The following is a 56,742-nucleotide window of genomic DNA, read 5'->3' as shown; positions in this document are numbered from 1 at the left end:
GTGTCTGCCGGTACCGGGTGGTCCGTCGCGTTGGCCGCCGCGAGGGCGGACCGTTCGTCCGCGTCGAGCAGGTCGATGTCGCCCACCGAGACCGGCGGGTTGTCGACGACCACGTCGAGGAGCCTGCCGAACCGTTCGCCGATCGACACGACGGTGTTCTCGTCGAACAGGTCTGTCGCATAGGACAGTTGCCCGGCCAGACCCGCGGCGGCGCCGGCGGAGTCGAATTGCTCGACAACGGTGAGCTGCAGGTCGAACTTCGCCACGTGGACGTCGATCTCGGCAGCCTCGACCTCGAGTCCGTCGAGTTCCACCCGGGTGTTCGCCGTGTTCTGGAACGTGAGCATCACCTGGAACAGCGGATGGTGCGCCGACGACCGGGCGGGGCTGAGCACCTCCACGAGGCGCTCGAACGGGACGTCGCCGTGCTGGAAGGCGGCGAGGTCGGCGGCGCGGGTCCGGGCGAGAACGTCCTCGAACGTGTCACCGAGGTCGACGGTCGTGCGGAGCGCGAGGGTGTTGACGAACATCCCGACGAGGTGGTCGAGGGCCTCCTCGCCGCGTCCCGCGACGGGCGTGCCGATCACGATGTCCGATCCGGCGCCGAGCCGGCGGAGTAGTACGGCCAGCGCGGCGTGCGTGACCATGAATAGCGTCGTGCCGGTGCTCTGTGCGAGATCGACGAGACGCCCGTGGACGTCGGCGGGGATCGTGAACTCGACACGCCCGCCGCGGTGTGACATCTCGGCGGGCCTCGCGCGGTCGGTGGGCAGCTCGATCAGCTGCGGCACGCCGGCGAGCGCTGCCCGCCAATGTGCGATCTGCTTGGCGGACAGGCTGTTCGGGTCGTCTTCCGACCCCAGTAGGTCTCGCTGCCAGAGGCTGTAGTCGACGTACTGCACGGGGAGCGGCGCCCAGGTGGGTGCGTGCCCGGCGGCGCGCGCCGCGTACGCGACCATCACGTCGGCGGCGAGTGGCGTCATCGACCAGCCGTCGGCGGCGATGTGGTGGACGACGAGGACGAGGACGTGCCGCTCGGGCGCCTCACGGAACAGCCCGGCGCGCAGCGGTGTGTCGGTGGTGAGGTCGAATCCGGTGCCGCCGAGGGCCGTCACCGCGGCGGTGAGCGAATCGGCGTCGACGTCGATCGGATCGTGGCCGGCCAGCAGGCTCACGGCGGGCATGACCCGCTGGTGGGGTCCGTCGGCGCTGTCGGGGAAGACGGTGCGCAGCGCCTCGTGGCGTTCCTGAACGTCGCCGAGCGCTCTGCGCAGGGCGTCGCGGTCGAGTACACCGGTCAGCCTCAGCGCGATCGGCAGGTTGTAGGCGGGCGACGCCGTGTCGAACTGGTTGAGGAACCACATCCGTTGCTGCGCTACGGACAGCGGCACGCGGTCGGGCCGTTGCCGCGCCTCCAGTGCCGGCCGCGGGTCGGTGTGCGAACCGGCTTGTGCCGCGGCGGCGGCCAGTTGCGACACCGACGGCGACTGGAAGAGGTCCCGAACCCCGATCCGCACACCGAGGGCGGTGTTCACCCGGGACACGACCTGGGTTGCCGTCAGCGAATTGCCGCCGAGGTCGAAGAAGCTGGTGTCGACGCTCAGTTCGGGCAGGCCGAGGACGTCGCGGAAGATCCCGAGAAGGGTCTCCTCCGTGACCGTCCGGGGGTGCACGAGGTCGGCCGACGATGCGGCGAAGACGGGTGTGGGGAGGGCGTTGCGGTCGAGCTTGCCCGCCGCCGTCAGCGGCAACGACCCCAACACCATGATCGACGACGGCACCATATACCCCGGCAACCGCTCCCCCACGAACCCCGCGAGTGCACCGGTATCGACCACCACATTCGGCGCCGGCAACACATACGACACCAGACGACTGCTCCCGGAACCGTCGTCATACCCGACCGTGTGCGCGAACTCCACCACCTCATGCGCCGCCAACACCACATCGATCTCACCCAGCTCGATCCGGAAACCCCGGATCTTCACCTGAAAATCACTACGCCCCACAAACTCCAGAACCGGAGGCCCGTCCGGGGCGACCACCCACCGCACCACATCACCCGTGCGATACATCCGCCCACCCACACCGAACGGACACGCCACGAACCGCCCCGCCGTCAACCCCGCCCGGTGCACATACCCACGCGCCACACTCGGACCCATCACGTACAACTCGCCGCTAACCCCCACCGGAACCGGACGCAACCAGTGGTCGAGGACGACGAGGTCGACACCCACGGTCGGTGACCCGATGCTCACCCGCTGCCCCGGCATCATCGGACCGGTCGCCGACGACATGATCGTCGCCTCACTCGGACCGTACGCATTGACCATCACCCGGCCCGGCGCCCACCTCGCCACCAACTCCGGCGGACACACATCACCCGCCACCACCACCGTCCGCAGGTGCTCGAGACCGCGGTGATCGAGCGACGCCAATGCCGCCGGCGTGCAAAACGCATGCGACACCCGCTGCCCGGCAAGGAACTCCGCCAACTCGGAGCCACCGAAAATACTGGTCGGCGCAACCACCAGCGTCGCCCCCGCGCACACCGCCATCACCACCTCGAACACCGACGCATCGAAACTCGGCGACGCGAAATGCAACACCCGCGACCCCGCCGACACCCCCAACCGGTCCCGCTCGTCCGCAGCCAGATTCACCAGCCCCCGATGCGTGACCGCCACACCCTTCGGCCGACCCGTCGACCCCGACGTGTAAATCACATACGCCGGATGATCCACCGACAACACACCGGTGCGGTCGGCGTCGGTGACCGCATCCGCCGGATACGAGGCGAGCGCCGACACGAACTCGGCGTCGTCGAGGACGATCCAGTGCGTGCAGTCCGGCAAACCCTCGCGCAGCGCGGCCGTGGTCACACCGATCGGCGCCCCACAATCCGCCAACATGAACGCAATACGATCAGACGGATAACCCGGATCCACCGGAACGAACGCCGCCCCCGTCTTCGCCACCGCCCACACACTCGACACGGACTCGAGCGACCGTGGCAACGCCAACGCCACGGAAACCTCCGGACCGACCTGGAGGTCGATCAGGAGGCGCGCGAGCCGGTTCGACGTCTCGTCCAGGGCGCGATAGCTCAGGGGGTCGTCGGACGTTCCGCACCCGGGTGTGAGGAGGGCGTCCCCGTGCGGGTTGCTGCGGACGGCGCCGGCGAGCAGATCCGGCAGCGTGATCGGTGCGAATCCGGGGCCCCCGGTGGCGGGCACCAGGCTGCGGCGTTCGTTCTCGTCGAGGATCTCGAGGTCGCCGATCCGTCGTGGTCCGTGTGTGTCGGATGTGAGGAACTCGCCGAGGAACCGGGTGAACCGAGCGTGGTGGGCGGCGAGGGTGTCTTCGGAGTACAGGTCGGGGTTGGCCTCGAGGTCCAGGTTGAGGCTGGTGCCGGCGACCCCGTGGTAGACGTTGACGGCGAGGTCGGTGATGGGGCCGGTCGACAGCAGTTCGAGTCGGCCGACGATGCTACCCAGGGTGATCTCGTTGTGGAACAGCATGACGTTGATCAGTGGGCCGTAGAAGCCCTGATGATCGGTGGCCGCGTCGCGTCGGATGTCGATGTGCGGGTACCGCTGGTGCCGGAGCGCCGCGGTGACTTCCAACCGGACCGCTGCCACCAGTTCCGCGTTCGTCGCATCCGGGCGCACGTGCAGGCGCAGCGGGACGACGTTGGACACCATGCCGCCGGAGCGGCGGAGCAGCGCGGTGGTGCGGGCCGTGACGGGCAGGCTGACCGCGACCTCCTCGCGTCCGGTCATCCGGGAGAGGTATGCGGCGAAGGCGGCGACGACCTCGAATGCGGTCGACGAGTCGTGGCGGTCGGTCGCGGCCTCGAGGTGGTCGACGAGGGCGTCGGGGATCTGGCCGCCCGTCGTGCGGCTCCGTGCCCGCGCCGGGGCGCTCCGGTCGACCAGGCTGTGTGGTTCGCCGATGGTGGATACCCGCTCGGACCAGTAGTCGCGGTCGGCGCGGTAGCGCGACGACGTCCGGTAGTCGTCGTCGACTCGGGCGACGTCGGTGAGTTCGGCGGCCTTGGACGGCCCAGCGGCGCGCCCCTCGACGGCCGCGGTGTACAACTCGGCGGTCCGGTCGACGAGCGTCACCGATCCCATGCCGTCGAGCGCGACGTGGTGGACACGGCTGTACCAGTAGTGGCGATCCGCTCCGATGCGCAGTACAGCCGAAGTCGTGAGCCGATCGCGGCACACGTCGAGCGGCGCGGTGTACTCCTGCCGCATCCACTCCTTTGCCGCTGCCCGCGGATCGGGCTCGTGCTGCAGGTCGACGAACCGGACCGATGCTTCCAGGGTCGGGTCGACCAGCTGATAGGGAACTCCGTCGACCTCGACGAGGCGGAGGAACGCGGAGCCGAGTTCGCGGCCCGCGGTGATCATCGACTCCGACAGCAGCGCTACGTCGAGGGCACCCACCAGTTCGACGCACTGTGCGATGGTGACGGGGACGTCGGGATCGAGTTGCTGGGCGAACCACATGCCCTGCTGAGCGGCCGAGAGCGGAAATGCACCGTCCGGAATGCGACCCTCGGTGGTCACGTCACCACTCGGCACAGCTTCGACCACCTTGTTCGTCCTCTTTCCCGCTCCGGCGGTGGGACGAACCCACCGGCCACCGAAGAAACTCATAGTGACCTGCGAACCTGGGAATTTACCGAACCTTACCCGGGAGTACGCTTCAGGTTCCTATCGGGCGTACGGTTCGGACCGTTTCAGGGTGTCTCACAATGTGGGCATCGCATGAGTTTGCCCACGTGCATCACGTTTCGGTGCCGTCGATACAGCACCGCCCCACGCCTTCCGAGGAAGGAATGGGGCAGCGGTCGGTTGCCGAGCGTCAGCCGGCTGCCACACCCTTGATCTTGGCGATCCGGTTCCGCAGCCCCCACTGCGTGACCTTCAGGAGCGCCTCGCGAACGATCCCACCGCTCATCTTGGACTCGCCGATCTCTCGTTCCGTGAACGTGATGGGAACTTCGCGGACGTCGAAGCCCTCCTGAATGGCCCGCCAAGCGAGATCCACCTGGAAGCAGTAGCCGTGCGACTCCACCGCGGCGAGGTCGAGCTTCTCGAGCACCTCACGGCGGTACGCCCGGTATCCGCCGGTGATGTCCTTGATCTTCACGCCCAGCGCGAGCCGCGAGTAGACGTTCCCGCCGCGCGAGAGCCACTCACGGTGCTTCGGCCAGTTGACCACCGTGCCGCCCGGCACGTACCGCGAACCGAGCACGAGGTCGGCGCCGGCGTCCACCTGGTCGAGGAGGCGATGCAACTGCTCGGGCGCGTGGCTGCCGTCCGCGTCCATTTCGACGAGGACGGTGTAGTCGCGGTCCAGCCCCCAGTGGAAACCGGCGATGTACGCGGCTCCGAGACCGTTCTTCTCGGTGCGGTGCATCACGTGGATGCGACCGGCGTCGTCGCTCGACGCGAGGGCGTCCGCGACGTCTCCGGTGCCGTCCGGACTGCCGTCGTCGACGACGAGAACATGCGTCCGCGGCAGCGCCGCATGCAGGCGCCCCACGATCAGGCCGAGATTCTCCCGCTCGTTATACGTCGGAATGATCACCAGAGTCCGTGCGCTCGGTGCCCCGCTCTGCCCGGAATCGGTCTCCGATGCCATGAGGATCCTCCCTGCCGGCAACTGCCGGCGCCTTCTCGGTACTGCGTTGAACCAGTGTGCGAACTGTGCGTCGTCGTTGCACCACGGCGAACGCGACGGCAGCGACGGCGCCGACACAGAGAAGAACCTCCGGAATCGGGCCGAGCCGACTTGCCAGCGTAGTACCGGTGCGGAGCGGCACCTGCGACACCAGGGCCGCCGGTACGAAAAGTGAGGTTTCCTGCACAGTGGTCCCATCGGGGCCGATGATCGCGCTCACCCCGCTGGTCGCGGCGACGACGACGGCGCGCCCGTGCTCCACGGCCCGTACCTTCGACATTGCGAGCTGCTGGTACGTCATCTCGGTGTCGCCGAACGTGGCGTTGTTGGTGGGGACGGCGAGCAGTTCGGCGCCGCTGCGCACCGACTGCTCGAACGCCCGGTCGAAGGCCACTTCGTAGCAGGTCGCGACGCCCACCGCGATCCCGTCCGCGTGGACGACGCCGTCACCGTCGCCGGGAACGAAGTTGCCCGCCCGATCGGCGTACGAGGAGAAGTGCCGGAAGAACCCGCGGTACGGCAGATACTCGCCGAACGGCTGGATGATCTTCTTGTCGTGCTGCTCCTGCGGTCCCGCATTGCCGTCCCACACGATCACCGAGTTGGTGGTGGTGCGGTCGGAGTTCACGAGGACCGCACCCACCAGGATGGGCGCGCCGATCGCCTCGGACGCGCGGGAGATGTCGGCGGCGGCGTCGGCGTTGCGCAGGGGATCGATGTCGGACGCGTTCTCGGGCCAGACGACGAGGTCGGGCTGCGGCGCCGCGCCCGACGCGACGTCGCCGGCGAGTTCGAGGGTGCGGTTGACGTGATTGTCGAGGACCCGCTTGCGTTGGTCGTTGAAGTCGAGTCCGAGTTTGGGGACGCTGCCCTGGATCGCGGCGACGGTGATCGTCCGGTCCCCCGAGTCCATACCCGGCAATGTCGGCCACAACGCGAGCGACACGACGGTCGCGGCGAGGGCGGCGACCAGCCCGCCGGCGAGCGGCCGCGTCCAGTTCGTGGCACCGTTCGCCCGGGCCCGCACCGTCACGGCGACGGATGCCAGTCCGGCGCCGGTCAGTGCGACGGCGAAGCTGAGCAGCGGGGAACCGCCGACGCTCGCGAGCGGCACGAACCAGCCCTCCGACTGGCCGAACGCCAACCGCCCCCAGGGGAAGCCTCCGAACGGCACGCTCGCGCGCAGCCATTCGGTGAGCGACCAGCACGCCGCGATCCACAGCGGGGCCCAGCGCAGCCGGGAGACGAGCACGGAAAGCATTCCGAACAGTCCGATGAACAGCGACTCGACCGCGGCGAGTGCAAGCCACGGGAGGGCTCCGACGAACACCCCGATCCACGGGAGCAGCGGCACGAGGAAACCGAGCCCTGCGAGGTAGCCGTAGCCGAAACCCGCGCGCAGTCTCGGTGCCGCGCCGCCGGCGCCGGTGAGGATCAGCGTCAACAGCGCGATGCCGATGGGCGCGAGGAACCAGAGGGGGCGGGGCGGGAAGCCGGCGAACACGAGGAATCCCGCGGCCACCGACAGGACGGAACGCACCAGCACGCCGCGCTTTCCGGTGGTCCAGCGAGACGTCGTGCTACCGCTCATGGACGACGCTCCCCCGGTGCACCGAACGCAGCAGCACCGGCGTGGGCGCGTCGTCCTCGAGCCGCGGCAGGGCCGGGACCCGGGACCGGGGATCGGTCGACCACCGCTGCACGGAGTCTTTGGGCGCGCTGACGACGAGTTCGCCGGCATCCCACACGGCGTACGACGCCGGCGCTCCCGGGTCGAGGGTCCCGGCGAGACCGTCCCGGACCCCGCCGGCCCGCCATGCCCCGCGTGTGGCAGCCGAGAACGCCGCGCGCGGGGAGATCCCGCTGCCGGGCGTGCGGTGGTGGACGGCGGCGCGCAGCATCGCCCAGGGGTCGACCGGGGTGACGGGTGCGTCGGAGCTCAGTGCCAGCGACACTCCGGCGGAGGCGGCGGCGGCGAACGGGTTGAGGGTCAGCGCACGCTCGGTTCCGAGGCGCCGCGCGTACAGGCCGTCGTTCCCACCCCACAGGGCGTCGAACGCGGGCTGGACGCTGGCGATCACACCCCACTGCGCGAGCCGCGCCGCGTCGTCACCGGTCATCATCTCGGCGTGTTCGAGTCGGTGCCCGGCCTTTGCGACCGCGGGACCGCCCAACTCGTCGGCGACGACGGCGAACGCGTCGACCGCGGCCCGGACGGCGGCGTCGCCGATGACGTGGAATCCGGCCTGGATTCCGGCGATCGTGCAGGCGCGCACGTGTGCGGCGATCTCGTCGACTCCCAGGTAGCTCTTGCCGGTGCCGCCGTCCAGATCGGCATAGGGTTCGCTGAGCCACGCCGTGTGGGAGCCGAGGGATCCGTCGATGAACAGGTCGCCGCCCAGCGCGTGGGCGCCGGTGGCGTTCAGCAATTTCCTGGCCTCGTCGGCGTCGGTGACCGCCTCACCCCAGTAGCCGCGGACCTCGACCCCGTGCGGGGTGGCGAGGAGTTCCCGGAAGTCGTCGAGTCCGGCGATGTCGGGGCCCCCGCACTCGTGCACCGCGACGATGCCGCGGGAGGCGATCGCGTCGAGGGCGGCGATGCGGGCGGCGGAGCGCTGCTCGGCCGTCAGCAGCGAGCGCGCGACGGTGCGGGCGGCGTGGTGCGCCTCGAATGTCAGCGGCCCGTCCGGCGAGAATCCGGCGGTGTCGCTCAGATCCGGGACCGACCGGCGAAGGGCGGTCGAGCAGACTGCCGAATGGACGTCGATCCGGGACAGATACACCGTGCGTCCGGGTGCGGCCTCGTCGAGTTGCGCCGTGGTGGGACCGGCGCCTTCCGGCCACGCCGATTCGTCCCAGCCGTGTCCCCAGATGACCGCGTCGCCGTGGGTGCGGGCGAAGGAGGCGAGCCGGTCGAGGCATTCGCGGAGCGATCCGACACCGACCAGATCGAGGCCTACGATGTTCAGGCCGAGCGCCGTCACATGCACGTGGGTGTCGACGAATGCCGGGGTGACGAACGCGCCGCCCAGGTCGGCCACTTCGGCGCCGGGGTGCAGCGCGCAGGCCGCCCGGTCGTCGCCGACCCACGACACGACGCCGTCGGTCACTGCCATCGACGTGGCGTCTGGAGCAAAGGAACTGTAGATTCGGCCGCCGACCAGCAGTTGTGTAGTCACAGGCAACCAGTCTGCCTGTTAGGGCAGAACGCGGGGATCACGGGTCGGGGTTCGGGGCTCCTCGTCGATCACTTCACCCTCGAAGACCTCGTCGACCACCTCTCCTTCGATCACCTCGCCGCGACCGCGCCGGGGTGCCCGCGCGAACGCCTCCGCCCCGGCCGCGACGGTGGCGGCACGCCTTCCCGCCAGCAGGACCACGACGGGCCGAAGGGCCCACCGGGTGGGGGGAACGAGGAACAGTAGCCCGAGCACCGAGGTGACCAGGCCGGGGACGAACATCAGTGCGGAGCCCAGCGCGACGAGCGCGCCGTCCGCGACCGCGGCACCCGGAGAGCCGTCGCCGCTCGCCGCCCGGCGCAGGCCGTCCATCACACGACGCCACTGCGACCGCATCAGCAGTAGTCCGATCAGCGTTCCACCGAGCAGGAGGAGCACGGTCCACAGCACGCCGATCGCGTTGCCGACCAGGACGAGCGCGGCGATCTCCACCACTACGTACAACAGGAACAGTGCGGCGTACATGACGCCCCCTTTCGGACGGCCGGGTTCATCGAGGGTCTGGGGTCAACCGTCTGATCGTTCAACGTTCGACGGCGCCGATTTTCTCCCGGCCGCAGATATCGAAGCGCTCACGATACTAAACCTCAAGTTGACATTGAGACTCTGCGCATGATGCAGTTCACTGCGATGGGGGTCTTCCGACCCCGCGCACAACGAGGAGCCGATATGACTCGTTCCACCGCCTTCCGCCGAGCCGCAATCGTTCTCGCGTCCGCAGCCGCCTTCGGCATGCTGTCTTCGGGACCGGCGTCGGCAGCACCGGTCGCCGACTTCGCGAAGGGTGCCGCCGGACTGCAGGCGCTGGCCACCGAGGTCTCCCCCGCCGCAACGGCGGCCGTGGACGCCCTTCTCGGCGCCAGCGTGTTCATCCCGAAGGACGTGCTCGAGGTCGGACTCACCACACCGCAGGACTTCATGTACCCGTCCCCCACCCTCGGGTGCGGCGTCGCCGACAAACCCGCGACGGTCACGCTGGCGAGCGCCCAGGGCGGACCGAACCTGTTCCCCCAGATCACCGCGAACCAGCTCCGATTCCAGGCCATCCCCGCCTACGTCGCGATCCCGCAGTCATCCGATCTCAGCGTCGCGTGGATCAACCTCACGACGTTCCAGGGCGGAATCGTCACGCTCGACGACAAGCTGCCGATCCTGGGCACCCCGCTGCTGTCGAAGATCGTCGACACCGGCAAGGGAACCGTCCTCGCGACGATGTTCGGCACGGTCGGCTACGCCGACGCCGTCACGTGCACCGTGGTCCCGACCGTCGGCACCTTCACCGTCTAGCCGCAGTTCGCTTCCCCACCCGCCGGCCTACGAGCCGGGTCGTACCAGACCCGTCTCGTAGGCCAGCACCACTGCCTGGACCCGGTCGCGGACGTTCAACTTGGTCAGAATCCGGCCCACGTGCGATTTGATGGTCGACTCCGAGAGGAACAGCTGACCGGCAATCTCCGTGTTCGACAACCCGGTGGCGACCAGCTGCAGCACTTCCCGTTCACGCTCGGTCAGCACGTCGAGGACCTCCGGGTCACGAAGCGGACCCGGACCGTCGTCGAGGAACCGCGCCAGCAGCCGGCGGGTCACCTTCGGCGACACCACTGCGTCACCCGCGGCCACACTGCGGATGGCCGATACCAGGTCTTCCGACGGGGTGTCCTTGAGCAGGAAGCCGCTGGCCCCGGCCCGCAATGCACCCATGGCGTGCTCGTCGAGGTCGAAGGTCGTCATCACCAGCACGCGGCTCGCGACCCCCGACTCCAGGATCTGGGCGGTCGCGCTGACCCCGTCCACCACCGGCATGCGGACGTCCATCAACACCACGTCGGGTTCGAGTTTGCGGACCGCGGCGACGGCGGCCGCGCCGTCGCTCGCCTCACCGACGACAGTGATGTCGTCCTGGGCGTCGAGCACCATGTTGAGGCCCATCCGCATCAGTTCCTGGTCGTCGACGAGTAGCACGGTGATCGGCACAGCGCCAACCTAACACCGCGGTCCCGGTGGGCGCCCGACCTGCATGCCGGGCCGCGGGACACGGCGGTCACGAGTAGATAACCAAACCAAGACCGGCGGAAGCGCTGGCATACGCTCGAAGTCTGCCTATGATCGAATCGGCGGCCAGTCGGAGTGCCCAGAGATCGGGGTGTCCAGATGCGAATCGCGGATGTGTTGCGGAACAAGGGTCCGGCCGTGGTGACGGTCGATCCGGAGATGCCGGTCAGCACGCTGATCGGCGAATTAGCCAGACACAATGTCGGCGCCCTGGTGGTGACGGAGAACGACGCCGTCGTCGGGATCGTCACCGAACGCGACGTGGTGCGCCGCATCCACGAGCGCGGTCCCGACATCCTGAATGCGCGGGTCGTGGACATCATGACGACGTCGGTGTTCGCCTGTCTCCCGACCGACACCGTCGACAGTCTCGCCGAAACCATGACCGAACGCCGGATCCGGCACCTGCCGGTGATCGTGGACGGGCAGCTGGTCGGCATCGTCAGCATCGGCGACGTGGTGAAGAGCCGGATCGGCGAGCTGCAGACCGAGCGCGACCAGCTCGAGTCCTACATCGACCACGGCTGAGCGAGATCCTCATGGCCCTGTTCGTCGTGGAATACACGTACAGCCCCGAGACGTCGTCCCTTCGCGACGATCACCGGACGCAGCATCGTGGGTGGCTCACCGAGCTCGTCCGCCGCAAGGTCATGCGCTCGACCGGCCCCCTCACCGAAGGCCACGGTGCGTTGTTCATCGTCGACGCCGAGGACGAGGACGCCGTCGCACGCCTGTTCACGCAGGACCCGTTCGCCCAGGAAAATCTGGTGGAGAAGGTGCAGATCCGCGGATGGACGCCCGCGATGGGCGAATTCAGCGAGTAGGACGCACGTCACACCCAGCCGAACAGGGCTCGGCTCCGAATACCTCTAGCGGATCGTTCTGCGCACACCGCGATGATCGTGTAGGAGTCGTCGTCGGGGCGAAAAATTTTGAAGGAAGTACGCATGTCCGGGTTCCCCCTCGAACCGGCCGACGGCCTCGGCCACGACGCGTTCACATCGCTGGTCGTCTCGCTTCCGCGTGCCGTCTGCGTCTACGACGACCGACGGCGACTGGTGTTGACGAACCCGGCTCTGGCCGACCTCGTCGGATACCGATTGGACGAACTCGATCATGTGGACCTCGCGGGTTTGATGCACCCGTCGGACGCGCCGCGCTGGTTCGGCCTCGTCCGGGATGTCCTCGCTACCGGCACCGCCCACGCGGGGTATGCCCGCATCCGGCACAGGAATGGGAACTGGCTGTGGGCGCACGGGTTCGCCTCCACGTTCACCTCCGCGGACATCCGATTCGTCGTGCTCGTGTGGCAGGACAGGACCGACGAGATCTGGGACAACCCCCGCTTGCTCGACGAGGCCGAAGTCGCTTCGCTCGACGTCGTCCGTTCGCGGGCAGTCATCGAACAGGCCAAGGGTGCGCTGATGGTCGTCTACTCCATTTCCGCCGACGCGGCCTTCGACCTCCTGACGTGGCGGTCGCAGGCGACGAACACGAAGATCCGCGTGATCGCCGAGAACCTCGTTCTCGCGTTCGGCGACGAAATCCACACTCCCACTTCGTTTCGCGACCGTTTCGACGCGCTGCTGCTCACCGCTCACGAGCGGCGCAGCGGATAGAGAAGGCCCCCCGGGGGCGGTCCCGCGACCTGGGGGCTCAACCCGCGGAACCTGGGCCGGTGGTGCCACCGGTGACGCTTCCGACCCTGGGGCTTCGATTTCCCGTCTTCTCGAATGACTAAACAGCCGACGGGCACCAGACAGTTCGCGGGGTAGGACATTTCCGGGGACACGCGACCGTGTTGCCGTCGAGTTCGGTGGCTGCGAGCAGCAGTCCCGGCTCCACTCTCTAGGATGTCGCGGTGTCCACAGGATTGCTGAACGAACCGCTCGAGCGGTCTGCCCCGCCACCGGAACCGAGCCCGTTCCGGGCACCGGCGATCCTCGCCGCGTCCGGCGCGGTGGTGGCGGCCGTGTTGTTCTGGGTCGTCTCCGGCAGCCTCACCGACGACGCCTACATCAGTTTGTCGGCCGCCAGGAACCTGGCCGTCCACGGGGAGTGGGCGATCGTCCACGGACTGACCGCGAACACGTCGACGTCCCCGCTCAATGTGCTCGTGCTCGGGGCGCTGACTTTCCTGACCCGGTTGTGGGGCCCGGGCGACCCCCTGTTCGCACTGGGAATGCTCAACGTCGCGGTCACCGCCCTGCTGGGTTGGGTGCTCGCGCGGATGTGCCGCCGGCTCGGTCTCGGGACTGGGTGGGCGGTGCTCGCCGGTGCGCTGGTGGTGTTCAACCCATTCGTGTTGTCCGCGGTCGGGCTCGAGGTGCTGCTGATCCCGGCGGCCGTCGCGGTGATGGTGTGGTTCGCGCTCGAGGGCAGGGCCGCCTGGTTCGGTGCGGCCGCGGGAATGGCGGCGCTGGTACGTCTGGACCTGCTCGTCTTCGTTGTGGTCATCGCCGCCCTGTCACCGGCGATCCGCACGCAACTGCGCCGCGCCCTCGCCGGCTTCGCCGCGATCGCCGGGCCGTGGTACCTGTTCAGCTGGATCGTCCTGGGTTCGGCGCTACCCGACACCTTCCTGATCAAGCAGGGTCAGGCCTCCGATGTGGGCGGCTACAACTACCTCACCGGCCCGATCATGTACTTCGAGTCCAACCCGTGGCGGACCGTGGCGGCATTCGGTCCCGCCGCCATCGCACTCGTCCTGATTCTCGTCGCGCTCGCCTCGTACGCCAGACCCTGGAAGCGACCGGTGCGGGTGCCCGTACCGCTGCTCGCGCTCGGGCTGTCCGGTGCCCTCTACTACGTCGCCTACGTCGTGCTCGATACCGTGCCGTACCACTGGTATTACGTGGCACCCGCGACCACGCTCGCGATGTACGCGGTCCTCGCCGCCGGCATCCACTGGAGCGCCGCGCGCGACACCTCGGATCGCGCCGTCGCCGGCACGCTGGCCGGCCTGCTCGCCGTACTGGGAGTCGGCGCCGTCTATTACGACGTCGAAAGCGGTCTCCCGTGGGACGCACCCCCCATCTTCGGTAACTGGGCGAGCGCGCAGGACTACGAGCGGGTCGGCCGGGCGGTCGGGACACTCGCCGGGGAGGCACCGGTGCGATCCCCCGGTGAGATCGGGACCCTCGCGTACTTCTGTGAATGCGTCATCGTCGACGAATTCTCCGACCGCGGACTGGTGGTCGAGGACCGGTTGGTACCGCGACTCGCGGAGGCCACCGAACCGGCGCGGACGCTGCTGCGCGCCAATTACACCTTCTTCGACTACCGGCTCGCACCCGTGAACCCCGCGTTCGACCTCCGGTACGAGGAAGGCCATGGACCCGGCGGTCCGATGTCCTGGGATGTGTTCTCCGCCGCCCGCGGAGCCGGCCACTTCATCCTGGTGCCGCTCGCCGGCGGCTGACGCCGTCGTGCGGCATGCCCTCGAAGACGTCGTAGCCGGGGGTGAGGACGTGATCCGGGTCGAACTTCCGTTTGGCCTCGTCGAGGCGGTGGAACTCCGACCCGAAATGCCTGCGCCAGTCTCCGGGGGACATCGGAAACGCGCTCACCGGATAGAGCGTGCCGCCGGCGTTGCGGATGCGTTCGTACACGGCCCGGTTGGACTCCACGAGCCGGTGGGCGTTGTCGGGGTCGGCGGTCGTCGGCACCCGGACGAAGTTGAACGCGAAACACAGGCCCTCCGAGGGCGTCCGCAGCAGTGGACTGGTGATCGCTCCGGTGCGGATCGGGGACAGCACGATCTGACCGAACCGGCCGAGGTCGGTCGCAGGATCAACCCTGCCGAGCTCGTCGTCGACCACCGACTCGACGTGCGAGTCTCCGATGAAGGTGGTGAGCCAGGGGTGCGGGTGGAACCAGTGGCCGTTGGCCCGTAACGCCGCTTCCAGCCCGGCCAGCCGCTCGAGGTAGTCGACGTACGCAATCGTGCCGGGCGTCCGCCTGACCGGGTCGTCGGACAGGCCGGCGAGCAGGAGGTCGTCGTCCGGCGGGTTCCCGGTGAAGAACTTCGCCACGTCCAACTGGAACGACAGCCCTCCGGTCGGTGCTGCCAGAATCGCGCCCTGCACCGCGTCGAAGCCGGCGGCCGAGGACAGGAGGCGCGCGTCCGTCAGCATCCCCGCCAAATCCGGGTAGAACAGCACGAACCTGCGCACCTGCTCGGGCGCCGCGACGAGCTCGAGTGTCGCCTCGGTGATCACGCCCACCTGGCCGAGCCCTGCCCGCGCCGCGTCGAACAGGTCGGTGTTGCTCCGGGCCGAACAGGTGATCGTCTGCCCCGTACCGGTCACCACGTCCATCGAGAGGACGCGGTCGCTCTGGATGCCGTATCGCGAGGTCGTGCCGCCGACGCCCCCGACGACGAGTGTCCCGCCGACCGACAGCTCGAGGTAGTCGGTGAGCACGGGTGGGGTCTTTCCCCGCGGCAGCGTCGCGGCGAGCACCTCTCTCCATGTCGCGCCCGCCCCGACGACGATCCGGTCGTTCTGAACCCTGCCGACGGAGCGCCGCGTCGACATGTCGGCCACGATGCCGTTCCGGGCTCCGGATCGTCCCCATACCGAGTGCCGCTGCCCCTGCGGGGCGAACGTGCGGCCCCGCTTCGCGGCCCAGCGGATCGTCTCGGCGACGTCGTCGGCGGATCCCGGTAGCAGGACGGCCTCCGGTTCCGTGTGCACGACGTGCCCGAAATCGTCGGCGGCCTGTTCGCGTGCCACCTGGTCGAAGCGCAACTCGCCGTCCAGCGCCGGTGGCGACGGATCGGTCGTCCGTGCAGTTCGATGATGCCAGTCCATCGGGTTTCTCCTCCACCGGATTCTACGACCCGGCAGAAGGGCACGAGGGTGCCGATTCTCGTTTCGCGTCGAGTCGGTGAAGCAGGGCGCGCGCGCCGTCGAGCAGCAGTTCGAGTGCGTCGGGATAGGCACTGCGGTCGGAGAGTTCGACGAGGAGGCCCGCGGTCGCGGCGATGTGCGGGTGCGTCTCGGCGGGCAGTTGCGCGTAGGAGGATCGCCACAGTTGCCGGTCGGACTCGCGGACGTCCTCGGGTAGCGCGAGTTCGGCTCCGTCGAGGGCGGCGAACGCCAGCATCTGATCGACGAACGCACGGTAGAGGCGCACCGCTGCACCGTCGGGGAACCCTGCCTCGCGCAGTATTCCGAGGATGGTGTCGACGGCGGCCTTCTCCGAGGTGCGACCGCTGACGCGGCTGGCCGACAGGACTGCCGCCTGGGGGTGGTCCAGATATGCTGCATGCGAACGTATTCCGAGCGAGTGCAAGTCCCGCCACCAGTCCCCGGTGGGTTCCCACCCGTGGAACGACCGGCCGATCAGCTCGTCGGCGATCGCCAACGTCAGGTCGTCGATGCCGCGGAAGTACCGGTACAGAGTGCTCGGATCGGCCCCGAGCGCAGCCCCGAGGCGGCGGACGGACAGACCGGCACTGCCGTGGTGCCGGAGCAACCGCAGCGCCGTCTCCATGATCAGCTGCTCCGAGAGAACTGCACCCTGCTTCGTCGGCCTACGCCTCCTCCGGGCCGCGTCCGAGACCACCCGCTTCGCCATTCCCGGCTCCTTCTGTCGACCGAAGCTTATGCCAACACCGTTGACGGTGTAAACCGCGACGGTGTTGCATGTCACAAGCAGGGAGCGAAGCCCCAGGCCGCGGGCACGAGAACCCGGATCGGCGCGTGGCCCCTCGTCCCTCTCCATACCTCCAGCGAAAGCGACGCACACATGGCAGCAGTGAACAACGGCGCGGCCGCCGCGCCGAGGGCGACTGCCCTCCGCAAATCCCTCGGCGTCATGGACGGAATAGCGATCGCCGCCTCGAGTACCGCGGCGACGACGAGCATCGGTGTCGGTTTGGGAGTCATCGCCGCCGTGGTCGGCCTCCAGATGCCGGTGGTGCTGTTACTGGCCTTCGTCCCCATCCTGGGAATTGCCAGCGGATACGCCCGGCTCAACCGGGTCGAACCCAATTGCGGCAACAGCTACGTCTGGGTGGGCCGCAGCCTCAGTCCGTGGCTGGGGTTCCTCACCGGCTGGATGGCCATCGTCGCCGTTGTCGTGTTCATGGCCTACACCACAGCGATCGCCGGGTCGGCGATCCTGCAACTCGCCGGCATGGCCGGCGTGCACGACATCGGCGGGCTCACTCTCGATCCCGACTCCACGTTGCAGTCGACGATGCTGGGGCTGACGATCCTCGGTGCGGTGACCTTCACCGCCGTCCGGGGCGTCGCGGTGGCGGCACGGCTGCAGAAGTATCTCCTCGTCTTCGAGTACGTCGTGTTGATCGGTTTCTGCACGTACGGGCTGTTCGCCGGGAGCCAGCCGTTCTCCCTCTCCTGGTTCGATCCTTTTGCAATCCCGTCGTTCGCCGTGCTGGCTCAGGGCATGGTGATCGCGGTCTTCTTCTACTGGGGTTTCGAAGCGGCGTTCAGTGTGAGCGAGGAGGTGCGCGATCCGCGCGACGCGTCCCGCGCCGGAGTGATCACCGTATTCCTGGTCCTCGGCTTGTTCCTGCTCGGTGCGGTGGCGTTCCAGCGCGTCCTCACCCCCGCGGAACTGGCGGACAACGGGACCGTCGGACTCGCGTTCCTCGGCGAGGCACTCGCCCGGCAGCCGCTGGCCGCGCTCCCCGTGGTGGCGCTGATGTTCTCTGTCGTCGCATCCCTCCAGGCCACTGTGATACCCAGCGCGCGTGGACTGTTCGCGATGGGCCGCGACCGCACGCTCGGCCCGGTGTGGACCCGGATCCATTCCCGTTACGGGACCCCGGCGGCCGGTACCGTCCTGCTCGGCGGAATCTCCGCCGTGGTCGCGCTGCTGGCCACGGTCATCCCCAAGCTCAGCGACCTTCTCGGTGCGGGCATCAGTTCGATCGGCCTGGTGGTTGCCCTCTGGTACGGCCTGACGGCACTCGCCGCCGCTGTCCGGTTCCGCGGACTCCTGCGGGAACGTCCATGGGAAGGACTGCGCGCGGTCGTGTTTCCCGCTCTCAGTTCCCTGGTGTTGCTGGCACTCGGCGGCTACTTGGGCTGGATCTTCTACACCTCGGCGGATCATCTCGAATTCAGCGCGACCAACGGGTGGTTACAGCTACTGTTCCCGCTCCTCATCCTGATCTCGGGGCTGGCGGTGGCCGCGTACGCGAAGTGGGTCCGTCGGTCGCCCTATTTCGTCACCGGCCGCGGAACAGATGCCGACGCTGCCGACCTGCTCGCAGGACCTGCACCCCGAGAAGTTCCTGCCCCGCACTGATCAGCGCGACACAACCCGATCCGAACACCGACCAACGCACTTCCCGACAGGAGATTTCCGATGTCAGCAGGACCCGCAGATCTGGTCTTCACCCATGGATCGATTGCCACCCTGGACCCGGCCCGCAGCCGCGCCACGACGATCGCCGTCACCGGCGGCCGGATAACAGCCGTCGGCCACGACGAGGTCCGGGAGCTGATCGGCGCCCGCACCGAGGTCGTCGACCTCACCGGCAGGCTGCTGCTGCCCGGCTTCCAGGACGCGCACATCCATCCCGTGGTGGCTGGCCTCGAGTACGCCCGATGCAACCTCACCGGCATCACCGAGGCCGCCGCCACCCTCGACGTCATCCGCGGCTACGCCGACGCACACCCGGAGTTGCCGTGGATCGTCGGCGGCGGGTGGTCGATGGAGGCGTTCGACGGGGGCACACCCACCGCGCAACTCCTCGACACCGTCGTGCGGGATCGGCCGGTGTTTCTGCCCAACCGCGACCACCACGGCGCGTGGGCCAACACGAGAGCGCTGGACATCGCCGGCATCACCCGAGAGACCCCCGACCCCGTCGGCGGACGCATCGAACGCGACGCCGACGGTGAGCCGACCGGCATGCTCCAGGAGTCTGCGATGGAGCTGGTCGGCTGCCACACCCCGCAGCACACCCCCGACGACCGGCTGAAGGCATTGCTTCACGCCCAGCAGCACCTGCATTCGCTCGGCATCACCGCCTGGCAGGACGCGCTCCTCGGCGACACGTCCGGGATCTCCGACGTCTCGGACGCCTACCTGGCCGCGGCCGGCGACGGGTCTCTCACCGCACGGGTGGCGGGTGCCTTGTGGTGGGATCGCGATCGGGGCGCCGAGCAGATCCCCGACCTGCTCCGTCGACGGTCCCGTCTCCGGCTCGGGCGGATGCGGGCCGACACCGTGAAGATCATGCTCGACGGTGTCGCCGAATCCCGCACCGCGGCCATGATCTCCCCATATCTGGATGGATGTGGCTGCGCGACAGCCCATTCCGGAACCAGCTTCGTCGACCCGGACGAGCTGCGCGGCTACGTCACCGAGCTCGACGCCCTCGGATTTCAGGTGCACTTCCACGCGCTCGGCGATCGGGCCGTGCGCGACGCGCTCGACGCGGTCGACGCAGCTCGGACGACGAACGGATTCCGCGACACCCGGCCGCACCTCGCCCATCTGCAGGTCGTGGACCCGGACGACATCCCCCGTTTCCGCGCGCTCGGTGTCACGGCCAACATGCAACCGCTGTGGGCAGCCCACGAACCGCAGATGGACGAACTCACCATCCCCTTCCTCGGGGACGAACGCTCCCGCCGGCAGTACCCTTTCGGTTCCCTGTTGCGCTCGGGCGCAACGCTGGCAGCCGGCAGCGACTGGCCGGTCAGCAGCGCCGACCCGATCCACGGCATCCATGTCGCGGTCAATCGCGTACTCCCGGGCCGGGACGGGCAGGGGCGCCCGGTGTTCCTCCCGGAGCAGCGAATCGACCTCACGGCCGCACTCACCGCCTACACCGCCGGGTCGGCGTACGTGAACCACCTCGACGACACCGGGAGCATCGAGGTGGGAAAGCTCGCCGACCTGGTGGTCCTCGACCGCGATCCGTTCACCGGAACCGCCGAGACGATCGGCGAGGCCCGCGCCGTCCTGACCTATGTGGGCGGTGATCGGGTCTACGCGGCACCGAACGCCTGAGGACCAGCGGTAGTCGGCCCTACTCTGCGGCGCGGGAGTCGATCGGCGGACCGTCGTGGCGCCGATCGGCATCCGCGGCCACACTGGAGGTGTCCCGCCGAAGTCAGGAGACAGTGATGGGCGACAACAGGCCGTTCGGGTTCGACCCCGACGATCTCGACCGCGTGATCCGGGAGGCCGGCGAGGAATTGCAGGGCGTCAAGGACCGTATCGTCAGGTTCCTGGACCAGGCGGATTCTCAGATTCCGTGGACGGGTGTGTTCGCGGACTTCGCCCGCTCTCCGCGCGCCGCGTCGAAGCCGGAAACCGCCGGGGAGACCGGTGACGGTGTGTGGGCGATCTACACGCTGGACGACGAGGGCGTCGCACGCGTCGAGCAGGTGTATGCTACCGAACTCGATGCACTCCGCGCGCACAAGCACAACACCGATCCCCACCGTTCGGTGCGGTTCCTGCCCTACGGTGTCACCGTCAGCGTCCTCGACCAGCCGGAGGAAGCAGCACCACCGGAGACAGAGTGATCGAGGCCGCTCAGTCCTCCAGCTCGAGCGGCAACTCCGCGGTGACCCGCCAACTGCCGTCGGTCTGTCGTCCCGCCTCGAGGGTGCCGTGCAGGACGGCGACCCGCTCCCGCATACCGAGCAGCCCGTTGCCCGACCCGAGCGAGAACTGCCCGGACGAGTTGCCGTTGTCGGTGATTTCGACGAGGACGTCCGTCTCGCGGCGCCGGACCCGCACCTTCGCGCGCGGACGCTCCCCGGCGTGCCGCAGCACATTTGTCAGCGATTCCTGGACGAGCCGGTGGACGCCGAGGCTGACCGCGGGGCTGATGTCGTCCAACTCCCCCGTCAGTTCGAGTTCCACAGGCAGGCCGGCGCTGCGCATCATGTCGACCACCCGGGCGAGGCCGGCCGTGCCGTGCTGGGGCATGTCGTCGGTCGCCGGTTCGGTGCGCAACAGCGAGACGGTGCGCCGCAGTTCCGCCAGAGCCTCCCGCCCGGTGCTTGCGATGTTGGTGAGTGCCTGCTTCGCGATGTCAGGGTTGGTCTTCAGCGCATACGACGCGCCGTCGGCCTGAACGATCATCACGCTCACCGCGTGCGCGACGACGTCGTGCAGTTCCCGGGCGATCCGGGTGCGCTCGGCCGCCACCGCGTCCTCGGCGCGGCGATCCCGGTCGTAGTCGGCGACGACGAGGCGCGCGGCGACCTCCTCGTCGTAGGCCCGGCGGGCGCCGAGGAACTCCGCCGTGATCCAGGAGAGCGCGAAGACGAGGACCGAGAACAGTCCGGCCGCCACCAGTTCCTGTTCCAGCAACCAGATCGAGAGGGCGGAATCGACGGCGAGACCCACCGCGTACACCGCGGCGGTGCTGCGATCGACGTAGGCGACGAGCGTGTAGAGGGCGACGGCGAGCGCCAGCAGACCGGGATGTTCGGCGTCGAGGTCTCCGATCGAATAACTGATGAAGGTGATCGTGATCGACATCACCAGAACGGCACCGGCCGCCGCCCGCGGGTACTTGCGACGCCACACGATCGGCAGGCACAGCAGGAAACCCATGACCAGTTGCACCCACGGCGAGCGGTCTCCCGACGCGGTGAACACGAACACCTCGAGGGTGAACAGGATCGCCGCCAACATCGAGTCCGCAACCGTCGGCTTTCCTCGCAGCCACAGACTGAACCTCCGCATGTGCACAGCGTAAGTACCTCACGGTGGGTGTGGTTGAGTCTGCACCATGAATGTGGGTGACTGGGCGCTTCTTCTCACCGCTGCGACGGCCGCCGGGTGGGTGGACGCCGTCGTCGGCGGCGGCGGACTGATCCTCATTCCCGCACTGTTTCTCGTTGCACCGCAGCTGACGCCGCAGGCGGCGCTGGCCACCAACAAGCTCACCGCGTTCACCGGCACCTCCGCCGCCGTCGTCACGTTCGCGCGCCGGATCCCCATGAACTGGCGGTTGCTGGTTCCGGCCGGTCTACTTGCGGCGGTGGCGTCCGCGCTCGGCGCGGCGACCGTGTCGCGCATCGACAAGGACGTCTTCATCCCGCTCATCATGGCGGTGCTCGTCGGCGTCGCCGTGTTCGTGACGATCCGTCCGCAGCTCGGGACCACGCTGGCGAAGGATCCGCCGACACGGCGGAAGGTCGTCGCGGTCGTCCTGCTGTCCGCCGGGCTCCTCGGTTTCTACGACGGACTGTTCGGGCCGGGCACCGGAACATTCCTCATCATCAGCTTCGCCACGTTCCTCGGCACGGAATTCGTGCGCAGTGCCGCGATGGCGAAAGTGATCAATCTCGGATCGAATCTCGGTGCGCTGGTGTTCTTCGCCGCCACCGGTCATGTTCTGTGGGCACTCGGCCTGGGGATGGCGGTCTGCAACGTATTCGGCGCGGTCATCGGTTCGCGGATGGCGCTGAGCAAGGGCGCCGGATTCGTCCGGATCACGCTGCTGATCGTGGTGATCGCGATGGTGATCCGGTTGGGTTGGCAGCAATTCGGCTGAGCGACCGACTACGGTGGTCCAGGTGACGGCTCCACGACAGGTTGATCCGGAATTCCTTGCCCTCCCCCTGCGTTCGCTGGCGGACGCGGCGCTCACCGCTGCCCGTGCGGCGGGCGCGTCGCACGCCGACCTGCGGGTGCATCGGCTGACCAGCCAGTCGCTGCGGCTGCGCGACGGCGAGGTGCAGTCGGCGGTGGACACCAACGAACTCGGCTTCGCGGTGCGGGTCGTCGTCGACGGCACCTGGGGTTTCGCCTCGCATGCCGAGCTGACACCGGCGACCGCCGCCGCGACCGCGGAACAGGCTGTCGCCGTCGCCCGGGCGTTGCGTGGACTGAATCGGGAGCACATCGAACTCGCCGACGAGCCGGTGCACACAGATGTCCACTGGGTGTCCGATTACGGCGTCGATCCGTTCGAAGTTCCGGCCTCCGACAAGATCTCGTTGCTCGGTGAATACTCCCGCAGGCTCCTCGCGTCCGACGGCGTCGACCACGTCACCGCCGGATGCCTGCAGGTGAAGGAACAGACCTTCTACGCCGATCTCGCCGGATCGTCCATCGTGCAGCAGCGGGTGCGGTTGCATCCGCAACTCGAAGCCACCACCGTCGACCAGTCGGCCGGTGTGTTCGAGACGATGCGCACCCTCGCTCCCCCCGTCGGACGCGGATGGGAATACGTCGCCGGCGACGGGGTGTGGAACTGGACCGACGAACTCGCCCGGATCCCGGACCTGCTGGCCGAGAAGGTGAAGGCCCCCACTGTGGTGGCCGGTCCCACCGACCTGGTGATCGACCCGACCAACCTGTGGCTGACCATCCACGAATCCATCGGGCACGCCACCGAGTACGACCGCGCCATCGGCTACGAGGCCGCGTATGCCGGCACGTCGTTCGCCACTCCCGACAAACTCGGCACGCTGCGCTACGGGACGCCGATCATGCACGTGACCGCGGACCGGACCGAACGGCACGGTCTCGCGACGGTCGGCTACGACGACGAAGGCGTCGAAACACAGTCCTGGGACCTGGTGGCCGACGGGATTCTCGTCGGCTACCAACTCGACCGGGCGTTCGCGCCCCGGCTCGGGCTGGAGCGTTCCAACGGCTGCTCGTACGCCGACTCGCCGCACCACGTCCCCATCCAGCGGATGGCCAACGTGTCGTTGCAGCCCGATCCCGACACCGATCGCAGCACCGACGACTTGATCTCCGGCGTGGAGGACGGCATCTACGTCGTCGGCGACAAATCCTGGTCGATCGACATGCAGCGCTACAACTTCCAGTTCACCGGTCAGCGGTTCTACCGCATCCGCGGCGGGAAAATCGACGGACAACTCCGCGACGTCGCGTACCAGGCGACGACCACGGACTTCTGGGGCTCGATGGACGCCGTCGGCGGACGCTCCACCTGGCAGCTCGGCGGCGCCTTCAACTGCGGCAAGGCGCAACCCGGCCAGGTGGCGGCGGTCAGCCACGGCTGCCCGTCGGCACTCTTCCGCGGCGTCAACGTACTGAACACTCGGACGGAAGGCGGCCGATGATCGCACCGCAGCAACTCGTCGAGCAGGTCCTGGCCCGGGCCACCGTGGACGAAACCATCGTGATCGTCACCGATGCCAGCGAGGCGTCCCTGCGGTGGGCGGGCAACTCGATGACCACCAACGGCGTGTCCACGTCGCGCAGCTGGACGGTCATCTCGATCGTCCGGGCCGGCGAGGACGCGAAGGTCGGCGTCGTCACGTCCGCGTCCGTCGACGCCGCCGACATCGACGGAGTGGTCCGTTCGGCCGAAATCGCGGCCCGCGCAGCCACACCCGCGTCCGACGCGATGCCGCTGCTCACCGGCACCGACACCGATGAGCGGTGGGACGATTCGGCGGAGCGCACCGAGATCGGCGCGTTCGAGCAGCTCGCCCAGGATCTGAGCATGGGCTTCGACGGCAGCGACCAGCTCTACGGTTTCGCCCACCACCAGCTGCACACCACGTGGCTGGGCACGTCGACCGGGATCCGGCGCCGATTCGCCCAGCCGACCGGGTCGGTGGAGATCAACGGCAAACGCGGCGACGCCAGCGCCTGGGTGGGCACCAGCACCAAGGACTTCACGGATGTGGCCAGCGTGAAGTTGCTCCAGGACCTGTCGACACGCCTCGACTGGGCCCGCAACCGGGTGGAGTTGCCCGCGGGCCGTTACGAGACGATCCTGCCGCCGTCCGCGGTCGCGGACCTCATGATCTACCTCATGTGGACCATGGAGGGCCGGGCCGCGGAAGAAGGGCACTCTGCCCTGTCGGCGCCCGGAGGCACCCGTATCGGGGAGAAGCTGAGTGCGCTCCCGCTCACCCTCTATTCCGATCCGGCCGCGCTCGGCGTGGAATACACGCCGTTCGTCGTCACCGGGTCGTCGTCCGAATCCGTGTCCGTCTTCGACAACGGGATGGACGCGGGCCGGGTCGACTGGATCCGTGACGGCACCGTCAACGCGCTCGCGTACCCGCGGGCGGCGGCGAAGGAGTTCGGCGCCGACGTGACCGTGCCCGGCGACAACCTGATCCTCGACACCGGCGGCTCGGTGTCACTCGACCAGATGGTGGCCGAGACCGAACGAGGACTGCTGCTGACCACCCTCTGGTACATCCGGGAAGTCGACCCCGCCACCCTGCTGCTCACGGGATTGACGCGGGACGGCGTCTACCTCGTCGAGAACGGGAAGGTCACCGGTGCCGTGAACAACTTCCGGTTCAACGAGAGCCCCCTCGACCTGCTGCGGAGGGTCACCCAGGGCGGAGCCACCGAGCGGACGCTGCCACGGGAATGGAAGGACTGGTTCACCCGAACCGCGATGCCACCGTTGCGTGTCCCGGACTTCCACATGTCGTCGGTCAGCAAGGCGCTCTGAGGCGCGGATTCTATGCGGACGCTCGTCTAGGTGACAGCCCGTGCTGTTTCCGTTATAAATGCTGCAGACATCGCGCATATGAGATTGCTCACTCCGGAGCAGTTTCGCCGCGCATGTCATATTCAGGTCTCCAGAGAACGGGGCCGAAACTCACCGTAGCGCCGCGTGGCCGGTGCATGCGCCGAGTGCGTCCCTTGTACATCTGACCAGGAGGTTTCATGCACTCCGATACCACCACCCGCGAACTGCTCCAGGGCCACACCAAGGTCACGAAAAGGTTCGCTCTCGCCGACGTGGCACTGACGACGTTCGTCTGCCTCGTCTGCGCCGCCGGGATCGGCATCATCACCGGTTCCTTTCTCGCCGCCGCGACGGGGGGACTGATCGTCGTCCTCGCCACGGCCCTGATGGTGGCGGCGGTATGACCGCGCCGACACATCAGCGACGCACCACAATCAAGGAGATCACAGTGTCGAACGACGTACTCGAGGCGGCACCGCCTGCACATTCGATTCCGCACCGTCACCCCGACGGACGCGAGGTTCTCGCCACCGCGAAAGGCATTCTCATCGCTTCCCGCGGTTACGGCGACGCCGAGGCGTTCGAGGAGTTGCTCGACGTCTCCCGACATCACCACGTCAGCGTGATGCGGGCAGCGAAGTCGTTGGTGGAGTTGGCGACCCGGCGGCAGCCGTGCCCCTCGGTGACGACGCCCGCACCGTCGTACGCCCTCGAGTTCACGGAATGGACGACACTGCTGGCGCGGTGACACCGTCCCTGTCCGCCCGGGTGAGACGCTGGTAGCCCCGGTGCGTGAGCCATTCGAGCGGCCCTCGATCGAACCGCCGCAACCACAGGCGTGACACGACGATCAGGGTTGTCGAAACGGCACCGAACAACGCGACGGTCGCCGGAACGACGGTGGCGCCGGTCAAACGGGCCGCGAGACCGAATCCCCAGCCGTAGCTGATGATCGAGCACAGGATGTTCTGCAGCACGTAGCAACTGAGCGCAGTGCGGCCGACTCCCGAGAGCGCTCGACCGGCCGGGCCGGGTTCGCGTCCGTCGGCGTAGCGGTGTGCGATCGCGGCGAGTAGTCCCAGCGCCACCACCGGAGCGGTCCCGTACCTGCCGAGGATCAGGCCTGCGTCTCCGCCGAAGAATCCGAGCGCGAAGTCCAGTGGAAGTGCGATTGCCAGGCCCGCGATCATCAGGCGGCGGCGCAAGGCACCGCGGTCCGGGTCGAGGACGCGCGCACCGTAGAGGTGGGCGCCGACGAGGAACAGGGCGATCGACAGCGGCAGGATGAAGAGCACCTCGAGCCGGAACAGCAACACCTGGTCGGCACGGAAGACGACGAGATCCCAGAAGCTGCCGTCGGCATAGGGGTTCGGTGACAGTGGCTGCGGCTCCCTCGTGGGCGCCGAGGACAATGCCGCGACGACGAGGCCCAGCATCGCCGCGTGGACGGTCACCGCGCACGCCACCCAGACGCGTTGCGCGCGAATGCCTGTGGTCAGGATGAAGGCGACGATCAATCCGGTGAGGGCGTATCCCGTCAGCACGTCGAACTCGGTGAACAGCAGAAAATGCAGTGCTCCGTCGAGCATCAGCAGCCCCGCGCGCCACGGGTAGCCGCCCGGCCACCGAGCGCCACGTCGCTGCGCGGAACGCTGCTGGATGACCAGTCCGATGCCGAACATGACGGTGAGCAGGCCGAGGAACTTGCCCTGCGCGAACTGCTGCAGAACCACCTGCACCGGGGCCCATCCGCCGGTGGCCTTTCCGGTGCCGTTGACGTACCCCACCAGACCCTCGACGTTGGTGAAGATCCAGATGTTGGTGGCGAGAGTGCCCAGGATGGCTGCACCGCGCATGACGTCGAGCGCGACGTAGCGGTGGGAACTCGACAGTTGCGACGTCATGCCTTCCGCCCTCCGGTACTTGTTAGTACGATCGTGCCAACAAACGCTCATGCTAGCACGACCGTGTTAACATGGCGGGGTGCCGAAGCTCATCGACCACGACCGAAGGCAGCAGGAGATCGCCGAGGCCGTGTGGCGGGTGATCCAACGCGAGGGCATCGGTGCGGTATCCGTACGCGATGTGGCTGCCGAGGCCGGAATCTCGAGCGGATCCCTTCGACACGTGTTCGCCAGCAAGGCCGAACTCCTCGCCTATTCGATGCGGCTCGTCGCGACGCGTGTCCGCGAGCGAGCGCAGGCCCACGCCTCGATCACCGACCCGTGGCAGCGCGCCCTCGCGGTGCTGGACGAGGTCCTCCCGCTCGACGATCGCCGACGCTGCGAGATGGAAGTGAACTTGGCCCTCGTCGCGGAAAGCCCCGCCCATCCCCTACTGAAAGACATCGCCCTCGACGCCCAACGGCAGCTCCGTGGTGCATGCGCCGCGATCCTGACCGGCCTCGCTAAGCGGGGCCTGCTCGCACCCGACATCGACGTCGACACCGAGGCGATGCGCCTGCACGCACTCGTCGACGGCGCGGCGATGCACGTCCTGCTCGGCGACACCGACACCCCGGAGACCGCCCAGCGCATGATCGCCGAGCACCTCCGCGCACTCGCCTGACCGTTCACCGAAGATGCAGTACCACATACCATTCCACGAAGATCCGACCACGTTGCCTTATCGCACGGGCTGGTAGCGGAGCCAGACGACGCCGTCGTCGAAGGCACGGCTCGCGATGAGGTCGAACCGGATCGCCGCTGGTGCAGTTCCGTGCCACAGACGATTGATGCGCGCCGGGAAGACAGGGGTGGACGCCCGTCGTGGCCCCGTCGAGGGCGACCGCAACATGAGCGACGGCATAGGGACGCCAGTCCGAATGGCGTGTATCTGACGGCATACTATGGCTCACCTCCTTCGTGCGAGAGATGCCGCTCCCAGAGGGCGTTGGGGTCACGGACTCGGCGCGACCCGCGTCGATCGCGTGAGGACCGGCGCCAGGACTCTGGGGTGGAAGATCCGGACCGGCGAATCGATCATGTTCGCCACACGCACGAATCGGACCAGCACCTGCGGATCACGAGCGGCGAGCGCATGCACCCGTCCGAAGTACCAGTTCATGAAGGGGGTTCCGAACGGCGCATCACCCTGTGTTCCAGGCCAGTTCATGTCCTCCCCAGCGGCCAACCTCCACGGCGCGTCGAGCCTTCTCGGCACCCTCTTCAGGAAATGGTGGGCCATCGCATCGAGACTCTCACCCCTGTGGACAGCCCGGTCGAGACATTCCCGCAACGTCATCGCATCGAGGGCGCTGGTCGTCATTCCCTGGCCGTAGATCGGGTTGAAGCTGCACAGGCTGTCGCCGAGCACGATCAGACCGCCCGGGAAACGGCGCATCCGTTCATAGTGCCTGCGGACGTTGGCGCGGAACTTGTACCCCGCGATCGGTGTCAGGGGCTCCGCCTCGCGCATGAACGTGTAGATGTCGGGCGCCTCGAGGTTGCGCGCGAACTCGAGAAGGCCGTCCTCGTCGCGCGGCGGGTGATCACCGTTCCAGCCGCCGAGCATCACGATCCAGCGCTGACCCTCCACCGGGAAGACGACACCCAACCGTGTTCCGTCCGGCGGTGTGGGCGCGACGATCAGCGCCTTCCATGGGCAGTCCTCGTGCGGCGGTCGGGCATAGAACCGTGTCGCGTAGCCGACGTCGACGTCGATGACCGACATGTCGGGTCGGCCGTATCCCAACTCCTCGAGCCAGCGCGGCGTCCGGGAGCCGCGACCGCTCGCATCGACCACCAGGTCGGCGGACACAGTCTCCTCGGTGGCGCCGGCTCGGCGCGACTGGATCGCCACCCCGGTGATCCGCTGCGCCGTGGCGTCGGTGACGAATCTCTTGACGTGGCAATGATCGACGAGATCGATGTTGGAGATCTGGCACACCCGCCGACGGATCTGCCATTCGAGGAACGGCCGGGTCTGGCAGGTGATGAAGATCCCGCTCGGTACCCGCAGCTTCCACACGCCGCGGTGGTACCAGGCGAAGTCCGACGTCATTTCGACTTCTGCCGATCCTCCCTCGATAAGTTCGGAGGTGAGACCGGGGAAGGACTCCTCCATCAGGCTCAGGCCGCGTTTCCAGATGCTGTGGACGTGACGACCCTGGGGAACTCCCATGCGAGGCTCGGCGCTGTCGACCAGGTGATCCTTCTCGAATATCGTGACCGTATCGAAGTAGTCCGCCAGGACGCGGGACGCGAGCAGGCCGGCGATGCTGCCGCCGATGACGACGGCGTGTGCGTCCCGGCGTGGAACATTTACGCGCCGCGATCGCGATGATCGGTCAACGCGGCGACGCAGGGCGATGTGGTGGTTCACGGTGATACTCCCGTCTACGGGACATACCCACCGTGATCCCCGCGCTCGCACCCCACCAGGCCCCCTGGGGTGACCTTCCGGCACCCGAGGGTGCGACATCGGCCCCCTAGGTGCTCGATCCGGCCTGGATTCCCGGGGCTACCGGTCGTCGGGCGTGACGGCGAGTCCGATGGTTCCGGTCTTTCCCCGGCGCAGGAGGCTGCCTTTCATCGTGAGCCAGCCGAGGATGCCGTACTTGCGGGCGATCACGTCCCGCGTGTGATCGGTGTCGGCGGCGTCGAGGATCACGGCGCGGGCGGGAACCTCGGGTCCCTTCGGCTTGCCGCGCGCATCGCACGCGGCAACCGTCACCTCCGGGTTGCGGCGGATGCGTTTGACCTTGTACGAGTCGGTGACCGTCCACATCAGCAGGCGTTCACCGTCTGCGGCGGCCCACAGCGGTGTCGCCACCGGGGTGCCGTCTTTCCGAAACGTGGTGAGCAGGACATATTTCGCGGCCGACACCCGGTCGAATTCTGTGGTCACCGGGCCCATGCTAGACCGAACCGCGGAGCCGGACGGTTCGTCAGTCCCCTTCGAGTTCGCCTTCGGTCTCGAGGTACACCTGCCGCAGGCCGTCGAGGGTCTGCTGCTCGGGGTGCTCCCACATGTTCCGCTCGGCCGCCTCGAGCAGACGTTCGGCGATGCCGTGCAGGGCCCACGGGTTGGACTGTTCCATGAACTTGCGGTTCTGGTCGTCCAGCACGTACGACTCCGCGAGCTTCTCGTACATCCAGTCGGCGACGACGTTGGTGGTGGCGTCGTATCCGAACAGGTAGTCGACGGTGGCCGCCATCTCGAACGCACCCTTGTAGCCGTGGCGGCGCATCGCCTCGAGCCACCGCGGGTTCACGACGCGGGCGCGGAACACCCGGGACGTCTCCTCCGACAGGGTTCGGGTGCGCACCGACTCGGGCCGGGTGCTGTCGCCGATGTACGCCTCGGGCGACTTCCCGGTGAGCGCCCGCACGGTCGCGACCATGCCGCCGTGGTACTGGAAGTAGTCGTCGGCGTCGGCGATGTCGTGTTCGCGGGTGTCGGTGTTCTTGGCCGCCACGGTGATTCGACGGTACGCGGTCCGCATGTCGTCGGCGGCGGGGGCGCCGTCGAGTCCGCGGCCGTACGCGAAACCACCCCACGTGGTGTACACGTCGGCGAGGTCGGCGTCGCCGCGCCAGCTCTTGGAGTCGATGAGCTGCAGCAGTCCGGCCCCGTAGGTGCCCGGCTTCGACCCGAAGATGCGGGTGGTCGCGCGCCGTTCGTCGCCGTGCTCGGCGAGATCCGCCTGCGCATGTGCGCGCACGAAGTTGCTTTCGGCGGGTTCGTCCACCGCGGCGACGAGCCGGACGGCGTCGTCGAGCAGTGCCAGGACGTGCGGGAACGCATCACGGAAGAAGCCGCTGATCCGGACCGTGACGTCGATGCGCGGCCGGCCCAGTTCCTCGAGGTCGATCACCTCGAGGTTCACCACGCGCCGGCTCGCCTCGTCCCACACCGGGCGCACACCGAGGAGCGCGAAGACCTCGGCGATGTCGTCGCCGGACGTGCGCATCGCGGACGTGCCCCACACGGACAGACCCACCGACCGCGGCCACTCTCCGTGATCGGACTTGTAGCGGTCCAGCAACGATTCGGCCATCGCCTGGCCGGTCTCCCAGGCGAGCCGGGACGGCACGGCCTTCGGGTCCACGGAGTAGAAGTTGCGGCCCGTCGGGAGCACGTTGATCAGGCCGCGCAGCGGCGACCCGCTCGGCCCGGCGGCGATGAAACCGCCGTCGAGCGCGTGCAGCACCTGGGCGATCTCGTTGTCGGTCTCCCGCAACCGGGGCACCACCTCGGTGGCAGCGAAACGCAGGATCTTCGCGACGGTGTCGTCGTCGGTGAGGGTGCCGGCGGCGTCCGGATTCCAGTCGGCGTCGTGCATGCCCTGCACCAGTGCGTGCGCCTGCTGCTCGATGTCGTCTACGCGGGTGCGGGATTCGTCGCCGTCCTCGCTGAGGCCGAGCGCCTCGCGGAGTCCGGGAACGTTCTGTTCGCCGCCCCACATCTGCCGGGCGCGCAGCATCGCGAGCACCAGTTCGACCTCGGCGTCGTCGCGGGGGGCCGCACCGAGGATGTGGAGGCCGTCACGGATCTGGACGTCCTTGATTTCGCACAGCCAGCCGTCGACGTGCAGCAGCATGTCGTCGAACACGTCCTCGTCGGGCCGTTCCTCGAGTCCGAGGTCGTGGTCCATCTTGGCGGCGCGCATCAGCGTCCAGATCTGCTGGCGAATGGCCGGCAGCTTCGACGGATCGAGCGCGGAGATGTTCGAGTGCTCGTCGAGGAGCTGCTCGAGTCGCGAGATGTCGCCGTAGCTCTCGGCGCGGGCCATCGGCGGAATCAGGTGATCGACGAGGGTCGCGTGGGCGCGGCGCTTGGCCTGCGTGCCCTCCCCCGGATCGTTGACCAGGAACGGGTAGATCAGCGGCAGGTCGCCCAGCGCGGCGTCGGTGCCGCACGACGCGGACATGCCGAGCGTCTTGCCGGGCAGCCATTCGAGATTGCCGTGCTTGCCGAGATGGACCACGGCGTCGGCGCCGAATCCGCCGGCGGCGGCGTCCGCCGCGATCCACCGGTAGGCGGCGAGGTAGTGGTGACTCGGCGGCAGGTCCGGGTCGTGGTAGATGGCGACCGGCTTCTCCCCGAATCCGCGCGGCGGCTGCACCATCAGGACGAGATTGCCGAACTGCATTGCGGCGATCACGATTTCACCCGCAGGATCTTGCGAACGGTCGACGTACAGTTCGCCCGGCGCCGGTCCCCAGTGCTCCTCGACACCCTCGCGCAGATCGGCGGGCAGCGCCGAGAACCACTCGCGGTAGCGGGCGGCGGAGATCCGGATCGGGTTGCCCTCGAGCTGCTCCGCGGTCAACCAGTCCGGGTCCTGGCCGCCGGCGGCGATGAGGGCATGGATCAGCGCGTCGCCGTCCTGGGCCGCGAGACCCGGCACGGAATCCGGCCCGTCCGCGGGGCCGAGGTCGTATCCGGCGGCCCGCATCTCGGTGAGCAACCTGATCGCGCTGGCCGGGGTGTCGAGACCGACGGCATTGCCGATGCGGGCGTGCTTCGTCGGATACGCCGACAGCATCAGAGCGATCCGGCGGTCGGATGCGGGGATGTGCCGGAGTCGGGCGTGCCGGACGGCGATGCCCGCCACCCGGGAGGCGCGCTCGGCGTCGGGAACGTAGGCGGAGAGACCGTCGGCGTCGATCTCCTTGAACGAGAACGGCACCGTGATCAGCCGGCCGTCGAACTCGGGGACCGCGACCTGGGTGGCGACGTCGAGCGGCGACAATCCGTCGTCGTTGGACTCCCACGACTCACGGCTGCTGGTCAGGCACAGTCCCTGCAGGATCGGCACGTCCAGCGCGGCCAGCGCGGCGACGTCCCACGCCTCGTCGTCGCCGCCGGCCGAGACGCCGGCCGGCTTGGTGCCGCCGGCGGCGAGCACGGTGACCACCATCGCGTCCGCCCGGCGCAGCGTGTTCAGCAACTCCGGTTCGGCGGTGCGCAGCGACGCGCAGAAGATCGGCAGCGGGGTGCCGCCCGCCGTGTCGACGGCGTCGCACAGCGCCTCGATGTAGCGGGTGTTCCCGGCCAGGTGCTGGGCGCGGTAGTAGAGAACGGCGATCGTGGGGCGGTCCGGGTTCGCGTCGGGAGCGAACGGCGCGACACCCCAGCTCGGCAGGTGGACCGGCGCCTCGAAGCCGTGACCGGTCAGCAGCACGGTGTCAGACAGGAAGTGGTGCAGCTGGGCGAGGTTGTCGGCGCCGCCCTCGGCGAGATAGTTGTGTGCCTCAGCCGAGACACCGGCGGTGACGGTCGAGCACTCCATGAGTTCGGCGTCCGGGGCGTGCTCGCCACCGAGGACCACCACGGGCAGTCCACTGGCCAGGACCGCGTCCAGCCCCTCTTCCCACGCCCGACGACCACCGAGGATGCGCACCACGACCAGGTCGGCGCCGTCGAGCAGTCCCGGCAGATCCTCCTCGACCAGCAGCCGTGCCGGGTTGGCCCAGCGGTAGTCCGCCCCGCTGGCGCGTGCGCTGAGCAGGTCGGTGTCGGAGGTGGAGAGCAGCAGGATCACGTGTGGAGCCTTCCTGGGGGTGTCGCGCCCCGTGGCGGTGGTTCTGTACGGAACCGTAGGTCGGAGGACGGCAGGTGAGGGTCTGGCTCGCCCACCGGTTTCGGAGGGCTCACAGTGGCGCGACCGCACCGGACTTTCACCGGCTTCCTCACCTGCTGTCGCAAGTGCTGGTGATGCTACCCGGGGCCGGACGTAACCTGGGACCATGGTCGACTCCCGTTCCCGCCCCGATGCATGCCCCGGCGCGCTGCAGGTCCACCAGGCCGCCGACGGTGCACTCGCCCGAGTCCGCCTCCCTGGAGGTGTGCTGACCTCCACCCAGCTGCAGACCCTCGCGGAATCGGCCCGCGACCTCGGGAACGGCGAGATCGAACTGACATCCCGCGGCAACGCGCAACTGCGGGCGGTCCGCGAGCCGCAGGAGTTCGCCCGCCGTCTCGCCGACGCGGGTCTCCTGCCGTCGGAAACGCACGAACGGGTCCGCAACATCCTCGCCTCGCCGCTGACCGGCCGGATCGGTGGTCTCGCGGACCTGAGGGATCTGGTCGACGAACTCGACCGGACGTTGTGCGCGGACTCGGCGTTGGCGGGCCTCCCCGGCCGCACCCTGTTCACCCTCGACGACGGGCGCGGCGACGTCTCGGCGCTCGGCGGCGACTTCGGCGTCCATGCGGTGAGCGAGACGGAGGTCGCCCTGGTTCTCGCCGGTCGCGACACCGGCGCCCGGATCACGACGACGGAATCGGTGACGGTGCTCCTCGACGCCGCCCGCGTCTTCCTGGAGCTGCGCGATCAGCACTGGCGGCTGTCCGAGATCCCCGACGGGGTCGAACGGACCCTGTCGGCCTTGACGCTCGCACCGATTGCCGACCCGGTGAGCGGGTTCGACGAGCATCGGCCGCCGATCGGGTGGCTCGACCAACTGGACGGCAACGTGACCCTCGGCGGCGGTCTCGCATTCGGGATCCTCGACGCCCGACTGGCCGAGTTCCTCGCCGCGGTCGAGAAGCCGGTGATCGTCACACCGTGGAAATCGGTGTTGCTGTGCGATCTCGACGAGTGGTCCGCCGAGCAGGTGGTCCGGGTCCTCGCCCCGATGGGTCTGATCTTCGACGAGAACTCACCCTGGCTGACCGTCAGCGCCTGCACCGGGCAGCCCGGATGCGAGAAGGCGCTCGCCGATGTGCGGTCCGACGCGCGGGACGCCGTCGCGAGCGGCGAACTCCCGGTGGAGGGCCGACAGCACTGGTCGGGCTGCGAGCGGTGCTGCGGGCGGCCCAAGGGGGAGGTCGCCGACGTCGTCGCCACGGAGACGGGTTACCGGGTGGAGGAGCCGTGACCGCGGTGCCTCTATCGTGAGCGAATGATCGAGTACATCCGAGACGGCGCGGAGATCTACCGCCAGTCCTTCGCCACGATCCGCGCCGAGGCGGATCTCAGTGCCTTTCCCGAGGACGTCTCGCAGGCCGTGGTCCGCATGATCCACGCGAGCGGTCAGGTCGACCTCGTGGACGACGTCGCGTTCACGCCCGGTGTCGTGAAGGCGGCCCGCGCGGCGTTGGCGGGCGGGGCCCCGATCTTGTGTGACGCGCAGATGGTGGCGGCAGGCGTGACCCGGAAGCGTCTCCCGGCGGACAACGAGGTGCTCTGCACGTTGCGCGACCCCCGGGTCCCGGTGCTGGCGGAGCAGATCGGGAACACCCGTTCGGCGGCCGCGCTCGAATTGTGGGGCAGCAAACTCGAGGGTGCCGTCGTCGCGATCGGCAACGCCCCGACCGCCTTGTTCTACCTGCTGGACATGATCGAGTCCGGTGCCCCCCGGCCTGCCGCGATCGTGGGCGGTCCGGTCGGTTTCATCGGTGCGGCGGAGTCGAAGGAAGCGTTGATCGAGCACGCGAGTGAACTCGACTATCTGGTGGTCCGCGGCCGCCGCGGTGGCAGTGCCATCACGGCTGCGGCGCTGAATGCGATTGCGAGCGAGGTCGAATGAGCTCCGAAGAGCGCGTGACCGGCAAACTGTGGGGCGTCGGCATCGGACCGGGCGACCCGGAACTGGTGACCGTCAAGGCCGCGCGGGTCATTGCCGAGGCCGATGTGGTGGCGTTCCACAGCGCCCGGCACGGCAAGAGCATCTCCCGCGCGGTCGCGGCGCCGTACCTGCGTGAGGGCCAGATCGAGGAGCACCTCGTCTACCCAGTCACCACCGAAACCGTCGACCACCCGGGCGGATATCAGGGGGCGATGGACGAGTTCTACGAGGAGGCGTCGCAGCGACTCGCCGCCCACCTCGACGCCGGTCGTTCGGTGGCGCTCCTCGCCGCGGGCGACCCGCTGTTCTACAGCTCCTACATGCACATGCACAAGCGGCTTGCGCAGCGTTTCGAGGCGGAGGTGGTTCCTGGGGTCACGTCGATCAGCGCCGCCTCCGCCGCGCTCGCGATGCCCCTCGTCGAGGGCGAGGAAATCCTCACCGTCCTGCCCGGAACCCTGCCGCGCGGCGAGCTGACGCGGCGCCTCCGCGAGACCGACGCCGCCGCGATCCTGAAACTGGGACGCACCTACCCGGCCGTCCGGCAGGCGTTGAAGGACTCCGGCCGCATCGACGAAACGTGGTACGTCGAGCGGGCCAGCACCACGCGGCAGAAGATCGACGCCGCGGACGACGTCTCCGACAGCGATGTCCCCTACTTCTCGATCGCCATCGTTCCCAGCCCGTCGAACGCCCGCCGCGACGATGCGGCACCGAAGGGCGAACTCGTCGTCGTCGGGCTCGGTCCCGGCGACCAGGCCTGGACGACACCGGAAGTGCAGCACGAACTGTCGCTCGCCACCGACCTCGTCGGCTACGGCCCCTACATCGACCGTGTCCCCGAACGTCCGGGCCAGCGCCGTCACTCCAGTGACAACCGCGTCGAGGCCGAACGCGCCGCGATGGCTCTCGACCTGGCGAAGAACGGTGCCCGCGTCGCCGTCGTGTCGTCCGGCGACCCGGGTGTGTTCGCGATGGCCGCCGCGGTGCTGGAAGTCGCGGCCGAGGAGCAGTGGCGCGGCGTCCCCGTGCGCGTCCTGCCCGGTATGACCGCCGCGAACGCCGTCGCGAGCCGGGTCGGCGCACCCCTCGGGCACGACTACGCCGTCCTGTCCCTGTCGGACCGGCTCAAACCGTGGGACGTGGTGGCGCAGCGCATCTCGGCGGTCGCGAGCGCCGACATGGCCTTCGCGGTCTACAACCCCGCATCGAAGTCACGCACGTGGCAGGTCGCCGCGATGCGCGACCTGGTTCTCGAGCACCGCTCCCCCGACACCCCGGTGATCATCGGCCGCGACGTGGCAGGCGCGCAGGAGTCGGTGCGGGTGGTGCGGCTCGCGGACCTCGACCCGGCAGAGATCGATATGCGGTGCCTGCTCATCGTGGGCTCGTCCATGACGACCGTCGTCGAGAACGAACACGGGACCAGGGTGTTCACGCCCCGGCGTTATCCGGGCTGAGTACCTCACTCGACGCGGCCGGAGCGGAGTTCGGTCACCGCGATCCGGGCGGCATGCCCGATTGCGGCATCGACCACCGGAAGCACGGGATCGGTTCGGGCGGCGCGGGTGAAGACGGCGACAGCGACGGGAGTCTCACCGGGAAACGTCACCACGGCCACCTCGTTGCGGATGGCGCCGATGGTCCCGGTCTTTCCGGCCACGTCCACCTCGGAATACGGAAACCCGGATCGGATGCGGTGCTGCCAGATCTGCGCGGACATCACGTGCCGGACGAACTCGCCCTGCGGCCCGGGCACCGCCCGTCCGGTCCAGATCGCGTCGAGTAGCGAAGTCATCTCCCGCGGGGTCGTCGCGCTCGCATACGACGGGTCGTAGGCGGACACCGTCCACGCCTCGTCGTTGTCGGCGAGCGCCGCGAATGCTTCGGCGGTGGTGTGCGCGTGGGCGTCGATCACCAGGCTGCGGTGCGCATCCGCTGTGCCGCCGATGATCCGCGTGCTCGTCATGCCCAACTCGGACAGTGCCAGCTCGACGCTCTCCAGTCCCACCTGCCCGAGAACGAGGTCGGCGGCGGCGTTGTCGGACACGGTCATCATCGACAGCGCCAGATCCCGCCAGCTCAGCACCACAGGGTCATGGAACGTCGACACCCCGGTCGGCCCCGGGGTGCAGTCGGCCGGATTCACCCGGACGGTCGCGGTCGGCGACAACTCCCCGGATTCGAAAGCGCGGCACAGGGCGACGAGCAGCGGAAGTTTGTAGACCGACGCCAGCACCACGAGGTCGTCCGCACCGACCGCGATGTCACCCCCGTCCTCGGTCGGGGTCCCGACGCGGCGGGCGTGCAGCCATCCGGTGCACCCGGCGTCGGCGAAGACGTCACGGATGGCCTTTTCCGCCGACGGGGTCATCGATCGGCCCTGAACAACACCCGGTCGAGGGCGGCAGCGGACGGTGCGACGTCGGACCCGGAGCGCCAGACGATGCGCAGGCGCAGCGCGAGGTCCTCGCGCAGCAGATCGACCCAGGCCACACCCGGCATCACCGTGGGTGCCGTCGCCGTCACGCCGAAGTGACCGCCTGCGGCCACGTGCGTGAGAATTTCTCGCGGACCCGGTGCGACCACGATGCCCGGGTCCAGCCCCCGGGCCCGCCACAGGTCGACGAACAGGTCGTGGGCCGGCGGATTGTCCGAGCGAGGACCGGTGGCCAACGCAAGCCCGCGCAGCATCCGGACCTGCGCCTTCTTCGCGACCGCCGCCGGGTGGTCGTCCGGCACCACCACCCATCGCCGAAGCTTGAGCACCGGGCCGCTGTCGAGACCGGTCAGCAGAGCGGGATGTTCGACCACGGCCACGTCGAGACTGCCCGTGCGGACGGCGTCCACGAGTTCAGTGGTGGACGCCGTCGTCGTCACCACCCGGGTGGTCCGAGACTCGTCCGCGTCGCGAAGGGCACGGACACAGCGCACCACGACACCGTCGGCCACCGAGTGCGGGACACCCCAGCGCACCACCGCATCGCGACCGCCGGCGATGCGGTGCGCCTCGTCCTCGAATCGGGCCGCGTCGGCGACGAGAAGCCGCGCACGCGGAAGCAATTGGCGTCCGGCGTCGGTGAGCCCGACTCCTCGGGCACTGCGCTGAACCAGCTCCGCGCCGAGTCGCTGTTCGAGCCGCCGCACTCCCTGCGACAGCGGCGGCTGCGTCATGCCGAGTCGCGATGCGGCGTTGCCGAAGTGTCCCTCTTCCGCAACGGCGACAAAGAAACTCAGGTGGCGGAGCAGATCCATGGCGACCATTGAACCAGTTCCGACTGCCCCCATCGGGCGACGCCACCGTTTACCGGGCACAAATCGTTGCCCTGAACTGGGGCGATATCCCGCCCGACTCGCGACGACGCCGCTTGCGTCTTTGCGCTATGAGCGTCCGCATCCGACATTGGGTCCATGCCCACATACCGAAATCATCCGAACCCCAGGCGCACCGGTCGTCGCGGTGCCGTTGCTCTCGCGGTGGCTCTGCCCTTGCTACTCGGGGCGTGCACGGCCACCGCGGAGCAGGCCCAGCCCACGACGTCGGTGGCCGCGGCACCGGATCACCGGTCCCTCGACGCGACGATCGACGCCTTGGAGGCGCAGTACTCCACGCGGATCGGAGTGGCGGCGGTCAATCCCGCGACCGGCGAGGTCTACAGCCACCGGGGCGACGAACGGTTCGCGATGTGCTCGACGTTCAAGGCCTACGCGTCCGCGGCGGTCCTGCGCAAGACCGAGGACGGGTCGACGTCACTCGACAAGACGGTCGTGGTCGAACCCGGCGACCTCGTCGAGAACTCACCGGTCACCGCCGCGGCGGTCGGCACCCCGATGACCTTGGGGCAGATCGCCGAAGCGGCGTTGACGCAGAGCGACAACACCGCCGGGAACTACCTGCTCCGGGAGATCGGCGGGCCGCAGGCGATCACCGCCCTCGCCCGGGACATCGGGGACGAGAGCACGCGACTGGACCGGTGGGAGACCGAACTCAACACCGCATTCCGCGACGATCCCCGGGACACGACGACACCCAACGGCCTCGCGCAGGGTTTCCGGGCACTGCTCCTGGGAGACGCCCTCGACACGGCGAGCCGCGATCAGCTTCTCGAGTGGATGCGGGCGAGCAAGACGTCGGACAAGCGAATGCGCGCCGGTCTGCCGACCGGATGGACTGCCGCCGACAAGACCGGTGGCGGCGGATTCGGCACCGCCAACGATGCCGGTGTCGCGTGGAGTCCGGACGGCGCACCCGTCGTCCTCACCATCCTCACCGACAGCCTCACGAATCAGGAGGACGCGCAGGGAAACAACCAGGCGATCGCCGACACCACCGCGGCCGTCGTCGAAAGCTTGACTGCGCCGTGAGTCATCTGAGCAAGGCGCGGGGAGCGGGCCGACCTGTGACGGCCCGACTCCCCCGACGCCGAAGTTGTCGCTAGCTCACGACGTCGTGACCGCGCATCGCCCGGCGCAGAGGCCTTTCCGTCTTGGCGACGCGCCGCCCGGTCACCGTCAACATCGGGCGCGGAATTCCGATACCCATCACCGGCACCCCTGTCACATACCCTTCCCGGTAGAGGTAATTCGACGCATCGGCCACCTCGTCCCGGGTCAGCGGCGAGGGCGCCCAGCCGACGGTCTCACCGATGGCATCCGCGTCCAGAATCGGACTTCGGTACCCTTCCGTGGTCTTCGCGAGAAGCCAACGCAGAACAGCGTCACGAACCGCCCATTGACGATCGGTAGCTGCATTCACATTTCAGTCCTCCGGTAGATGCCGTTGATGCTTGCATGCACCATAGCCACCGCCCAGGAATAAGCAAGTTCGTGAGCGTTACTGCGGTTCTTGGGATCTCACGGAAGTGATGCTTCCAGCTCGGCACCACGGTTCGGGTCGGATGCCGAAGTGGACTTATCTACTTTCCTGGGTATGGTCGGGATCAGTTCGTGGTTGCCACTTCCGAAGATGGAGCGACAATGGCTGACAAATCCGCCGTCAAGAGTTCGAAACAGTCCGCCCGCGCCCTGAAGGAGCGCCGGGCGGAGAAGCGGGCGAAGGCCCTGGAGTCGACGGAGGTCATCCGAAAGAGGAAGGGCTGAAGTCGCATTGAAGGGTCGCGACACCGCGCCTGGCCTACAACGTACTCAGTTGGCGATGAAGGGCGACATAATCCCTGCGCCGGAAAAGATTTGAAGCGTACACCGCCGGCCCGCGAGAACGAGGCCAACCCCGCCAGACCAGCACAGAGTCTCCCCGTGCCTTGACTCGGATACCTACCATCCAAGTAAACTAGGACAAGATAAATCCAAGTTAGGAGACGGGCATGAAGATCGTTATTTTCGGAACCGGACTCATCGGGAGTCAGGTCGCATCGAAGCTGACCGAGACCGGTCACGACGTCGTTGCACTCGGTCGCGGCGACGGCATCGTCACCACTGCCGGCAAGGGCGTCGCGGAGGCCGTGGAGGGCGCCGACGTCGTCGTAGACCTGACCAACTCGCCGTCCTGGGAAGACGACGACGTCCTGACCTTTTTCCGCGAATCGACGAACCACCTGCTCGCCGCCGAAGAGGCGGCAGGCGTCGGCCACCATGTCGTCCTGTCCATCGTCGGCGCCGACCGGCTTCCCGCCTCCGGATACATGCGCGCCAAAGTCGCCCAGGAGGATCTGGTCAAGTCGGGCCCCATCCCCTACTCGATCGTGCGATCGACGCAGTTCTTCGAGTTCATCGCCGGCATCGCCGACGCAGGCACTGTCGGCGACACGGTTCATGCGACCCCGGCACACCTTCAGCCGATCGCCTCGCACGACGTCGTCACCCGGGTAGCGGAAGTCGCTGTCGGTGCACCGCTCGGCGGCACGGTCGAGATCGCCGGGCCTGAATCGCTCGGCATCGACGCACTCGTTCGACGGCTGTTCGCCTCGACCGGCGACCAGCGGACCGTGACGACGGACCCCGACGCCGGCTATTTCGGCGCCAAGCTCGATGACGCTGCGATCACTCCGACACCCGGCGCCAACGCCTGGATCGCACCGACCACGCTGGACGACTGGTTGCGCGAACACGCCTGAAACGATGATGCAGTATCACTCCGCAACACCGACACAGGGGCGTGGATAGAGTCGTGGCCATGAAGCTTTCCGGCGGCGTGGAGTGGGCACTTCACTGCTGCGTGGTTCTCAGCCAGGCCGAGAGTCCGGTACCCACGGCCCGGCTGGCCGAACTGCACGGTGTGTCGAAGACATACCTCGCCAAGCACCTGCAGTCGCTCGCACGTGCCTGCCTCGTCCACCCCACCGAGGGCCGCGATGGCGGATACGTCCTGACCCGCGAACCCGAGGCCATCACCGTCCTCGACGTCGTCCAGGCCGTCGACGGAACCGAGCCCGCCTTTCGATGCACCGAGATCCGCAGGCAAGGAGTGCTCGCCGCCCCTCCCGAGCAGTGCCTCTCCGCATGCGGCATCGCGAAAGTCATGGCCGGTGCAGAACAGGCTTGGCGCGCATCACTATCGGGTGTGACGATCGCCGACCTCGGCGCGACGACAGACCTCGCCGTCCTCAAACACATCTTGGCGACATCCGAGACGTGAGGTCACCCGCGGCAGACGGAACGCGAGATTCCCGACTTCCCCACCGTGAACCGCCTTACGATCGATGGATGGAGACCGGAACCGACGAGACCAAGACCTGTTCGTTCTGCCGCGGTCCGATCGGATACGAAATCAAGGACGCTCATGCGGGCTTCGCGTCGCTGCCCCCGGGCAAGCGGTATCGCGTCTTCCACTGCATGAATCGATGCCCACGATCGGCGCCCGACGGCCTCGAATGCGGACACCGGCACGAATACCTCTGACCCGTCCGTCAAAGCCCGCCGAGAACGTTCAACCCAGCGCGTTCAAGCTCACGTTAGCCGCGTGAGAGTCCGGGCTGAGTCTGAATCTGCCCGGGACCACCCTTGAAGCCGCCGGCCTTACCCACCGTCCATTCACCGTCCGCACCGCACACCAGGGCGCCGTTGCGGTCTCCGGGCTTGCCGTACGTCACTGTCTCGTTGCCCTGCGAGTCCGTGTTCACGATCGGGCACGGGCCACCGGTGGGCCCGTTCGGGCCGATCGGCTCGGCATGCGCAACGGACGCCGCCCCCAAGGCACTCAGAACAGGAAGGGCAGCGAAAGCGATGGCGGCAATGGTGCGGCGGGCGTTGATCATTCAGTATCTCCAAAGGGTGGTGGGATAGTGCTTCGTTGACAGGGACAACTCTGCCCACTGAAGCGCCCGAACTGAACCAACCCTCGGGGGCGTTTGCGGCACCCATGGGAGTGGAATCACCCACCCTCACGGAGCGATCGCGATCCGTTCAGAGCCGGTTCGGACCCGAACCCTCCACCGCGAGTTGATCTTCGGGGTTAAGGAGATAGCACGCCTTCATCGACAGGCAACCGCACCCGATGCATCCGGTGAGCTCGTGTTCGAGGCGCTCGATTCGCTTGCGCTGATCCTCGAGCTGCACCCGCCACAGCTTCGATACGCGCTGCCAGTCGCGGATCGACGGCATCCGGTCGGCGGGTAGCGTCTTGAATACCGCTCCCACGTCCGCCAGCGGAATCCCGAGCCGTTTGGCCACCACGATCAGCGAGATCCGCCGGAGCATGTGGCGTTCGTACCGGCGCTGATTCCCGGACGTCCTCGTCGACGCGATCAGTCCGAGCTGCTCGTAGTAGTGGAGTGCCGACACGGCGACACCGGTCCGACGGGACACCTCCCCTACCGACAGCAGGTCCTTCGGATCCAAAGACATCGCATCATCCCCTTGACCTCGAGTCCACTCGAGATTTTAGCGTGGAGTGCATGACAACGACCGCCCCGTCACCGGCCACCTGGTCCGAACTGCTCGGACCCCGCTACCGCTCCACCTCCGCCGTCCTCGCCGGCGGCGTCGGACTGCACGCCGTCAACATCTTTCTGACGACGAGCCTGCTGCCCACCGCCATCGGTGAACTCGGGCGTGAATCGCTGTACGCGTGGAGTGCGACCGTCTTCATGGTGGCGTCCGTGATCTCGTCGATGACCGTCAGCCGGCTGCTCGCGCATCGAGGGGCGCTCGGTGCGTATCTGTTCGCTCTGGCTCCGTTCTTCGCCGGCAGCATGATCTGCGCCCTCAGCCCGTCGATGGAAGTGCTCCTCGTCGGACGTGCGGTCCAGGGGCTCGGCGGGGGCCTGCTCGCGGGGTTGAGTTACGCCGTACTGCGCGAGGCGCTCCCGGAACATCTGTGGGCCCGCGCGACCGCGCTGGTCTCGGCCATGTGGGGCGTCGGAACTCTCGCCGGACCGGCGATCGGTGGGCTGTTCGCCCAACTCGGCCAGTGGCGTCTCGCATTCGTCGCGCTGGCGGTGGTCGCCGCCGCCATCGCCGCGATCGCGCCCCGGGCGTTGCCGCGCACCGAGCGTGTGCGTGGCGGAGAACCCGTGCCTGCCACGTCACTCGTACTGCTCACCCTCGCCACGATTGCGATCAGCGTGGCGGGAATCCTCGGCAACCGCACCCACATGCTGGCCCTGATCGCGGTCGGCGCCGCGTTCATCGTTCTCTTCCTGGCCTGGGAGCGGCGATCACCGCGCCGTGTGCTGCCGCAGTCGACGTACACCCGGGGGTCGTCGCTGAAGTGGATCTATCTCACCATCGCGGTGCTCGCGTCCGGCACCGTGTCGGAGGCCTTCACACCCCTGTTCGGTCAACGGCTCGCCGGACTGGTTCCGTTCGCCGCGGGATTCCTCGGCGCCATGATGTCGGTGGGATGGTCGGTGACCATGATCTTCAGCTCCGACATCACCCGCCCACGTGCGCAGACGGCGGCCAAAATCGCGGGACCACTGATCCTCGCCGCCGGCCTGCTCCTCACCGCGGCGCTCTGGCGTGACGACGCCGGACTGGGCGTGGTGATTCTGTGGGCAGGCGCCCTGGCCGCCGCGGGTGCCGGGATCGGCCTCGCCTTCCCTCACTTGATGGTCGCAGCCATGCGGAGCACCGACGACGAGCAGGAGGGGGCCAAGGCCGCGGCCGGGCTCAACACGGTCGAGTTGATCGCCATGGCCGTCGGATCGGCCGTCGCCGGTGTGCTGGTCAACCTCGGTGCGCCCTCGACCCTCACCTCGGCACGAGTGCTCTTCCTCGGCCTCGGCGTCATTGCGGCGGCCGGCGTGTTCACCGCGTACCGCGCGACCCGGCAGGCCGAACACGACGTCGCCGGACCGTCCTAGGCCTGCGACGCGAAGTGGTCTGCGCGACGGAGGATGTCGTGGGCCCGCGCGAGCTGCGGCGGATGCCCGCCGTGAGTGACACGGCTACCGTCCGCACCCAGACGCTCGATCGTCGTTTCGGCCCACGAGATGTCATTCGAGTCGGGTGCGAACGCGGTATTGATCACCTGCACCTGCTCGGTCGCGAGCGTCAGTTTTCCGGTCATCCCCATCTCCCGTGCCAGTCGCGTGTCGTCCCGGACGACCTCGGCGTCACGCGACAGCGTCGGCCCGTCGATCGGGGCTCCGATCCGGGCTGCCCGGCTCGCATTGACGAGCCGGGATCGGGCGTACGCCAACGCCATCGGGGTTCGCCCGGCACCGGTGTCGCGGCAGTAGTCGCCGATCCCGAACGCGAGTCGAGAGACGGGAGCGGTGCGAGCGATGTCGTCGACGGCCACGATCGCGGCCGCGGACTCGACGAGGGCGACCACCGGAACACCGGGTATCTCGGCGGCGGTATCCCGCACCTGTTCGGGCGATTCGGTTTTCGACAGCATCAGCCCGCGCAGCCCGGGCAGGCCGCGGATCGCGTCGAGATCGCGCTGCCAGTGCGGGGTGGTCGCGTCGTTGATCCGCACCCAACCCGCATTCCCCATGAGCCACTCGGCGGTGCAGACGCGCCCCTCGTCTTTCGCCGCGAACGGCAAGCCGTCCTCGAGGTCGATGATCAGCGCGTCGGCGCCGGACGCCGCCGCCGCGAGGACCCCGCCACCGCCTGCTGGAACCAGAAGCCAACTCCGCGCCATTGCGAGGTCGGCCTCGCTGCGCTGGGCTGTCTCGACACTCATGCTCTTCCCTCGGCCATACCGAGAAGTCTGCGCTGGGCCGAGAGGCGACGCACTCGACGAAGCGGAGTGCGGCGACCGTGCCCGGTCACCGCTTCGTCAGGTGCGGCTCCGATCCCTGCAGTCCACCTCAGAAGTCGAGGTCCCAGGAGACCGGGTTGAAGACGACGCGGTACCAGACGTTGGTCGGTTCATCGAACGTGCACGGCACGATCACGACTCCCGACGTCTGTTCGAGCGCCGCCGCCTTCCCGCAGAAATATTCCGCGCCTTCACCCGACGTCTCGGCACGGTAGACGGGACCGATGTGCCAGGGTTCGGCACTCGCGGTGCCGGCACCGACGGTGGCCCCGAGGACGAGGGGCGCGGCCACGATCCCGACCAATGCTGCGGTACGTCGAGCGGACTTCTTCTGCACGAGATCTCCTTCGTAGGCGACGACACGACAGTTCTGTGTGATTAGTTCGCACAAGAACCGTCGGACGTTACCGGGGAGCCGACGCCCGCTCCTCGAAGACCTGACCCGACCCGTTCTGCTCGGCAAGCTCACGTGCGCTGTTCAGCGCCTCCTGGGCGGCCGCCTTCACCGCCGCCTTCACCGCGGCGGAATCGTCGACGGTCGCAGGCGCTTCGACAACGTCCGGAGTCTCGACAGCATCCGGCGTCTCGACAACGTCCGGCGTCTCGACAACGTCCGGCGTCTCAACAATGTCCGGCGTCTCAACAATGTCCGGCGTCTCAACAATGTCCGGAGTCTCGATTGCCGGTGCTGGTGCCGGCGTGGTGTGAGGTACCTCGACGGGCGCTGTGCCGCCCTTTTTCAGATACTGTCCGCACACGGGCCACGCGCCGGGGCCCTGGGTTTTCAGGACGTTCTCGGCGACCCGGATCTGCTCGGCCTGGCTGGCTTCCGAGGCCACGCCCGTTCCGCCGTTGGCTTTCCAGGTTTCCGGTGTGAACTGCAGTCCGCCGTAGAAACCGTTTCCGGTGTCGGTGGTCCAGTCGCCGCCACTTTCGCACTCGGCGACTTCTTCCCAGTCGTGCGGAGCGCCTCCGGCGGTTCCGGCGCCCAACCCGAGCAGAACGGTGACGACCGCGCCGATCAGGGCGATCCAGCCGAGGGTGTGCTTCTCCATGTTGCGAGTGGTCATGCTGGCTCAATCCTCTCCGCGCTTGCGGACGCGGCGTGCCGGCGACAACGCCTCGGTTGTCGGCCCAGCCATCCCTTTCGGTGCCTCGTCCCGCGCCTCGAAGGTGTCGGGATTACGAACCCGCGTCGGCAGATCTGCAGCGGCGGGCCCCCGAACGTGGCCTCCTCCCGAAATTCACACGGCATGAACAAGGTACGGATGTTCGACTATTGAGAAACGCGAGTGAAAATTGTGCTGTTCTGAGGTTTCGATACCTTTTCGACGTCATGTCGTGACAATTCCGTAATACGTCGGCACGGGCGAACGAATGCCCCAGCGCCTCACCCATTCCCGCCCTGCTGCGTGGTCTCGATTTCGACACGACCCCGCGCGGCGCACCCTCCGCACCCCGTCTTCACCGCGGCAGCCTGCATGGATGTCCCGTTCGAAACGAGATGAACAGCCCTCGAAGGCAGGGGATCTCGGACTCACCCACCGGGACGGTGACCGGGCAGGGAAGCAAACCCCGTCGCCGGGCGTCCACGACGGACTCCCGACTGCTGCGCATCTCCAACTTGCCCATCAGATTGCGAATGTACGACGTGACGGTCTCGATGCTCAGCGACAGCCGGTCGGCTCGGCGCGGATCGCGTCGGTGTCGCTGGGTCTCGACGTGTCGTTGACCGGCACTCTCATATTCGGCATTCCCACCTCGGAGGGTAGCGGTGCCGGCGTGATGTTCCATAACGTCGTCTTGGGCGTGTATCGCCCGTCAGAGCACCTTCACCACATCTCGGAGGTTCCAGTGTCCGGACCGACCCTCTCGTCCGCGAACCACACACCGCTCAGCCCGCTGCGCTTCCTCGAGCGCTCGGCGACCGTGTTCCCGGACCGGGTCGCCGTCATTCACGGCGACCGACGCTACAGCTATCGCGAGTTCGGCGACGAGGTCGAGAGACTCGCCCGGGTCCTGCGGAGCCGGATCGAGCCCGGGGACCGCGTTGCGTTCCTGTGCCCGAACACCCCCGAGATGCTGTTCGCCCACTTCGCGGTGCCCCTCGCAGGTGGCGTCTTCATCGCGCTGAACTCGCGACTGGCGGGCCGCGAGCTGGAGTACATCCTCGAGCACTCCGGGACGAGCCTGCTGTTCGTCGACTTTGAACTGGTCGGATCCGTCGCGACCGCCCGCGATGCCGTTCCGAGTCTGCGCGAGGTGATCGAGATCCCCGACTCCACGATCGCGCGGCCGGTGGTCCCGGAGGGGATCGCGACCGGTATGTACGCCGATTTCCTCGCAGCCGCAGACGACGTGGCCGACATCCCGCTGCACTGGGGTGTCGAGGACGAACAGCAGGTGATCGCGATCAATTACACGTCCGGAACCACGGGGAAACCGAAGGGCGTGATGTACACGCACCGCGGCGCATACCTCAATTCCCTCGGCGAAACGTTCCACAACGGCTTCACCGGGTCCACCAAATACCTGTGGACGCTGCCGATGTTCCACTGCAACGGCTGGTGCACCCCGTGGGCGGTCACGCAGGCCGCCGGCACGCACATCTGCCTGCGCGCGGTGCGTGCCGACGCGATCTGGGACGCCATCGACACCCTCGGGGTCACTCACCTGTGCGGCGCTCCCGCCGTGTGTTCCACCATTGCCGAAGCGCCCCAGGCGCATCCGGTCGATGCACTGCGAATCACCACCGCCGCGGCGCCGCCGTCACCGACGGTGATCGCCCAGTTGGAGGCGATCGGCGTCACCGTCGTCCACGTGTACGGGCTGACCGAGGTCTACGGGCCGTACACGATCTGCGAGTACCAGGAGTCGTGGAGCGAGCGCACCGCCGAGGAACGCGCATCCCTGCTGTCCCGGCAGGGCGTGGGCATGGTGCAGGCGGAGAACGCCCGCGTCGTCGACGCGCAGATGACCGACGTCCCCGCCGACGGCGAGACCATGGGCGAGATCGTGCTGCGCGGCAACAACGTCATGCTCGGCTACTACCGCAACCCCGAGGCCACCGCGGAAGCCTTCGCCGGCGGCTGGTTCCACACGGGCGATCTCGGCGTGCTGCACCCGGACGGCTACATCCAGCTCAAGGACCGCGCGAAGGATATCGTCATCTCCGGCGGCGAGAACATCTCGACCATCGAGGTGGAGCAAGCATTGAGAACGCATCCCGCCGTACTCGACGTCGCGGTCATCGGTGTCCCACATCCCAAGTGGGGTGAGCGGCCCAAGGCATTCGTCATCGTGAGGAAGGGGGCCACGGTCACGGCTGAGGAACTCGTCGAGCACACCCGCGGGCGCCTCGCGAAGTTCAAGGTCCCCGACGAGATCGTCTTTCCCCTCGAACTCCCCCGCACCCCGACCGGGAAGGTCCTCAAGTTCGAACTTCGAAACTCGAATTGACTGCCTCGCAGGCAGCGCGTGGGCGCGGACTCACACGCGAAAAGGGAGAACAAACCTTCCAGTCGGACTTTTTCTATGGCATTGTAACGATCCATGGGGGATTCAGGAGTCGACGCGATCGCGATCTACCACGCAGCGAACCAGCGAATTACACCGATCGTGGCGCTCGACTACAGCGTGGAACCCGACACGCAGCAACCCTTACTGCGGACGTTGGCGGGACGCGGATGGCGGGATCCCGGCCCCGTCTTCGATGGCGTCGACGGTTTGACGTCGGCAGTGCTGTCGTTGCGATCGGTCGACGGGCGCACCCTGCTGATCGAGGACGACACGGACGTTCTCTTCGAGGGTGTCGTCGTGCCCCCGCACGGGTGGATCGACCATGTGCGAGCCCTCGGCGCAGTCGGCGTGGTCGCCGGAGCGGGCATCACCTCGACGCCCGACTGGGAACGGCAACTCCCCCGGTTGGCCCGCGAGAAGGAACTGCTCGGTTCGGTTGCCACGGTCACCCTCACGAACGCCTTCGGCAGAGAAGATTTCAACGCCTTTGCCTACGAGGTGATCTCGGCATTGCGGCCGGCACTGCCTCCCGCGGCGCTGCACGACACGGGCTTCGCGCTCGAGGACGACCGGCCCCAGCGCGCGGTCGTCGAGGTCGTAGCAAGTGCGGCGAGACACCGGGTGGTCGTCCCCGCACGAATCTCCGACATGCTCCACCGCCGCGCCACAGACCGCACATCGTTCGGGTGGAGGGACTCCCGAACACTGAAACGGCTCCTGCGAAAGGTTCGCACCGACGAACACGCACCGGTCGCCGAACTCTGAAGGCCCGGGCCCCGTTACGTTGGGACGATGCCTCTCCGCTACCACGTCACCTCCGTGCAGAATCGTGCATCCATTTCGCGCTACGGCTTGGACTGGAGCCGAATGGGTGCTGCCCCCGGTATCGCCAGCAGTCGGCGGCCGGAGCAGGAGGGTTGCTTTCTCGCCGCCGACGAGTGGGAACGCGACTGGTTCATTCGGATGAACAACACGGGAGGGGCGGTCGACGTGTGGGAGGTCCACGGGATCAACGCTGACGACCTGATCCAATCTCCAGAGGGCCACTACTTCTTCCCCGGTGTCATCCCAGCCACGGAACTCCGCTTGATACAACGAGATCTACCCCCGGGCCGGCGGGGCTGACCCGCTGGGAGACTTGTGGGCACCGAGCTAAGTTCGCGCACGTGCCTGACGGCCGGTGCGTCGTTGTGCAAAACTCGGAAGGGTACGGTTGTGCAAAACTCGGAAGGGTACGTACGAACGTGGTGCGCCGAACCACCGTGATGCGGAGGGCTTCATGTCCCGATCGGTTCCCGGAAGTGCGTCTGAAGACGCGGAGCACACGGCGTACGCGCGTGTGCGCGCCGGCCAGGTGAAGGCGGTGCAGGCCGCCCTCGAGGATCACATGGGACGCCTGGATTGGTCGAGAGAACAGATCGAGCGCTACCGAATCGAGCGGCTGCGGGCCCTGCTCGCGCACGCACGCGAGCGGTCGCCATTTCATGCCCGGAGACTTCGTGGTCTCGATCCGTCCTCGGCCTCGCTCACCGACCTGGCGTCGCTGCCGATGATGACGAAGCAGGACGCGCAGGACGAGTGGGATGCGATCGTCACGGTTCGCAACCTCGATCGCGAACGGGCCGAACGGATTCTGGCCGAGCAGCAGTGGTTTTCGTACACGCCGGGCGACGAGCAGATCTTCAGCTCGGGTGGGTCGAGTGGTGTCCGGGGCGTCTACGTCTGGGATTGGCAGTTCTACGTTTCGGCGGCGTGCCTTGCCTGGAGGGTCCAGGCGCGCGAGGAACGGCGAGCGTCGTCGGTCCCGTCGTGTGCGCGACTTGCCGTACTCGCGGCCGGCGTCCCCCCGCATGCGAGCACCCCACTGTTCGATGTGCCGACCGCACCGGGGATGGAGACCGTCGTGATCCCGGCGGGCGCACCGTTCGACGAGGTCGTCGCCGCGGTGGCCGCTGCCCGGCCCACGCACCTGGTGGGCTACGCGACGGTGATCGGACGACTTGCCCGAGCGGCAGTGGCGGGTGATCTCGACATCAGCCCTGTGCGGGTGAGCACAAACTCCGAACCTCTGTTGGACGAGGATCGGCAGGCCATCCGCGACGCCTGGTCGGCGCCGATCCACAACCTGTGGGGGTCGACCGAGATCGGTGTGCAGGCCGTGGGGTGCGGATACGGCGAGGGCCTGCACGTGTGCGAGGACGAGGTTGTGCTCGAGCGTGTCGACGAGAGTGGTGCTCCGGTTGCAGCCGATGTGCCCGCGGCGCGAACGCTCGCCACGGGCCTGGCCAACCGGACGTTTCCCTTCATCCGTTACGACCTCGGCGATCAGGTCATGCTGCTGCCGGATAGGTGCGCATGCGGAAGCGCGTTCGTGCGCGTCGCCGACATCGGTGGGCGGCGCGACGACGATTTCCGGTACGGAACGACGACCGTGCCCGCGAGCACGTTTCGTTACGTCCTCGGCGCAGATCCGCGCGTGTCCGAGTACCAGGTCAGGCAGACGGCCGACGGAGCGGAGATCTTCGCGGTCGGCGACCCCGACGTCTCCGCGCTGACGTCGGCCGTCACCGCGGCGCTGCGCCGGCAAGGGTTGTCCGATCCGCAGGTGCGGATCGAGGTCGTCGACCAACTGCAACGTCATCAGGCGAGCGGGAAGCTGCAGCGGTTCATCGCACTGCGATAGGCCGCAAGTGCCTCGTGGCACGCCCAGGGGTCGGCAATCTCCACCCCAGGGTGTCTGTCTTCACGGTCGCTCCCGTCCGAGGATGGTCATACACGATCACCCAGACGAGGAGCAACGATGACGGACACCGATTTCGGGGCAGTCACCGAGAACGCCGCAGGCGCAGTCTCCGACGGCACAGATCTGGCACGCGTTCACGCCGAGATCGCCCGCCTCGACGCGGAGATCCTGGACGCGGTCAATCGCCGCCTCGCTCTCGCACAGCTCGCGGCTCGAACTCGGGTCGAGTCCGGTGCACCGATGGTCGCCCTCGGCGGGGAGACGGACGTGATCCGCCGATATCAGGACGAACTGGGACCCCGAGGCTCGCTGCTGGCCCTGGAACTGCTCCGCCTGGCGCGGCCACCCTTCTCGTCGACGTACCGGACTCGGTAGCCGCAACAAGAACCCTCACCTCGGTCGATACCGAGCACGAGAGCAGTGCCCAGCAGTCTCCGTGACGCTGGGCACTGTTCGCATGTCCGAGGCAATCCGGGGCGGCACCCATTCCGTGTGGTGCCGAACGTGTACGCGAGCCGACGATGCGACGCCCTCACCCAAGGCCCGCAACAGATTCAGAACTCGATGATCTCCGACACCCGCGTCGCCTCCGAACGCACCCTGTTCGAACGATCGAACAGAATCCAGTACGGCAACCTGCTGACCCTCCCGATCGCCGACGGCGACGTCCTGGCGGATGCGACCGCCGCGGCTGTCGAGCTGAAAGCGGCACTCGAACAGCCCGCGACGCCCAGCGGCGGGGCGACTTCAGTGCGTTCGGTGCCGCCCTCGACCGCCTCCAGCAAGCGGTCGATGCCTACCTCACCTCCGGGGGATGACCGTCATCGCCCCGGCTCACGAGAAGCTGTTCAGGCGTTCACCTCACGCGATTCGGTGGTAGGTCCATGATCACCGGCGGTGCCATCGACGACGTCGTCCGACTGCGCCGCGCGCCCACCGCCAGCAATGACGCGATCGAGCGACAGAGCACCGGCGCCGAGGAAGATCATCAGGAACAGGGCCCAGCAGAAGATGGCCGAGAGTTCACCATTGTTCTGGATGGGGAGGACACCGTCCGGCTGGTGACTCCAGAAGTAGGCGTAAGCCATCGAACCCGAGGCAATGAACGCGGCGATCCGCGTCCCCAGGCCGAGGAACAACGCGGCGCCACAGACGAGTTGAATGACTGCGCCCCACCAGCTCGGCCAGGCACCCACCGCTGCGGTATGCCCGCCATGAGGTGCGGTCGGCCACGCGAACAACGTCGACGTGCCATGGCAGAAGAACAAGAAGCCGATAACCACACGAAAAGCCGCGATGGCGTAGTCGACACTGGGGCCGTGAAGGCGTGAAATGCTCTTAGTTGTCACATCGCAGAAGATAAGGCATGCCTGCCCTAATCGTTGCTCGACCACGCCGGTGCGACACAGCCACGTGGGAAAACTCATCCATTTGTGGCGAGCATCACATTCACCGTCATGCGGTCCCGGATTCACTCACTGCATTCGGTCACCGGCCGAGCCACTTCGGGTGCATCGTGAAGTCCATGCGTGATTTCAGATTCTCCTTCAACATCTTCGGCTTCGAATCCCGCGACGCCCTTCTCGACCGATGCCGGCTCGGCGAGAGCGCCGGCTACGACACCGTGTTCGCCGCGGACCATCTCGGCGCCCCCGCTCCGTTTCCGCTGCTGGTGGCCGTCGCCGATGCCACACGCTTGCGTGTCGGAACTCTGGTGCTCAACGCACCGTTCTGGAATGCCGCCCTCCTCGCCCGCGAGATCGCGACGACGGACGTCCTCACCGACGGAAGGCTCGACATCGGACTCGGTGCCGGACACATGAAGTGGGAGTTCGACGCTGCCGGTATCGAATGGAAAGCCCTCGGCGGACGGGTCGAACAGTTGTCGGACATGGTCGATGGCCTACGCACCTTCTTCACCGCGGATCTCGACGAGCTACCCGAGGGCCGCGCCCTGCCACGACCGTTGCAGCGGCGCGGATTCGGCGGCTCGGGCCCGCCGCTGATCATCGGCGGCACCGGCGACCGGGTGCTGCGCATCGCGGCGGCACACGCAGACATCGTTGGTGTCGCGGGAGCATTTCAGATTCCGGGCCGACCCCCGGGCACCTTCCGACTCGCCACCGCGGACGAGACCGCCGAGCGAATTCGCTTCGTGCGGGCGCACGCCGGGGCGAGAGCCGAAGACATCGAGTGGCATCTGCTGGTCCAGATGGTCGTCGAGACGGACGACCGCCGGGCCGCGGCCAACGAGATCGCGGACCGGCTCGGTGGGACGATGACGGTCGACGACGTCCTCGACACCCCGTATGTCCTCGTCGGAACCGTGGCGGAGATGGCCGCGCAACTCCGACGCCATCGGGAGCGCTACGGTTTCTCGTACATCACCGTCCACGAACCGTATCTGGAGCTGTTCGCGCCCGTGATCCGTCTACTCCGCGAACAGAGTTGACGGACAACGACTCACGGCGTGTTGATGTATTCCTGGATGGCCTGCTGCGCCCGGGGGTTGCCCTGTCCGATACCGACGATCGCGCCGGTGATCGCCCCGATCGGTGTGCCGATGATGCAACCGGCGAGACTGCCGGGGAACATCGAGATACACCCGACGCCGAGACCCATGAGCGCACCGATCGCCGTACCGGCCGCTCCCCCGTTGGCCCAGCCGACGCCGAGCTCGTTGAGCATGTTCTCGAGGGCCTTCTGCTTGTCGACCTCGTGCCTGCCGGGGATGGCCAGGGCCGGCGTCCCCGTGTTCGGTACTACCGGGTCGGCGTGGGCCGTACCCGCCCCGAGTGTCACCGTCGCTGCGACGAGGACCGACGCTGCCGATTTCTTGATCAAGTTCATCGCGATCCCACCCTGCTGAAGAAGGAAAAACCGGTTCCGACTGTAACCTGCGGCTGCATCATCGGTGGCGAAACCGCGGCATCGGAAGACTACCTCGGCGATTGCCTGCCGGCACGGGTGAAATGTTCAGCTCGTGCGCCGGTTGAACAGTCTTTGCGCCCACAGGTAGCCGAACAGCGCGATACCGACGCTCCAGGCGATCGCGAGCGCCTCGCTGCTGCCGATGGGCCCGCCGAGCAGCAGTCCGCGAACGGTCTCGATGACGGGGCTGAACGGCTGGTACTCGGCGAACCAGCGGAGGCCGGCAGGCATGGAGTCGGTGGGGACGAATCCGCTGCCGAGGAAGGGCAGCAGGACCAGCACCATCGGGAGGTTGCTCGCCGTCTCGATTCTCTTGGACACGAGCCCGAACGCGACGGACAGCCAGGTGAGCGCAAAGGTGAACAGTGCGAGCACCGCCATCGCCGCGACCCACTCGCCGAGCGCGGCCGTGGGCCGGAAGCCGATGAGCACAGCGACACCGACGACCACCACGAGGCTGATCAACGTCTGGATCATGCTGCCGATGACGTGCCCGGTCAGGACGGACACGCGCGCGATCGCCATGGTGCGGAACCGGGCGATGATGCCTTCCGTCATGTCCGTGGCGACCGAGATCGCGGTTCCCTGCGCGGCGCTGGCGACAGTCATCAAGATAATTCCCGGTGCCACATAGTCGACGTAGGCACCGCGTCCGCCGGCAGGATCACCGAGTCCCGCTCCCAGCGTGCCGCCGAAGACGTACACGAACAGCAACAGTAGGACGATTGGCATCCCGACGAGAATCACCGTCATCGACGGGTACCGGATCATGTGCCGGAGGCTGCGTCGCAGCATCGTCGCCGAATCGGTCAGCGCGTAGCCGATTGTCGTCATCGGAGGAGGCTCTCTTTCCTGGTTTCGGTGCGCTCGGTGAGCGCGAGGAAGACGTCGTCGAGATCGGGCGTGTGGACGGACAGGTTCTCGACCTCGATCGACGCGAGGTCGAGCCGATCGAGCAGAGACCGCAGCGCGCGCACGCTTCCGTCGCTGGGAACCTGGAGGGTGAGCGCTTCCTCGTTCCGGCTCGCGTCCCCGAGCACCCGGGCGGCCGCGTCGAGTTCGTCCGCACCGGTCAGGTGCAGGGTGACGTGACCGCCCGGTACGAGTCGCTCGAGCTGTTCGGGTGTGCCCTCCGCGACCAGCCTGCCGCCGTCGAGGAGTGCTATCCGGTCGGCGAGCCGGTCGGCTTCCTCGAGATACTGCGTGGTGAGAAAAATCGTCACACCGTCGGCTACGAGTTCGCGGATGATCTGCCACATCGTGCGGCGGCTTCGCGGATCGAGACCCGTCGTCGGCTCGTCGAGGAAGATGATCCGGGGATCGCCGACGAGGGTCATCGCGAGGTCGAGCCGTCGACGCATGCCACCGGAGTAGCTCCCGGCCGGCTTGGCGCCCGCCTCGGCGAGATCGAATTGCGCGAGCAGTTCGGCGGCGCG

55 protein-coding genes, 1 pseudogene and 1 riboswitch (2 of these 57 only partly in view) are annotated in these 56,742 nt (G+C 67.9%); of the genes and pseudogenes, 30 read left to right on the top strand and 26 right to left on the bottom strand.

Annotation, left to right across the window (positions count from 1 at the left end; genetic code table 11):
- The 5 genes from WKC72_RS22740 to WKC72_RS22720 all read right to left on the bottom strand — a co-directional run.
- Positions 1-4,607 carry the 5' end (the start) of a non-ribosomal peptide synthase/polyketide synthase gene (locus tag WKC72_RS22740; RefSeq protein ID WP_370179340.1) on the bottom strand. The gene continues 24,940 nt to the left of window position 1, outside the view, so the window shows 4,607 of its 29,547 coding nt (coding positions 1-4,607); it begins with the start codon at positions 4,605-4,607; its stop codon lies beyond the left edge, outside the window.
- Between the two features lie 271 nt (positions 4,608-4,878).
- Positions 4,879-5,661 (bottom strand): polyprenol monophosphomannose synthase, encoded by a 783-nt coding sequence (locus tag WKC72_RS22735; RefSeq protein WP_370179338.1) that lies wholly within the window; start codon positions 5,659-5,661, stop codon positions 4,879-4,881.
- Positions 5,588-7,291, bottom strand: coding sequence for an apolipoprotein N-acyltransferase (lnt, locus tag WKC72_RS22730; protein WP_370179336.1), 1,704 nt, complete (start codon positions 7,289-7,291; stop codon positions 5,588-5,590). The genes WKC72_RS22735 and lnt overlap by 74 nt, the downstream gene beginning before the upstream one ends.
- Positions 7,281-8,885, bottom strand: coding sequence for an amidohydrolase (locus tag WKC72_RS22725; RefSeq protein ID WP_370179333.1), 1,605 nt, complete (start codon positions 8,883-8,885; stop codon positions 7,281-7,283). Before WKC72_RS22725 ends, lnt begins: the two co-directional genes overlap by 11 nt.
- A gap of 12 nt (positions 8,886-8,897) precedes the next feature.
- Positions 8,898-9,404, bottom strand: coding sequence for an FxsA family protein (locus WKC72_RS22720; RefSeq protein WP_005246351.1), 507 nt, complete (start codon positions 9,402-9,404; stop codon positions 8,898-8,900).
- Between the two features lie 204 nt (positions 9,405-9,608).
- Between WKC72_RS22720 and WKC72_RS22715 the strand changes: the two genes are divergently transcribed.
- Entirely contained in the window at positions 9,609-10,226 is a 618-nt protein-coding gene (locus WKC72_RS22715; RefSeq protein ID WP_037233675.1) for a hypothetical protein, read from the top strand.
- 27 nt (positions 10,227-10,253) lie between these two features.
- Here the strand turns inward: WKC72_RS22715 and WKC72_RS22710 are convergent, their stop codons facing one another.
- Positions 10,254-10,913: a response regulator transcription factor gene (locus tag WKC72_RS22710; RefSeq protein WP_005260679.1), complete on the bottom strand. Its 660-nt coding sequence runs from the start codon at positions 10,911-10,913 to the stop codon at positions 10,254-10,256.
- Positions 10,914-11,090: 177 nt separating this feature from the next.
- Between WKC72_RS22710 and WKC72_RS22705 the strand changes: the two genes are divergently transcribed.
- The 4 genes from WKC72_RS22705 (at position 11,091) to WKC72_RS22690 (ending at position 14,412) form a co-directional block, all read left to right on the top strand.
- Positions 11,091-11,519 (top strand): CBS domain-containing protein, encoded by a 429-nt coding sequence (locus WKC72_RS22705; RefSeq protein ID WP_009472696.1) that lies wholly within the window; start codon positions 11,091-11,093, stop codon positions 11,517-11,519.
- Between the two features lie 11 nt (positions 11,520-11,530).
- Positions 11,531-11,815, top strand: a complete 285-nt coding sequence (locus tag WKC72_RS22700; RefSeq protein ID WP_370179328.1) for a YciI family protein — start codon at positions 11,531-11,533, stop codon at positions 11,813-11,815.
- 123 nt (positions 11,816-11,938) lie between these two features.
- Entirely contained in the window at positions 11,939-12,610 is a 672-nt protein-coding gene (locus tag WKC72_RS22695; protein WP_370179326.1) for a PAS and ANTAR domain-containing protein, read from the top strand.
- A 242-nt stretch (positions 12,611-12,852) separates the two neighbouring features.
- Positions 12,853-14,412, top strand: a complete 1,560-nt coding sequence (locus tag WKC72_RS22690) for a hypothetical protein (RefSeq protein ID WP_370179324.1) — start codon at positions 12,853-12,855, stop codon at positions 14,410-14,412.
- Here the strand turns inward: WKC72_RS22690 and WKC72_RS22685 are convergent.
- On the bottom strand, positions 14,384-15,805 hold the full coding sequence (locus tag WKC72_RS22685; RefSeq protein ID WP_370179322.1) for an FAD-binding protein: 1,422 nt from the start codon (positions 15,803-15,805) through the stop codon (positions 14,384-14,386). The two genes, WKC72_RS22690 and WKC72_RS22685, sit on opposite strands and share 29 nt — an antisense overlap.
- Positions 15,806-15,827: 22 nt before the next feature.
- The gene (locus tag WKC72_RS22680; protein WP_370179320.1) at positions 15,828-16,574 is read right to left on the bottom strand and encodes a TetR/AcrR family transcriptional regulator; all 747 of its coding nucleotides are present in this window, start codon (positions 16,572-16,574) and stop codon (positions 15,828-15,830) included.
- 171 nt (positions 16,575-16,745) lie between these two features.
- Between WKC72_RS22680 and WKC72_RS22675 the strand changes: the two genes are divergently transcribed.
- From WKC72_RS22675 to WKC72_RS22665, 3 genes are all read left to right on the top strand, one after another.
- Complete coding sequence (locus WKC72_RS22675; RefSeq protein WP_370179318.1) at positions 16,746-18,275, top strand: APC family permease; 1,530 nt, start codon at positions 16,746-16,748, stop codon at positions 18,273-18,275.
- A gap of 60 nt (positions 18,276-18,335) precedes the next feature.
- A complete protein-coding gene (locus tag WKC72_RS22670; RefSeq protein WP_370179316.1) occupies positions 18,336-19,991 on the top strand; it encodes an amidohydrolase in 1,656 nt (551 codons plus the stop codon).
- 116 nt (positions 19,992-20,107) lie between these two features.
- The gene (locus WKC72_RS22665) at positions 20,108-20,512 is read left to right on the top strand and encodes a hypothetical protein (RefSeq protein WP_037233696.1); all 405 of its coding nucleotides are present in this window, start codon (positions 20,108-20,110) and stop codon (positions 20,510-20,512) included.
- A gap of 10 nt (positions 20,513-20,522) precedes the next feature.
- On the opposite strand, the gene WKC72_RS22660 is transcribed toward WKC72_RS22665, so the two are convergent.
- On the bottom strand, positions 20,523-21,686 hold the full coding sequence (locus WKC72_RS22660) for a sensor histidine kinase (protein ID WP_112298211.1): 1,164 nt from the start codon (positions 21,684-21,686) through the stop codon (positions 20,523-20,525).
- A gap of 46 nt (positions 21,687-21,732) precedes the next feature.
- Here WKC72_RS22660 and WKC72_RS22655 point away from each other — a divergent pair, with 46 nt between their 5' ends.
- The 5 genes from WKC72_RS22655 to WKC72_RS22635 all read left to right on the top strand — a co-directional run bounded on the left by WKC72_RS22655 (position 21,733) and on the right by WKC72_RS22635 (position 26,170).
- On the top strand, positions 21,733-22,500 hold the full coding sequence (locus tag WKC72_RS22655) for a TSUP family transporter (RefSeq protein WP_037233701.1): 768 nt from the start codon (positions 21,733-21,735) through the stop codon (positions 22,498-22,500).
- A 22-nt stretch (positions 22,501-22,522) separates the two neighbouring features.
- Positions 22,523-24,043 carry a TldD/PmbA family protein gene (locus tag WKC72_RS22650; RefSeq protein ID WP_370179312.1) on the top strand — a complete coding sequence of 507 codons (1,521 nt, stop codon included), beginning with the start codon at positions 22,523-22,525 and terminating at the stop codon, positions 24,041-24,043.
- The gene (locus tag WKC72_RS22645; protein ID WP_370179310.1) at positions 24,040-25,401 is read left to right on the top strand and encodes a metallopeptidase TldD-related protein; all 1,362 of its coding nucleotides are present in this window, start codon (positions 24,040-24,042) and stop codon (positions 25,399-25,401) included. Before WKC72_RS22650 ends, WKC72_RS22645 begins: the two co-directional genes overlap by 4 nt.
- A 218-nt stretch (positions 25,402-25,619) precedes the next feature.
- Positions 25,620-25,826, top strand: coding sequence for a hypothetical protein (locus WKC72_RS22640; RefSeq protein WP_370179308.1), 207 nt, complete (start codon positions 25,620-25,622; stop codon positions 25,824-25,826).
- Positions 25,823-26,170, top strand: a complete 348-nt coding sequence (locus tag WKC72_RS22635; RefSeq protein ID WP_112298214.1) for an ANTAR domain-containing protein — start codon at positions 25,823-25,825, stop codon at positions 26,168-26,170. Before WKC72_RS22640 ends, WKC72_RS22635 begins: the two co-directional genes overlap by 4 nt.
- Here WKC72_RS22635 and WKC72_RS22630 read toward each other — a convergent pair.
- Positions 26,139-27,326, bottom strand: coding sequence for a DUF418 domain-containing protein (locus WKC72_RS22630; RefSeq protein WP_370179306.1), 1,188 nt, complete (start codon positions 27,324-27,326; stop codon positions 26,139-26,141). The genes WKC72_RS22635 and WKC72_RS22630 overlap by 32 nt on opposite strands.
- A gap of 79 nt (positions 27,327-27,405) precedes the next feature.
- Between WKC72_RS22630 and WKC72_RS22625 the strand changes: the two genes are divergently transcribed.
- A complete protein-coding gene (locus WKC72_RS22625; protein WP_012687539.1) occupies positions 27,406-27,990 on the top strand; it encodes a TetR/AcrR family transcriptional regulator in 585 nt (194 codons plus the stop codon).
- A gap of 330 nt (positions 27,991-28,320) precedes the next feature.
- On the opposite strand, the gene WKC72_RS22620 is transcribed toward WKC72_RS22625, so the two are convergent.
- The 3 genes from WKC72_RS22620 to WKC72_RS22610 all read right to left on the bottom strand — a co-directional run bounded on the left by WKC72_RS22620 (position 28,321) and on the right by WKC72_RS22610 (position 33,913).
- Positions 28,321-29,745: an FAD-dependent oxidoreductase gene (locus tag WKC72_RS22620; protein ID WP_370179303.1), complete on the bottom strand. Its 1,425-nt coding sequence runs from the start codon at positions 29,743-29,745 to the stop codon at positions 28,321-28,323.
- Positions 29,746-29,883: 138 nt separating this feature from the next.
- Positions 29,884-30,279, bottom strand: coding sequence for a PPOX class F420-dependent oxidoreductase (locus WKC72_RS22615; protein ID WP_037233726.1), 396 nt, complete (start codon positions 30,277-30,279; stop codon positions 29,884-29,886).
- 31 nt (positions 30,280-30,310) lie between these two features.
- Positions 30,311-33,913 (bottom strand): cobaltochelatase subunit CobN, encoded by a 3,603-nt coding sequence (locus WKC72_RS22610; RefSeq protein WP_370179301.1) that lies wholly within the window; start codon positions 33,911-33,913, stop codon positions 30,311-30,313.
- A 55-nt stretch (positions 33,914-33,968) separates the two neighbouring features.
- Positions 33,969-34,112: riboswitch (cobalamin riboswitch) on the bottom strand.
- A gap of 6 nt (positions 34,113-34,118) precedes the next feature.
- On the opposite strand from WKC72_RS22610, the gene cobG reads away from it, so the two are divergent.
- Genes cobG through WKC72_RS22595 form a run of 3 tightly spaced genes read left to right on the top strand, consistent with a single transcriptional unit; the run spans position 34,119 to position 37,402 of the window.
- Positions 34,119-35,252, top strand: coding sequence for a precorrin-3B synthase (gene cobG, locus WKC72_RS22605; protein WP_370179299.1), 1,134 nt, complete (start codon positions 34,119-34,121; stop codon positions 35,250-35,252).
- Between the two features lie 24 nt (positions 35,253-35,276).
- On the top strand, positions 35,277-35,903 hold the full coding sequence (locus WKC72_RS22600; RefSeq protein WP_370179297.1) for a precorrin-8X methylmutase: 627 nt from the start codon (positions 35,277-35,279) through the stop codon (positions 35,901-35,903).
- A complete protein-coding gene (locus WKC72_RS22595) occupies positions 35,900-37,402 on the top strand; it encodes a precorrin-2 C(20)-methyltransferase (RefSeq protein WP_370179295.1) in 1,503 nt (500 codons plus the stop codon). Before WKC72_RS22600 ends, WKC72_RS22595 begins: the two co-directional genes overlap by 4 nt.
- Before the next feature lie 5 nt (positions 37,403-37,407).
- Here the strand turns inward: WKC72_RS22595 and WKC72_RS22590 are convergent, their stop codons facing one another.
- Entirely contained in the window at positions 37,408-38,316 is a 909-nt protein-coding gene (locus WKC72_RS22590) for a serine hydrolase (protein WP_037233737.1), read from the bottom strand.
- Positions 38,313-39,206, bottom strand: coding sequence for a LysR family transcriptional regulator (locus tag WKC72_RS22585; RefSeq protein WP_370179292.1), 894 nt, complete (start codon positions 39,204-39,206; stop codon positions 38,313-38,315). The genes WKC72_RS22590 and WKC72_RS22585 overlap by 4 nt, the downstream gene beginning before the upstream one ends.
- Before the next feature lie 147 nt (positions 39,207-39,353).
- Between WKC72_RS22585 and bla the strand changes: the two genes are divergently transcribed.
- Positions 39,354-40,307: a class A beta-lactamase gene (gene bla, locus WKC72_RS22580; protein ID WP_037233740.1), complete on the top strand. Its 954-nt coding sequence runs from the start codon at positions 39,354-39,356 to the stop codon at positions 40,305-40,307.
- 70 nt (positions 40,308-40,377) lie between these two features.
- On the opposite strand, the gene WKC72_RS22575 is transcribed toward bla, so the two are convergent.
- Positions 40,378-40,698, bottom strand: coding sequence for a hypothetical protein (locus tag WKC72_RS22575; RefSeq protein ID WP_037233742.1), 321 nt, complete (start codon positions 40,696-40,698; stop codon positions 40,378-40,380).
- Between the two features lie 221 nt (positions 40,699-40,919).
- Between WKC72_RS22575 and WKC72_RS22570 the strand changes: the two genes are divergently transcribed.
- The 4 genes from WKC72_RS22570 (at position 40,920) to WKC72_RS22555 (ending at position 42,800) form a co-directional block, all read left to right on the top strand.
- On the top strand, positions 40,920-41,042 hold the full coding sequence (locus WKC72_RS22570; RefSeq protein ID WP_255221525.1) for a hypothetical protein: 123 nt from the start codon (positions 40,920-40,922) through the stop codon (positions 41,040-41,042).
- 224 nt (positions 41,043-41,266) lie between these two features.
- A complete protein-coding gene (locus WKC72_RS22565; protein ID WP_370179289.1) occupies positions 41,267-42,016 on the top strand; it encodes an SDR family oxidoreductase in 750 nt (249 codons plus the stop codon).
- Positions 42,017-42,075: 59 nt separating this feature from the next.
- Positions 42,076-42,537 (top strand): Rrf2 family transcriptional regulator, encoded by a 462-nt coding sequence (locus WKC72_RS22560; RefSeq protein ID WP_370179286.1) that lies wholly within the window; start codon positions 42,076-42,078, stop codon positions 42,535-42,537.
- 68 nt (positions 42,538-42,605) lie between these two features.
- Positions 42,606-42,800 (top strand): hypothetical protein, encoded by a 195-nt coding sequence (locus WKC72_RS22555; protein ID WP_005246414.1) that lies wholly within the window; start codon positions 42,606-42,608, stop codon positions 42,798-42,800.
- 53 nt (positions 42,801-42,853) lie between these two features.
- Here WKC72_RS22555 and WKC72_RS22550 read toward each other — a convergent pair whose 3' ends face one another.
- Together WKC72_RS22550 and soxR are read right to left on the bottom strand one after the other, a co-directional pair.
- Positions 42,854-43,156, bottom strand: a complete 303-nt coding sequence (locus WKC72_RS22550; RefSeq protein ID WP_037233751.1) for a hypothetical protein — start codon at positions 43,154-43,156, stop codon at positions 42,854-42,856.
- A 148-nt stretch (positions 43,157-43,304) separates the two neighbouring features.
- Positions 43,305-43,745: a redox-sensitive transcriptional activator SoxR gene (gene soxR, locus WKC72_RS22545; RefSeq protein ID WP_037233753.1), complete on the bottom strand. Its 441-nt coding sequence runs from the start codon at positions 43,743-43,745 to the stop codon at positions 43,305-43,307.
- A 50-nt stretch (positions 43,746-43,795) separates the two neighbouring features.
- Between soxR and WKC72_RS22540 the strand changes: the two genes are divergently transcribed.
- On the top strand, positions 43,796-45,205 hold the full coding sequence (locus tag WKC72_RS22540; protein WP_370179282.1) for an MFS transporter: 1,410 nt from the start codon (positions 43,796-43,798) through the stop codon (positions 45,203-45,205).
- Here WKC72_RS22540 and WKC72_RS22535 read toward each other — a convergent pair.
- The 4 genes from WKC72_RS22535 to WKC72_RS22520 form a co-directional block, all read right to left on the bottom strand.
- Positions 45,202-46,035, bottom strand: a complete 834-nt coding sequence (locus tag WKC72_RS22535) for a CoA ester lyase (protein ID WP_370179280.1) — start codon at positions 46,033-46,035, stop codon at positions 45,202-45,204. The genes WKC72_RS22540 and WKC72_RS22535 overlap by 4 nt on opposite strands.
- 127 nt (positions 46,036-46,162) lie before the next feature.
- Positions 46,163-46,450 carry a hypothetical protein gene (locus WKC72_RS22530; protein WP_037233759.1) on the bottom strand — a complete coding sequence of 96 codons (288 nt, stop codon included), beginning with the start codon at positions 46,448-46,450 and terminating at the stop codon, positions 46,163-46,165.
- 67 nt (positions 46,451-46,517) lie between these two features.
- Positions 46,518-47,183: a transglycosylase family protein gene (locus WKC72_RS22525; protein ID WP_370179277.1), complete on the bottom strand. Its 666-nt coding sequence runs from the start codon at positions 47,181-47,183 to the stop codon at positions 46,518-46,520.
- Positions 47,184-47,577: 394 nt separating this feature from the next.
- Positions 47,578-47,907 carry a LuxR C-terminal-related transcriptional regulator gene (locus WKC72_RS22520; protein ID WP_370179275.1) on the bottom strand — a complete coding sequence of 110 codons (330 nt, stop codon included), beginning with the start codon at positions 47,905-47,907 and terminating at the stop codon, positions 47,578-47,580.
- Between the two features lie 60 nt (positions 47,908-47,967).
- Between WKC72_RS22520 and WKC72_RS22515 the strand changes: the two genes are divergently transcribed.
- The 6 genes and pseudogenes from WKC72_RS22515 to WKC72_RS22490 form a co-directional block, all read left to right on the top strand.
- Positions 47,968-49,572, top strand: coding sequence for an AMP-binding protein (locus WKC72_RS22515; protein ID WP_370179273.1), 1,605 nt, complete (start codon positions 47,968-47,970; stop codon positions 49,570-49,572).
- 93 nt (positions 49,573-49,665) lie between these two features.
- On the top strand, positions 49,666-50,397 hold the full coding sequence (locus tag WKC72_RS22510; RefSeq protein WP_370179271.1) for a hypothetical protein: 732 nt from the start codon (positions 49,666-49,668) through the stop codon (positions 50,395-50,397).
- Positions 50,398-50,424: 27 nt separating this feature from the next.
- Positions 50,425-50,757 carry a hypothetical protein gene (locus WKC72_RS22505; protein ID WP_370179269.1) on the top strand — a complete coding sequence of 111 codons (333 nt, stop codon included), beginning with the start codon at positions 50,425-50,427 and terminating at the stop codon, positions 50,755-50,757.
- Between the two features lie 154 nt (positions 50,758-50,911).
- Positions 50,912-52,315 carry a phenylacetate--CoA ligase family protein gene (locus WKC72_RS22500; RefSeq protein ID WP_370179267.1) on the top strand — a complete coding sequence of 468 codons (1,404 nt, stop codon included), beginning with the start codon at positions 50,912-50,914 and terminating at the stop codon, positions 52,313-52,315.
- Positions 52,316-52,432: 117 nt separating this feature from the next.
- The gene (locus WKC72_RS22495; protein ID WP_037233771.1) at positions 52,433-52,750 is read left to right on the top strand and encodes a chorismate mutase; all 318 of its coding nucleotides are present in this window, start codon (positions 52,433-52,435) and stop codon (positions 52,748-52,750) included.
- Positions 52,751-52,900: 150 nt separating this feature from the next.
- A pseudogene (locus tag WKC72_RS22490) lies at positions 52,901-53,047 on the top strand (hypothetical protein); the annotation flags it as partial.
- Between the two features lie 176 nt (positions 53,048-53,223).
- On the opposite strand, the gene WKC72_RS22485 reads toward WKC72_RS22490, so the two are convergent.
- Positions 53,224-53,724, bottom strand: coding sequence for a DoxX family protein (locus tag WKC72_RS22485; protein WP_063748230.1), 501 nt, complete (start codon positions 53,722-53,724; stop codon positions 53,224-53,226).
- A 176-nt stretch (positions 53,725-53,900) separates the two neighbouring features.
- Between WKC72_RS22485 and WKC72_RS22480 the strand changes: the two genes are divergently transcribed.
- The gene (locus tag WKC72_RS22480) at positions 53,901-54,827 is read left to right on the top strand and encodes an LLM class F420-dependent oxidoreductase (protein ID WP_370179265.1); all 927 of its coding nucleotides are present in this window, start codon (positions 53,901-53,903) and stop codon (positions 54,825-54,827) included.
- 11 nt (positions 54,828-54,838) lie between these two features.
- Here WKC72_RS22480 and WKC72_RS22475 read toward each other — a convergent pair whose 3' ends face one another.
- The 3 genes from WKC72_RS22475 to WKC72_RS22465 all read right to left on the bottom strand — a co-directional run.
- Positions 54,839-55,225 carry a hypothetical protein gene (locus WKC72_RS22475; RefSeq protein WP_009472745.1) on the bottom strand — a complete coding sequence of 129 codons (387 nt, stop codon included), beginning with the start codon at positions 55,223-55,225 and terminating at the stop codon, positions 54,839-54,841.
- A 126-nt stretch (positions 55,226-55,351) separates the two neighbouring features.
- Positions 55,352-56,140, bottom strand: a complete 789-nt coding sequence (locus tag WKC72_RS22470; RefSeq protein ID WP_370179262.1) for an ABC transporter permease — start codon at positions 56,138-56,140, stop codon at positions 55,352-55,354.
- Positions 56,137-56,742, bottom strand: partial view of an ATP-binding cassette domain-containing protein gene (locus tag WKC72_RS22465; protein ID WP_370179260.1) — the 3' portion only. It continues 360 nt past the right edge of the window; only the last 606 of its 966 coding nucleotides appear in the window; its start codon lies off the right edge, out of view; it ends in the stop codon at positions 56,137-56,139. Before WKC72_RS22465 ends, WKC72_RS22470 begins: the two co-directional genes overlap by 4 nt.

The sequence above is a fragment of the Rhodococcus wratislaviensis genome (assembly GCF_041228765.1).
Taxonomy (GTDB): domain Bacteria; phylum Actinomycetota; class Actinomycetes; order Mycobacteriales; family Mycobacteriaceae; genus Rhodococcus_F; species Rhodococcus_F wratislaviensis.
The sequence above is the reverse complement of the archived record's forward strand: the minus strand, read 5'-3'. Positions and strand labels throughout refer to the sequence as shown.

Coding starts and splice junctions, on each gene's coding strand:
- WKC72_RS22550 (WP_037233751.1), bottom strand. CDS start 43,156: ATGATCAACGCCCGCCGCACCATTGCCGCCATCGCTTTCGCTGCCCTT.
- WKC72_RS22670 (WP_370179316.1), top strand. CDS start 18,336: ATGTCAGCAGGACCCGCAGATCTGGTCTTCACCCATGGATCGATTGCC.
- WKC72_RS22505 (WP_370179269.1), top strand. CDS start 50,425: ATGCCTCTCCGCTACCACGTCACCTCCGTGCAGAATCGTGCATCCATT.
- WKC72_RS22655 (WP_037233701.1), top strand. CDS start 21,733: ATGAATGTGGGTGACTGGGCGCTTCTTCTCACCGCTGCGACGGCCGCC.
- WKC72_RS22590 (WP_037233737.1), bottom strand. CDS start 38,316: ATGACCCCGTCGGCGGAAAAGGCCATCCGTGACGTCTTCGCCGACGCC.
- WKC72_RS22615 (WP_037233726.1), bottom strand. CDS start 30,279: ATGGGCCCGGTGACCACAGAATTCGACCGGGTGTCGGCCGCGAAATAT.
- WKC72_RS22495 (WP_037233771.1), top strand. CDS start 52,433: ATGACGGACACCGATTTCGGGGCAGTCACCGAGAACGCCGCAGGCGCA.
- WKC72_RS22595 (WP_370179295.1), top strand. CDS start 35,900: ATGAGCTCCGAAGAGCGCGTGACCGGCAAACTGTGGGGCGTCGGCATC.
- WKC72_RS22630 (WP_370179306.1), bottom strand. CDS start 27,326: ATGACGTCGCAACTGTCGAGTTCCCACCGCTACGTCGCGCTCGACGTC.
- WKC72_RS22470 (WP_370179262.1), bottom strand. CDS start 56,140: ATGACGACAATCGGCTACGCGCTGACCGATTCGGCGACGATGCTGCGA.
- WKC72_RS22500 (WP_370179267.1), top strand. CDS start 50,912: ATGTCCCGATCGGTTCCCGGAAGTGCGTCTGAAGACGCGGAGCACACG.
- WKC72_RS22735 (WP_370179338.1), bottom strand. CDS start 5,661: ATGGCATCGGAGACCGATTCCGGGCAGAGCGGGGCACCGAGCGCACGG.
- WKC72_RS22665 (WP_037233696.1), top strand. CDS start 20,108: ATGGGCGACAACAGGCCGTTCGGGTTCGACCCCGACGATCTCGACCGC.
- WKC72_RS22645 (WP_370179310.1), top strand. CDS start 24,040: ATGATCGCACCGCAGCAACTCGTCGAGCAGGTCCTGGCCCGGGCCACC.
- WKC72_RS22640 (WP_370179308.1), top strand. CDS start 25,620: ATGCACTCCGATACCACCACCCGCGAACTGCTCCAGGGCCACACCAAG.
- WKC72_RS22585 (WP_370179292.1), bottom strand. CDS start 39,206: ATGGTCGCCATGGATCTGCTCCGCCACCTGAGTTTCTTTGTCGCCGTT.
- WKC72_RS22555 (WP_005246414.1), top strand. CDS start 42,606: ATGGAGACCGGAACCGACGAGACCAAGACCTGTTCGTTCTGCCGCGGT.
- WKC72_RS22720 (WP_005246351.1), bottom strand. CDS start 9,404: ATGTACGCCGCACTGTTCCTGTTGTACGTAGTGGTGGAGATCGCCGCG.
- WKC72_RS22600 (WP_370179297.1), top strand. CDS start 35,277: ATGATCGAGTACATCCGAGACGGCGCGGAGATCTACCGCCAGTCCTTC.
- WKC72_RS22635 (WP_112298214.1), top strand. CDS start 25,823: ATGACCGCGCCGACACATCAGCGACGCACCACAATCAAGGAGATCACA.
- WKC72_RS22570 (WP_255221525.1), top strand. CDS start 40,920: ATGGCTGACAAATCCGCCGTCAAGAGTTCGAAACAGTCCGCCCGCGCC.
- WKC72_RS22715 (WP_037233675.1), top strand. CDS start 9,609: ATGACTCGTTCCACCGCCTTCCGCCGAGCCGCAATCGTTCTCGCGTCC.
- soxR (WP_037233753.1), bottom strand. CDS start 43,745: ATGTCTTTGGATCCGAAGGACCTGCTGTCGGTAGGGGAGGTGTCCCGT.
- WKC72_RS22705 (WP_009472696.1), top strand. CDS start 11,091: ATGCGAATCGCGGATGTGTTGCGGAACAAGGGTCCGGCCGTGGTGACG.
- WKC72_RS22675 (WP_370179318.1), top strand. CDS start 16,746: ATGGCAGCAGTGAACAACGGCGCGGCCGCCGCGCCGAGGGCGACTGCC.
- WKC72_RS22510 (WP_370179271.1), top strand. CDS start 49,666: ATGGGGGATTCAGGAGTCGACGCGATCGCGATCTACCACGCAGCGAAC.
- WKC72_RS22685 (WP_370179322.1), bottom strand. CDS start 15,805: ATGGACTGGCATCATCGAACTGCACGGACGACCGATCCGTCGCCACCG.
- lnt (WP_370179336.1), bottom strand. CDS start 7,291: ATGAGCGGTAGCACGACGTCTCGCTGGACCACCGGAAAGCGCGGCGTG.
- WKC72_RS22535 (WP_370179280.1), bottom strand. CDS start 46,035: ATGAGTGTCGAGACAGCCCAGCGCAGCGAGGCCGACCTCGCAATGGCG.
- WKC72_RS22695 (WP_370179326.1), top strand. CDS start 11,939: ATGTCCGGGTTCCCCCTCGAACCGGCCGACGGCCTCGGCCACGACGCG.
- WKC72_RS22540 (WP_370179282.1), top strand. CDS start 43,796: ATGACAACGACCGCCCCGTCACCGGCCACCTGGTCCGAACTGCTCGGA.
- WKC72_RS22520 (WP_370179275.1), bottom strand. CDS start 47,907: ATGGAACATCACGCCGGCACCGCTACCCTCCGAGGTGGGAATGCCGAA.
- WKC72_RS22560 (WP_370179286.1), top strand. CDS start 42,076: ATGAAGCTTTCCGGCGGCGTGGAGTGGGCACTTCACTGCTGCGTGGTT.
- WKC72_RS22680 (WP_370179320.1), bottom strand. CDS start 16,574: ATGGCGAAGCGGGTGGTCTCGGACGCGGCCCGGAGGAGGCGTAGGCCG.
- WKC72_RS22480 (WP_370179265.1), top strand. CDS start 53,901: ATGCGTGATTTCAGATTCTCCTTCAACATCTTCGGCTTCGAATCCCGC.
- WKC72_RS22565 (WP_370179289.1), top strand. CDS start 41,267: ATGAAGATCGTTATTTTCGGAACCGGACTCATCGGGAGTCAGGTCGCA.
- WKC72_RS22660 (WP_112298211.1), bottom strand. CDS start 21,686: ATGCGGAGGTTCAGTCTGTGGCTGCGAGGAAAGCCGACGGTTGCGGAC.
- cobG (WP_370179299.1), top strand. CDS start 34,119: ATGGTCGACTCCCGTTCCCGCCCCGATGCATGCCCCGGCGCGCTGCAG.
- WKC72_RS22525 (WP_370179277.1), bottom strand. CDS start 47,183: ATGACCACTCGCAACATGGAGAAGCACACCCTCGGCTGGATCGCCCTG.
- WKC72_RS22475 (WP_009472745.1), bottom strand. CDS start 55,225: ATGAACTTGATCAAGAAATCGGCAGCGTCGGTCCTCGTCGCAGCGACG.
- WKC72_RS22700 (WP_370179328.1), top strand. CDS start 11,531: ATGGCCCTGTTCGTCGTGGAATACACGTACAGCCCCGAGACGTCGTCC.
- bla (WP_037233740.1), top strand. CDS start 39,354: ATGCCCACATACCGAAATCATCCGAACCCCAGGCGCACCGGTCGTCGC.